Source organism: Mesorhizobium sp. B2-4-13 (assembly GCF_006658535.1).
GTDB classification, from domain to species: Bacteria; Pseudomonadota; Alphaproteobacteria; order Rhizobiales; family Rhizobiaceae; genus Mesorhizobium; species Mesorhizobium australicum.
On record NZ_VFVB01000003.1, the window covers coordinates 1 to 57671 of the forward strand.

Sequence of the window (57671 nt, forward strand, 5' to 3'; positions counted from 1 at the left end):
GGCGACAACGGAGCAACTGGCGCAACGGGCGATACCGGAGCCACGGGTGCAACCGGCGATACCGGAGCCACGGGTGCAACCGGCGATACCGGAGCCACGGGTGCGACTGGGGATCCTGGCTCAACAGGTGCCACCGGCGCTACGGGGGACACCGGTGCGACTGGCACAACGGGTGATACCGGAGCCACGGGTGCGACCGGCGATACCGGAGCCACGGGTGCGACCGGCGATTCGGGTGCAACGGGTGCCACCGGCGGTACAGGCGACATCGGTGCGACTGGCGCAACGGGTGATACCGGAGCCACGGGTGCAACCGGGGATTCTGGCGCTACGGGTTCGACTGGAGCTGCAGGCGCGACTGGCTCTACCGGGGCGACTGGCGCGACCGGAGCCACGGGTTCAACTGGGGCAACCGGTCATTCGGGTGCGACAGGGGCCACGGGATCGACAGGTCATACTGGCGCAACGGGTTCGACCGGGGCAATTGGCCATTCTGGTGCGACCGGGGCCACAGGGGCGACAGGTCATACTGGCGCCACGGGTTCGACAGGAGCGACCGGTGCTACCGGAAGCACAGGCACAACTGGGACCACCGGCGCAACGGGCGACACCGGAGCAACGGGCGCAACCGGTGATACTGGTGCGACCGGAGCAACTGGCGCAATGGGTGATACTGGTGCGACCGGGGCTACCGGAGCGACGGGTGACACCGGAGCGACCGGCGATATTGGCGCGACGGGTGACACTGGAGCAACTGGCGACACCGGAGCGACTGGCGCGACGGGCGACACCGGAGCAACTGGCGCGACGGGTGACACTGGAGCAACTGGCGACACCGGAGCCACCGGAGCAACGGGTGATACCGGGGGGACTGGCGCGACGGGTGATAGCGGGGCGACTGGCGCGACGGGTGACACGGGGGCAACAGGTGCGACCGGAGCAACGGGTGCCACTGGCGACCCTGGTGCAACGGGAGCCACGGGCGCTACAGGCGACACCGGAGCAACTGGTGACACCGGAGCGACTGGGGCGACCGGTGACACCGGAGCAACTGGCGCGACGGGTGACACGGGGGCAACAGGTGCGACCGGGGCTACCGGAGCAACGGGTGCGGCTGGCGACCCTGGTGCAACGGGAGCGACTGGCGCTACAGGCGACACCGGAGCAACTGGTGACACCGGAGCGACCGGAGCCACCGGCGACACTGGAGGAACTGGCGACACCGGAGCCACCGGAGCAACGGGTGATACCGGCGCGACGGGTGACACTGGAGCAACAGGTGCGACAGGGAATCCTGGTGCAACGGGTGCCACCGGGGCAACAGGTGCGACCGGCCATACTGGTGCGACCGGGGCAACTGGGCACACCGGAGCAACGGGTTCCACTGGAGCAACGGGCCATACCGGGTCCACTGGTGCCACCGGTCATGGCGACAATGATCATGACCACAACGGCAACCACCATCACCATGGTCACAATGGCAATCACGACCACGATCGCCACAATGGCAATGGTGACCGTCATGACAATGACCGTGGTGACAATGGCCGTGGCAGCCGTGACAATGGTCATGGAGGGCATGGCAACGGGGATCATGGTTCGTCGGCCAACAGTCAAGGTGGCTATATCTCGACCGACACGCTTGGGCTGAAGGATATCAAGCAGTTCATACAGTCCAGTAGTTCCGCTGACAGCCAGGACTTGTTCAGGCAGCTCATCAGCCTCGCCATTGTTTCGGTGGCTGTGGACCTCCTGAACCTGCTCACTTCTGTCGCAGGCTTTGGTCAGACCCAGAACAAGCCGTTCGGTTCGACCTTGGACCTGACATCGGACAAGCAGAGCTCGGGGTATGCTCAAACCGACGACACACTGAAAAAGACACTGAGCAATATTCTGAAGCCGCATGACTAAGCGGTTGAAAACAGTGGACGCGGACCCTGCTGGAAGGCGGGGTCTGCGCCTGCGCGCTTCCAGCGCCGGCAATCGTCTCATCTCGTATGCCTGTTGGAGATGCGAACGGTCTCGCCAACTTCCATTGCGACAAGACGTAGCGAGCCTCTTCGAACTCTTGAGGCTGGTTCGCGGGAGCAGTGCACTGTGAGCGTACAACTCAGTCAAGGCCCCAAACCGAGCCCGAACCATCATGACGCGCAAGCGAATGCGGCCGGCAAGCATCCGGGCGAGGGCAAAGCGCAACGGAGTCCAGGCGGGCCTGCCGAATTCGGTCAGGTCGCACCGCGCCTAAGGGCTATGATCAAGGTCGCACGTTACCACGGTGTCGAGCTGGACCCCAACGAATTCAGGGCCGCAAGCGTAGGCACCACTCCGACCGCTGCGGATCTCTCTCACTGGGCGCAGAACGGCGGGATGTGGTCGCGCGCGGTTCGCGTCCGCTGGTCGCATCTTCTGCGCTTCGAACAAACCGGACCGGTGGTTCTGCTGTTCAGCGATGGCCGCGCTGGCCTGCTTACTGGTGCTAGCGCCGAACGCAATCTCATTTTCTTGAAGAGCGTAGATGCGCCGGATGATGCCCAAGCGATCGCGATCGACGAGCTGAGGTTGTCGCGGGTCTGGTCGGGTGAGGCGGTGCTGCTGCGTCCTCAACGATCCTTCGTCGCCGCCGACGCGCCGTTCACCTTCCGCTGGCTCGTAGATCTTGTGCGGCTCGAGGCTGTGCCGCTGCGCGACATCGGCATCGCTTCGTTCACACTCAGCATCCTGACAATTCTGCCGCCCCTTATCGTCATGACTGTGGTCAACAAGGTGCTGCAGTTCAACAGCATCTCGACTCTGGCATTGCTGAGTGCAGTGATAGTCGTCGTTTTCGCCTATGAGACCCTGCTCGGCCACGCGCGCCGCCTGATCATCAACGTGGTCGGCGCTCGCTTGGACACCAAGCTGAACTTGCACGTCTTCGGTCGGCTGTTGCGCCTGCCGCTTGACTATTTCGAGCGCCATCCAGCGGGCGAGACAATGTACCATCTGGCACAGGTCTACCGCATCCGCGAATTCCTCACAGGCAAATTGCTCAGCACCTTCCTGGATCTGATGACGCTGTGCGTGCTCATCCCAGTCATGTTCTATATCAACGCAACACTCGCCTGGATGGTGCTCGGCTGCGCCGTCTTGATCATGCTGATCATCCTTGCTTTCCTTGCGCCGCTGCGGGCCAGCTACCAACGCGTGGTGAATGCCGAGACCTGGAAGTCGGCGGCGCTCGGCGAGACCGTCGCCGGCATCAAGACGGTCAAGGCGCTTGGTCTCGAGCCGCAACGCAAGGCGCTTTGGGACGAACGGGTGGCGGACGCGGGTAAGGCGCGCCTGGCTTTTGGGCAACTCGCCAATTGGCCGCAAACCCTCGTAACGCCAGTTGAGCGCGCGATGGTGTTGGGCACCATGCTGATGGGGGCGTATCTGGCCATGAGCGACAGCACTGGCTACATGGTCGGCAGCCTGTTTGCATTCATGATGATCGCCCAACGCGTCGCGCAGCCCCTTGTCGGCCTGGCACGTCTGGTAGAGGACTACGAAGAAGTCGGCGCGGCCATCGGTGAGGCGGCGTCAGTTCTCAACCGTCCATTAGAAAGCAGTTCAAATTCCGCGGGCCTGAGGCCAAAACTTGTCGGCGAAATCAAGTTTAGCGACCTGACCTTCACTTACATGGGTACCAAGACGCCGGCGCTCGACCGGGTCAGCTTCGACATTCCGTCTGGCTCGATGTTCGGCATCGTCGGGCGCAGCGGGTCCGGAAAATCGACTATCGCGCGTCTTCTGCAAGGCATCAACCGCGACTACAGCGGGTTCCTCAAGCTCGACGGGATCGACCTCAAGGAAATTAACCTGCGCCACCTCCGCCAGGGCCTAGGTGTTGTCCTTCAGGATAATTTCCTTTTCCGCGGTTCGATAAGGGACAACATCATCGCGGGACGTCAGGGCTTGACGCTTTCGGATGCCATGCGTGCTGCTCACCTCGCCGGCGCGGCTGAGTTCATCGAACGCATGCCGAATGGCTATGATACCTACATTGAGGAAGGCTCACCCAATCTGTCGGGCGGGCAACGGCAGCGGTTGGCAATAGCCCGCGCGCTGATTCACAACCCGACCATCCTGATACTGGACGAAGCGACAAGCGCGCTCGATCCCGAGAGTGAAGCGGTGGTCAGCGACAACCTCATGCGTATCGCCAGCGGCCGAACGATGATCATCGTCTCGCACCGGCTGGCATCGCTGACGGAGTGCGATCAGATCCTCGTGGTGGATCAGGGCAAGGTTCTCGATGTCGCGCCGCATTCCGTCCTACTGGAGCGGTGTGGCGTTTACCGCCAGCTTTGGCTTCAGCAGAACCGGCACCTGGAAGGCCGGCGTGGCCGATTGGCGGCTGTGCCCTCCGTTGATGTGAGCCGGCCATGAGCGTCACCCCCTATGCGCCAATTGCTGCTCGCCGTCGTCGGGCAAAGGCCAGCGATCCGACGGCGCCGGTCATTCTCGAATTCCAAAGGCCATCGACAGCCGTCGCAAACGCGCCGGTTCCGCGAGTGGCTCGTAGCATCGTCTGGGTCGTATTTAGCCTGGTCGTCGCGCTGATAATGCTCGCAGCTCTGATACCGGTTGACCAGGTGGTCACGACGAGGGGCCTGGTGGTGGCACAGTCGCCAAACATCGTCGTCCAGCCGCTCGAGACAGCCATCGTCCGCTCTATCGAGGTACGCGAAGGACAGCAGGTCAAGGCCGGCCAGGTGCTTGCCCGACTCGACGCCACTTTTGCCTCGGCCGATCTCACCGCATTGGCCGCCCAAGTCACGACCCTCGAAGCCGAGGTGGCTCGCCTGAAGGCCGAGGCCGACGGAAACTCATTCACCTATGACGGCCTGGATCCGAGTTGGACACTGCAGGCCTCGATCTTCGATCGTCGCAAGGCGGTCTATGACGCCAAGCTGGAGAGCTTCGATCGACAGGGTGACCAACTCAGTTCGGTCATCTCCCGCTCCCAGTCCGATGCCGATGGCTATCGGCAGCGATTGGCCGTCGCGGGGTCGATCGAGCAAATGCGCAAAAAACTCGAAGTGAGACAGGTCGGAAGCCGTCTCAATACGCTCCTTGCCGAGGACAACACAGCTGAAATGTCGCGAGCTCTCACCAACGCCGAGCAGACATCCGAGGCTGCTAAGCGCCAGCAGGCTGGGGTTGCGGCCGAGCGTGACGGCTTTGTCCAGAGTTGGCGCGCAGACGTTTCGCAGAGCCTGTCGGAGGCCAATTCGCGCATATCCGACGCCCGCGAGCTTCTCAACAAGGCCAAGCTGCGCAAACAGTTGGTCGAGCTCAGGAGCGAGGCCGACGCTACCGTTCAATCTGTGGCTAAAGTTTCCGTGGGTTCGGTTCTGCAGTCCGGAGAGCGGTTGATCACGCTGGTCCCGGCTGACGCGGTGCTTGAGGTGGAGACGAATATCATCGGCCGCAGCAGCGGCTTTGTTCACGTCGGCGATCCCGTAGCAATCAAATTCGATACGTTCCCCTATTCGCAATACGGCCTGGCTCACGGCACGGTACGCTCGGTCAGCCCGGATTCCTTCTCTGCCAGGGATCAGGTGCGTGACCCGAATAGCTCGTTGGCCATGCTGCCCTCGGATGCCGACCAGTTCTACCGCACGAGAATTTCCATCGACGACGTCGCCCTTCATGGCGTGCCCGCCGGCTTCGCGGTCAGCCCCGGCATGCCGGTCACAGCTGATGTGAAGGTAGGCCGCCGCACGGTGCTCAGATACATCCTCGGCACGATGCTGCCGATCGGTCAGGAAGCAATGCGGGAGCCATAAATGGCGTTGATGGATCGGTTGGCCGGACGTATCCACCCGGCGCTGGCGCTGCGCAGGGCAGCTCAGCTTACTGAACAAGGCAAAGCTGCCGAAGCGTTTCCGCTTATAGCCACCGCTGCTCGTGCCGGGGTTCCAGAAGCGGAATGCCGCGTCGCGCGCTGCTATCTTGAGGGGTCGGGCGTACCGCCAAGCCGATTGGAAGGGACGCGCTGGCTACGGCGGGCTGCTGACCATGGTAACCCCGATGCGCAGGCACTCCTTGCCGCGCTTTACAGCACTGGGCTGGCCGAACACGAGGACAACACAGGAACCAGCAGTTCAGAAAGCCTGTTCAAGTCGCCGTCTTCACGAAAGCCGGATTTCGAGGCAGCGCTTCCGTTCGCCCAAAAAGCTGCCGAGGCTGGCTCCGCAACAGGGCAGGCCATACTCGGCTATATTCTAAGCAAGGGCCCAATGCCGATGCGCAACCTCAATGCCGCTCATGGCTTGTACGAGAAGTCCGCGGCGGCCGGTTGTCCGGAAGGATGCCTTGGCCTCGCCCTGTCACTTGCCCGTCGCAAGCAACCGGAGCACAGGACTAGGATTGCCGAAGCGATGCGGCGTGCGGCCGATGCAGGTCTGCCGACAGCGATCTACCTTCTTGCGGTCCTCACCGAGCACGGAATGGGAGTGCCCGTCGATCGCGAGGCGGCTGCTGAGCTTTATCAGCTGGCTGCGGAAAAGGGCCTCGCTTCGGCCCAATTCAGGCTGGGGCTTTCTCTCATCGAGGGCAGCTTGTCACGTCAGGACCCCGCAGCAGGCGAGGCGTGGATGCGTCGCGCCGCAGTGGCCGGAAACCTCGACGCCGCCTATCGTATAGGCGAACGGTATGTGAAGCGCCCTCAACCGGATTATGCGGAAGCCGCGACGTGGTACCGGCGCGCTGCGGAGGCAGGTCATCCAGTAGCCGCTCGTGCCTTGGCATCGCTGTATCTTTCCGGGAACGGTGTAGCTCAGGACGCCGAGGAAGGAACGCGCTGGCTGCGCGGCGCCGCTAATGGTGGCAATCGAGAATCCCAGGTCGACCTTGCGAACCTTATCCTGGAAGGCGCCGGCGACCCTACTGATGGTGTCGATGTCGCGGAGTGGTTCGAAGCGACTGCTTCGTCAGGAGACGCAGTCGCGGCCTTCAATCTCGGGCTTTGTTTTGCCGAAGGGGTCGGAGTGAGCAAAAACCAGGAACTGGCGGCGAAGTGGATGAGGCGCGCAGCCGAAGGCATGGCGCAGGCGCAGTATATGTATGCGCGCATGCTTCAGAATGGACGCGGTGTGCCAGCTGACCAGATGCAGGCCAGGCTTTGGTTTGACCGAGCGGCCAATGCTGGCATGGTGGACGCGCAGGTGGCTTTGGCCGAAATGCTCTACAATGGGCGTGGAGGAGAGCGCTCGGCGCGCGCCGCGGCGCATCTATTCAAGCAGGCTGCCGCCACCGGCCATGTTGGCGCGATGTTTGCAATCGGGGCGCTATACGAGAGCGGGCAGGGGCTTACTCCGGATCGGAAGGCGGCGCAGAAATGGTTCGCAGCCGCCGCTGAGCGAGGGCATGGACACGCCCAACTCATGCTGGGCCGCTACCTTTCCCAAGGTGTTGCCGGTGAGTACGAGCCAGTTGCCGGCCGGATCTGGCTCGAGCGAGCCGCCTCTCAGGGCATTGATGAAGCGGCCGATGAGCTTGCTGTTCTTCGAGACAGACGCGAAGCTTCAGGTCCCTCAAATGCAAGGATCCCAAGGGGCTGAGGCGCCTGGTGCTCAGCTCCTGATGTATTCGCCGTCGAATCCGGCGAACTTCGTCAGGCCCGGAGAATCGAGCACGCGGACATGGCCCTGGCGGAATTCGAGAAACTTCCGCTCGCGAAGTTCCCGCAGCATTCGATTGACATGGATCGGAGTAAGACCAAGGGCGTCCGCGAGATCGTATTGGGTGAGCGGGCAGTCGAAGCCGTTGCGGTCAACCGCGCCTACTCGTTGCAGGCGCGCTGTCAGTTCGAGCAGCAAATGTGCTGTTCGCTCCAATGCGTTGCGTCGTCCTATGTTGGCGAGGTGTTGGGCCATCACCGCGCCGTTGCGTACGAAAGCCCCAACAATGAACGAGAAGAGTTGAGGCGATTTCATAGCAGCAAGCGTCAAAGTCTTGGTGGGTGCCACAAGCAACGAAAGTTCAGTTCGAGCTACGAACGTCTCAATAGAGCCGCTCCCATGTGATTGAGGCAGAACGACATCGCCTGTCAGGGCAAAATCGAGAATTTGTCGCTGGCCATCCGGAAGCTCATGGGAAATGCATCCCCAACCCGACTCGACGACGTAAATACGATCCTTGTTGTCACTTTGGCTGAAGATCACCGCGTCGGCTGGATATCGCTTTGCGGTGAACCCGAGAGTCTTGATCAGAGCGGCGTCGTCATCGCTAAGTCCAACGTATGTCGAACGGTGCTCATCTCCTCTCGAAAAAGAACGTGAAGCATTCGCCATCCCTACCCCCTACGCCAACTCCATGTGTACCTTCCTGAACTTCACCATGTATATAAAAATTCATGTGATGGGCGCCTCTTTGGATCCCGGCAAAGAAAGGTCGCGACGTCAATGTCGTATCGAAATCTGGCTCGCAACACGCTAGGGCTCGATTGACGCCGCTTAGAGCTGGCGTCATCTATGACTTACTTCTCTTAAAATTCTCCCTCATTGACTCAACTATTTCGCTGGCAACGAGACAGCTCCGATTATCTGCCTGGTCGGCGGCGTTGCGCAACGTCAGCGACGCATCCCTCAGCAGTCCCCTGATCTCAGACGGAGACAACAACTCCGATGCTTCGAGTTCCAGGAGGACCGATTCACTCACATGCAGCGCGGCAAGCGCAACGGCCCGAGGCCTTGTTGCAAGCAGCTTCAGAAGATCACCACTGCGCCTGTGCCGCGATTTCTTTTTTGCCATCGTCGCCTTCAACTGTACGGACAACGGTTTCTAATTCCCACGTCTTGACAACTTTACGCAGCCTCAGATCGAGAGGCAGGTCGATCCTCTCGTTTTGGCGTGACTTCCACGATATCGCACTTTGCTGTGGTGACACAGAGACAAGAAGATACCGAATTAGCGGTAGCTGGCGTCCAAGGCGTCACAGGGACGAATGGCGAGAAAACATTCTGTTTGGAGAAGATCCGTCCCTTTGCGATGAGCGATCGCTTTCTTTAGCCATAACTCTGCTTCGCGACAGCGCTGTCGTCTTTGAGAGACGGTACGGGGAACGCCTCCACCTGCCCCTCGGTCTTGTCGAGATATTGCATTAACGCTGTCACCAAATGGTAGAAGATGCTGGCAGGAACCTCCGTCGCCAGCGATCGGCCGCGCTCGTCGATCCTGTCCATCCACAGGCCAAGCGGTGCGGGATCGATATGCCATCTGAAAAGGCGCGCGACACGAGCTTCGATCTCTGGTTTCAGATCGGGCCCGCCGATGCCATCCAACGCGATCGCCGCCTTGATCGCTTCGCATTGCGGCCAGCTACGCGAGAGCCTGTCGAGAGGCAGCCCTTGTCGCGAAACGGCCGCATACGCCAACCCTGTGGCTCGATTCAGCCCGCTGGCGACCGCCGACGAATAGAGTTTCCTCGCATAAGCAGCCAGATCTTTCTGCCCGCTTGCCCGCGCGAAGTCGACGAGCAGAGAGGCCCATTCGAAATGGTGCCCCGGTTCGGTCCACTGCCCCTGGTCTCCGGGCAACGGCAGCCAGTCCGCATCGAAATACTCGCCGAGCGTCCAACTTTCCTGATCGAAGAAATGGCTGCGGAAGAGATCGATGACGCGAGCCGCTCGACGCAGATATACGCGATCGCCGGTTACGGCATACCAAGCAAGGAAAGCTTCAAGCATGTGCATGTGTGGGTTCGAGGACCGAACCCCATTCCAGCCAGGTGTCTCAAGGAAGCCATTCAGGCTGCCATCCTCGAGGTGAGAGTCGATGAACTGAAATGTCTCCTGTGCAAGCTGAAGGCCAGCCTTGTGGCCGCATCGATAGGCATGGGCAAGTGCGAGGAGCACGCAGGAGTGATCATAGGCGTCCTCCACGGGGTCCGCCACGCTTCCATTCGGATTGAGGGTGCGTACCCACCCTCCGCGATCGGTGCGGCCGTATTTTGAGATGAAGTCGATTCCGTGATCGATGAGCTTGTCGGCGTCCCCGGTCCAGCCACGTTCCTTGGCCACCGCAAAAGCATAGATCTGGCGAGCCATCGTCCGCATCCGCTTGGGTTTGCTTAATGGCGTCGCATCGAAACGAAGCGCTTCGTGGAAGCCGCCATGCACATTGTCGACCCCTGCGTTTGACCAAAGCGGAAGGGTCTCGTTGAAGAGCCAGTGCTCGACGCGCTTGCGCCATGACCCGCTGACAATGACCCGGTCTTCCGACGCCGTGAATTTCGTCTCGAGACGCCCACTCTTCTCGAGTTGCTCGACGACCTTCTTCACATTCTGGCTATGGCTGACCGGGGCGACGAATATTGCGTCCGGCGTTGCGACCACCGCCACATCCTTCATCCCTATAACGGTGAGCAGCCGACCTTGGCTTCTGAGGTAGGAACTGTCGCAGTCCATGGCGACAACATCGCCCATTACCACGTTGCCATTGCCGTCCACGGGGCTCGCCTCCAGCAATGATTGCCACGATCCAAGGTCGTTCCAGCGGAAGGACGCCGTCACCATCGCGATGCCCTGCCCATGTTCCATGACCGCATAGTCGATCGATGTGGAGGGGACCGCCGAGTAGAAGCCTTGTGGCAGGTAAAGACCCGAGACATCCACCTTGGCCGTCTTGAAGGCGCGTTCCGCCGTTTCCCATATCTCCGGCTGAAATTCGATTAAAGCTCTCTGCATTGTGTCGGCACGAAACAGGAAGATGCCCGCATTCCAGTAGAACCTTCCCGACGATAAATACTTTTGCGCCGTCTCGATGTTCGGCTTTTCGACAAACCGTGAAACCGCGGCCGCGCCGTCACCATTGGCCGCAACCTCAATGTATCCATATCCCGTCTCTGGATGAGTGGGCTTGATGCCGAACACGACGATGCTTCCCGAGTCGGCGGCAGGCATGCCCGCTTCAACGGTCTCCCAGAACTGCGTCTCGGTCGATATCTCGTGGTCGGAGGGGACCACGAGCACAAGCGCGTCCTTGCCGTGCTTCGAAATCGTCTGCAGTGTCGCAATAGCGACAGCTGCCGCGGTATTGCGGCCCAGGGGTTCGAAAATCGGCTTTCCGCCGTTCAGCCCAAGCGGAGTTATGTCCGAGATGACCCGTTCGGCATGACGTTCGGATGCTATCAGATAGATCGGCGTTTCGCTGTGCGGCCACGCCTTCAGGCGCCGAACCGTCTTCGCCAGCATGGAACCGTCCCCCGAGAGATCGTGGAACTGCTTGGGATTGTCTTCGCGCGAGAGCGGCCATAGCCGGGACCCGACTCCTCCGCTCATCACAAAACTTACGATGCGGTGTGCCATGCTTCAGCTCCTCTCAGAATGTCTGGTTGTAGGCCCCGACCTCTGGATTGCGGCGCAGGACGGCGTCGATCGCCTCGAACATCTGGCGACGGCGCTCCGACGAGACGGGGCTTTCGACGACGACGACAATTTCGGGCTTGTTCGACGAAGCTCTGACCAGACCCCAGGTGCCGTCTTGAGCCACGACACGCACCCCATTGACGGTAACCAGATCAGCCAGCGGCTGACCCGCGAACACCGTCCCGTCCCCCTTCATCTTCATGAAGTCGCCGACGACCTTGTCGACAACGCCGTATTTGACTTCGTCGGGACAGTGAGGCGACATTGTTGGCGTGCCAAAGGTTACGGGCAGGGCGCGATAGAGGTCGGCCAGCGTCCTTCCCGGATTGCGGTCGAGCATCTCGCAGACGGTGATCGCCGTTATGAGGCCGTCGTCATAGCCACGCCCGATCGGCGGGTTGAAGAAGAAGTGCCCCGACTTCTCGAAGCCGGCGATTGCGTTAAGCTCGGCAACCCGTCGCTTGATGTAGGAATGCCCCGTTTTCCAATAGTCCGTCCGTGCACCGTTTTGCGCGAGAACGGGATCGGTCATGAAAAGTCCGGTTGATTTCACGTCTACGACAAAGGTGGATTGCGAATAGAGGCTGGAAATATCTCGCGCCAGCATGACGCCGACCTTGTCCGCGAAGATCTCGGAGCCTTCATTATCCACCACGCCGCAGCGGTCGCCGTCGCCGTCGAAGCCGACACCCAAATCGGCACCGGTTTCCAAAACCTTGTCCCGGATCGCATGCAGCATTTGCATATCTTCGGGGTTAGGATTGTAGCGCGGAAAGGTGTGATCGAGCTCCACGTCAAGGGGGATCACCTCACAGCCGATGGTCTCCAGCACCTGGGGGGCAAATGCGCCCGCCGTCCCATTACCGCAGGCAACGACGACACGCGGCCTGCGTCGAACGTTCCTTCCGGCAGTCAAGTCTTCGATGTATCTCTCGCGAAAGTCGGAAACGAATTCGTAGCCGCCGCCACCCACCAGATCGAAGTCGCCGTTCAGCACGAGCGCCTTGAGCGCTGTCATCTGGTCAGGCCCGAATGTAAGAGGCCTCTGCGCGCCCATCTTCACTCCGGTCCAGCCGTTCTCGTTGTGGGAGGCCGTTACCATGGCAACAGACGGAGCGTTGAGTGCGAACTGCGCGAAATAGGCGGTCGGGGAAAGCGCAAGGCCGATGTCCTTGACACGTGCGCCAGCCGCCATCAGCCCTGACACCAACGCCATCTTTATGGACATCGAATAGCTGCGAAAGTCATGGCCGGTAATGATCTCAGGGCCCACGCCCATCCGGCGGATCAGAGTACCCAGACCCATGCCCAGCGCTTGGGCGCCCATCAAATTGAGTTCGGGCTCTTTCTCAGAGCCCGGATGCCCAAACCACCAGCGCGCATCATACTCGCGGAAGCCAGTGGCTTTGATGAGAGCATTGTTCTCGAACGCGAATGTGTTTGGCTTGGCTTGGCCGACTATGTTTAGGGTCACGACTTTCGCTCCGAAATTGCGCCAACATTCCTAGCATCTCGGCGAGCCACGGCCGCTTCATGAATTCGGGTAGCGCTACCCCACGCTTCGTGCCGCCTCATCCAATAGGTGGAGCCCATCGATGATCGAAAGGATGTCTCGTCTGGGCATGGCGGTTGAGTATCGTGGGAAGTAGGTCCGCGTCGGGCGCTAACCTCAATGTGGCTGTGTAGTGCCGCTGACACCATTCAGTTTCCTTTTTCGGAAGAACGTCGATCATAGGCGTTTCCGAGCCTTGGCACGTGCGCTCGACGGCATTCAGCCAGAAATCGAAAGAGAATCGGAGCGACTTCGCGGGGCCTGGAAACACATGACAGATTGTGCGGCGTTTTCCCTGGAGGCAACGGAAAACGGGGATAAGAGCGAACGCCTGTCAGCTAAGCTGGATATTCTCGCCCGGGACCTTGCAGCCAACCGAGCACGACAGTTGCTGCTGGAACGGCAGAAGTCATTTCTAGCCACGATAAGGGCCGGTCTGCCGCGCATTCTTCACTCCCACAGGGCGTAGGTCTACGCCAATTGGTGGCGTTTACCTTCCCCCGCGTCGGCGTAGTCTTTCTTGCAAAGCTTGGGATCGCGGGGCCTCGGCTCTTATGAGAACATCGGGCGGACGCCATGAAGCTCTTGTGTCGGGCGGCGTGCACGAAGGATTCTCCTTCATGCCCGCCGGAGACGTTGAATGAACCGTTTGTTCGCCAGCCAATGGCCCTTGGCAACCAATCATCAGGCCAATGCCGGACAAGAATTCATCGGCCTCTCGGACATAACCGAGTTTCTGAGATATTATGTCGGAACAATGTCGGCCTGCCTTGCCGCGGCACTCTTGGTCGCATGGTTTTACAATTCGACCACCGATCCGGTTTTTACAGCCAGCGCGAAGATATTGATTGAACCGAAGCTGCCCCAACATCTGCAGGAGGGTGGCGAAATAAATCTCTCGTTGGACACCGCACAAATAGAAAGTCAAATCGCTGTACTGCAATCCGAGAAGATTGCTTCCATGGTCATCGGTCGGTTGAAACTGATTGAGGATGCAAGTTTCAATCGCCCCGAGACACCGATATTGCAGGAGAGATTTAGGAAAATCAAAGATATAATGGTCCAGGCTGTGGGGCTTGAGAAAAGCATCTGGCTGAACGCGCTCTGGGGGCATATCGGTTTAGGCGCTCCGGAGTCGGTCGCGAAGCTGACCGACTACCAGAAGTCACGTCTCAGCATGCTGATTTTCCTCAATGGCCTCGATGTGCGAAGGGTGGGTGTCTCCTACGCGATAGACATATCCTTCACCTCCGCCGATCCCGAGGGCGCCGCCAAGATTGCGAATGCAACGGCCGACGCCTTCGTGCATGAGCAGATCGACACCAAGGCCGAGTCGGCAAGAGAAGGTGGGGCATGGTTGGAAAAACGCCTTCAGCAACTGCGCACCCAGATGAACGAGGCAATGGCCAGGGCACAGGCATTCCGCTCTCGACACGATTATAGCGTAGGCGCTGATTCAAGTGCCGGTGACGGCGTCAATTCTGAACCTACTCTCGAAGAACTCGAGGTGACCGCCGACACCTACCGAAAAATGTATGAGAGCTTTCTGCAGGCTTACACCAATTCAGTAAGCCAGCAATCCTATCCCGTCGCCGATGCAAGAGTAATCACGGCCGCGACACCACCGCTTCTTCCAAGCGCTCCAAAACCGAAGCTGGTGTTGGCCTTCGCCGGCGTCGCAGGGCTCATTCTCGGCATTGGCCTTTCCTTCGCGCGGCATTCATTCGACTGGACCATACGCTCGCCACGTCAAATCCGCGATAACCTGGAAATAGAGTGCGTAGGAGAATTGGCGCCCACCAGCAAGCGCAGGGAATTCGGAAACGTCGACGAGGTGACTAGGCATCCGTGGTCGCGATACAGCCAGAGTCTGAGGAAAGTGCGAACCGAAATCAGCTTGGCGGAGACGAACCATCCGGTGAAATTCCTTGGCCTGACTGCAGTGTCGAACAACAGTCAGAAGAGTTCCGTCGTCAGCAATCTCGCGACCCTGTATTCTATGTCCGGCCTAAAGACATTGGTGATCGACGCCGATGTCCGGAGATCGACGATCACCACTCAACTGCTTGGGCGCTCGAACGTCCAGGGCAAAGAGTGCCAGGATGGTTTTCAACACAATGTCATTCGCGCCCTGGGGCGGCGGTTCGACGTTCTTTCAAGTTCCGTGGTGGATGCAAAAAGCCTGCTCGTGCCAGGAAACATGCAGGCTTTCCTGTCTCAAGTCAGTGCTGAGGATCCGACAGCCGACGAACTGGCCGCTTATGATATGGTCATCGTTGACCTGCCAACGCTCGAATCCGGGGCGGATGACCTGATCGTTGGATCCGTGCTCGATGGTGTCGTGGTCGTTGCGGAGTGGGGAAAGACGCACGTCGACACGTTGCGGGAGCTTGTGAGGACGCTGCAGGCCTCCAGGACGCCGATACTTGGCGTGCTTCTCACGAAGGCGCGGGCAATGACGTCCAAGCACCGTCGGATTGCGGCCAAGCGCAGCGCTTTCGGAAGTCGGCAAAGCGTGTAGGGCAATCATACGTGAGGATTAGGGGGTAGCCGTTGGAGTATCGCGCTACCTCCTTTGCATTTCTTGCCGGCAAGTTCCGTCCTTGGAAGACTGTGGAAGTTGAACAACGAGAAACAGCGACCGTCACATGACAAACGCCTTCGAGAAGCAGTCGCACCAGGGGGGGGCGCTTTGGGGCCAGCCCGCTGTGCCGGCGGCGGTCGAGAGCAGGGCGGTCCTGCATGTTGTTTCTGCGCGTGACTACGCCGGCGCCGGGACCGTGTTGAATGACCTGTCGGATGTCATCACTGGAGCGACGAACCCTCCGATCGGAGGCGTCCTCAAACGGATCATGGATCTGGTCATCGCCGGCGCAGCGCTCGTTTTCGCCGCGCCCGTCATGATCCTCGTAGGTCTGTTGATCAAGATTACGGCCGGCGGTCCGCCAATATTCTCGCATAGCCGCGTAGGCTTCGGCGGAAGGTCATTCGATTGCTATAAGTTTCGCTCGATGGTGCGCAATTCGGACGAAGTTCTGAGTGCATATCTTGATGCCAACCCCGACGCACGCAGGGAGTGGGAAGAGACCCACAAGATCAGGAACGATCCGCGCGTTACGCTCTTGGGGCGACTGCTGCGCAAGTCCAGCCTGGATGAGCTTCCCCAACTCATCAACATACTGCGCGGTGACATGAGTTGCGTGGGCCCAAGACCTATCGTCAAGGACGAACTCAGGCGTTATGGCGAGCATCAGGCGGAGTACCTCGCAACCAGGCCGGGACTCACCGGTCTTTGGCAGGTGAGTGGAAGAAGCAGCATGGACTATGATAACCGCGTTGCGCTGGACAGCCAATATGTGCGGAACTGGTCGGTCTGGCTCGACGTCGTGATCCTGCTCAGGACCATTGTCGCGGTCATGCGGGTCGACAGGGCCTCCTGAAGCGTCGAGCGACGATCACTTTTCGTTTCGAGTCCAGCAGTGCGCTAGAGACAAGCCTGCGAGGTAGGCGCAAGCCAGAACAAATACCAGAATTAGAGATTTGCCAACGGTCACATAGCCAGGCAGCCCCATGCTATTCCAGGTGACCGCCCCGATCACCAGCAGTGCGGTCGCTGCCAGCAGCGCCGCAGCCTTGAATCGTAAACCCAGTAGTATCCCTGCCACCGACACGGCCAGTATGCTTGTGAGCACCGATATCTCCAGTGGCACCAGCAGAACCAGTCGGCTTGCCGCGGCAGGGAGTTCCGTCAGGGGCCAAGAGCCCGCGTGCGCCAACTGATATGCGGCCTCGCAGTGCAAGGCAAGTGCTAGAGACGGTGTGTCGGAATGCTGTTCGAAATATCGCGAACGGGTACTTGTAGGGCGACATATTTTTCGGGTCATAGCCACGAGCATGACCATGCACGACCCGCTGCCCGTCCAACGCCACCTGTAGCAAGAGGGCAGCCCGGTCGATCAGCGGCCGAGCCAGGATACGGCCCTGGTTGGCCCCAACCCGGATCCGGTCAGTTCGTACTTCCAACAGCAGTTGTTTCCGCCTGGATGCTTGTATCCGCTGCGGGCAAGCTATCTAAGCCCGACTGCGGCAGCGGGATTTCGACCTTCACGGTATCGCCCGGCTCGACGAGGGTTGTCTCCTGGGCAGCAAACTCTTCCGTGCCGCTGTCTTTCGGCCTCACAATCGTGAAGATCGGCTTGGCCCTCGCGGCATTTTGCCTTAGCGCCAGCAGAGCGGGCACTGCAACCTGGGTCTCGCGCAGCAACTGCACCGCGGTGTCGGACTTGCTGGTGACCTCATTGAGCTGCTGTTGTGTCTCGCGCAAGCCCTCGGCAACCTCGCTGGAATGCTGATTGCTGAGGTTGAGGATTTCGATGTCCGTCTTGCTCATCTCCTGCCTGACACGCAGCATCGAGGTCTCGGCCGCCAATCTGTCGCTCTGCATCTGGGCGACGGTCCCCTCCAGCGAGAGTTCCCGCGGTGCGACCGCGAGGCCCTTCTGCACGAGATTCGAGACACCCGCGAGCTCCTTTTGGATGAGTTCGATCTGTTTGTCATGGAAAGTCAGCTGTTGCTCGAGCGAGGCCAGCTCCTGTTGCAGGAAGTCCTTGAGTTCTCGCAGTGAGCGCAGTTGGGTCGCCAGTGCATCCTTGCGGATAACGAAAATCTTGCGTTCCTGGTCCATTGCCAGCGCAACGGTTGCGTTCGAAGCCCTGTCCCTCAGTTCGCTCGGGAAAGCGATGTCTTCACTGCCGGCCAGCTCTGACAGCAACCGCGCTTTGCGCGCGAGCAGGCTGACATTGTTCAAAGCCAGCAGCCCGACATCGCCTTGGCCAGTAATGAACTCTCGTCCAAGCCGAGACACATCGTCCTCGCGTATAGGCAACCCGCCGGCGACCCCGAGCGCCTGCAGTACCGTCAGGCCGGGCCTGTAGGGAAATTCTCCGGATTGCTTGACGTTGCCGATGATATAGAATGGCCTATATTGGGCAATCTCCACGGCCACATCCGGCTGGCGGCCGAGACCCATGTGCTGCATCAGCCGATCGCCTATGGCGTGAGCGAGATCCCCGGGAGCGGAGCCCTCGGCGCGCATCTGCCCAACAAATGGCAGGAAGAGCGTCCCATCGGCACCGACAGTGAAACTGTCATTGAGAGCCGTCCACTCGAAGATGACGTCACGCGATGCGCGCCATTCGTAAACCTTGAGCCTGACCTTGTCCTGCGGCCCAAGCAGGTACTCCGCGGCTGACGCCGGCAGCGGACAGGCAGCAGCTGCCGCCAATGAAATCCCTGCCACTGTTGAAAGCAATTTGCGCATTGTCTTCCCCCGTCGTCAGATCTTCAGGATGTATTCGGGTTCGATTCGCCCCATGGCGATATGCAGGATCGCGAGCGCGTTCCCGCTGAGACGACCCCTTCGGTCGACATATGGCTCGGGCCAAAGGCTCTTTGCGAGGTTGGCTGCAATATTCCTGAACATAAGGGGAAGCGCGAAAGAGGCTGGAACTGTCCCTTTCCTTACCAGGTAGACCGCATTGGCGACCTGGGAGTAGCCGAACCGCTTTCCGCTGACGCGTCCCGTTTTTATTCCAAGATGAACACCCGTGATCGACGTCACGCATACGACGCGACCTCTGGTTCTCATTTGACTTGTGAAGTCGATGTCTTCCTGCCAGCCATAGAGGACGAGGCGCTCGTCGAAGCGCAAATCGCCAACCAGCGAGGAACGGAACGACATGTTGCATCCGTAGGCACCGACATGGTCGACCACGCAGGGTCCATTTGCTGTGTGGCCTTCCGATTCCCTTAGCGCAGCTTCTGCATCCTCCCAGGTAAGACCGGCATTGGTGGCGCCGTCTCTGACGACCCTGCCCATCACAACCGCCCATCCCTCATTTCCAGCAAATGCCTCCTCGACCTGCCCCAGGTATCGAATGGAGGGAACGAAATCGTCGTCGAAGAATGTTATGATGTCGAAACGCCCCAATGCGGGCACAAGAGCGGTGTTGCGTTGGGCAGCCAATCCTTTCGGACCGAAAACACTCGATACCGGGAACGGGCAGCCGTCCGGCAGTTCGATGTGTGTGGCGTCGGGTGCCGACAATATGACTTCATCGGGAGGTCTTGTCTGGCCGCCTAAATATCCAAGCAGGCGAGCAACTTGCTCGCTGCGTCCGAGGGTCGGGATAATTACTGCAAGTTTCATGTTTCTTCCAGGCATCGCTTCCCTGACCCTATGATGACGCGAGGGCTCAAGCAGCCTGCATAAAAGTGGGCTCGACCAACGGGGCCTACCCCCGGGTACCCGCTTTTGAAGTATTTCCCGCAAGCGGCTCACAATCATAAGCGGTAGGGCAAATGCCAGCCGGCAGCAGTCCGTGACCGATCGGACAACTTGCGATCCTCCTTCGACAAAACAGAAACTGAGGCCTCAAAGGGGAAGGGGAGAACCATGCTCCATGAACGCTCTTCCGACCTGGCCATCGCGGCCAAGGTCGAAATGCCGATTGAGGAGTTTCCGGCTGCTCCGGTGTCCGACTTCGACAGATATGCCAGGATAGCGGTCGTTCACGACTGGTGCCCAAATTTCCGGGGTGGCGAACGAGTTCTGGCGCAGATATGCAAGCAATTTCCCCATGCAGAGGTGTTCACACTTTTTGATTTCCTCCCGGCTGAGGTGAAGGAGCAATACTTTCGCGACGTGGAATTTCATGCCTCCGCGGCCAATCGGATACCGATGGTACGGAAATTCTACCGGTCCCTCTTCTTCTTTTGCCCATTTCTGATCGAGCAGTTCGACGTGACCGGCTATGATGCTGTGATCTCGTCTTCGGCGGCATTTTCCCGAGGTGTGATCACAAGACCTGATCAGCCGCATCTGTGCTATGTGCACAGCCCCGTCCGCTATGCCTGGGATGAGCAATTCTCCTACCTTCAACAGGGCAAGCTCGGCTTCGGTCCGAAAGGACTGCTCTACCGCTATATGCTGCACCGTCTGAGGACCTGGGATACGAGAACCGCGCACGGTCCAGACCTGATGCTGGCGAATTCAAACTATGTCCGTTCCCGAATCCAGCACATTTACGGACGTGACGCACGGGTTGTTTTCCCGCCGGTCTCGCTGAAGGAATTGCCCTGCGTAGAGGACAAGGACGACTACTACGTCTCGGCGTCCTTCCTGGCCCCCTACAAGCGCACCGACCTGGTGATCAGGGCTTTCAACGAGATGCCGTCGCGACGGCTGGTCATAGTCGGCGAAGGGCAGCAATCAGCCAGTTTACGATCGCTGGCGGGTCCGAACGTCACATTTTCGGGGTTCCTCCCTCGCAAGGAATATATCGATACGCTTGCCCGGGCGAAGGCGATGGTGTTTGCGGGTTGCGAGGACTTCGGCATCGCGCTCGCCGAGGCGCAGGCCTGTGGGACGCCGCTGATCGCTTTCGGCAGAGGCGGCGCGGTCGATATCGCGCGAGGCCTGGGAGCAAAGTCCGAGCCGACGGGGGTACTGTTCAAGGCTCAGACCATCGAGCACCTCATAGACGCGGTCAAACGGTTTGAGGAACACAGCCACCTCATCACGCCCCAGGCCTGCGCCAAGAACGCGCAGCGCTTCTCGGAAGAGAATTTCGACCGCGCCATGCTGGAGTCCATAGGAGCGGTCCAGGCACTTCACGCGATCATGTGAGTTCACGCAGCCTGACTATGTTGGTTTCTGTATCGATACCGTCAGCAACAGCCATCGCCTGCAGGTAGCGCAAGGCGCTTGCTCTCCAGCTATATGCCGAGGCTCTAGCCTGTCCCTTCCCTATCAACTGCAGGCGCAGGGTCCTGGAATTGCGGAGTTCCATGAAACGGTCGAACCATGCCTGCGGATTGTCAGCGGCAGCATAGAGGGCTGCGTTCCCACAGACCTCCGGCAGGCTGGCGCGTTCGGACACGACAACCGGACAGCCGAGCGCCATTGCTTCGACAACCGGGAGACCAAAGCCCTCTGTTAGTGAAGGAAAGGCCAGGCAAAGCGAGTCCGTCAACAGCGCAGCCAACTCGTTGTCGCAAATGCGTCCGAGCCAATGGATGTTTCGGGCTTCAGCTCTGGCCGATCCTGTTTTGAAAATGGCCGAACCCGCCATGCCGACAACCGCGATCTTCAGTCCAGCTTTGCCAAGGCGGTCGGCCATATCGAGAATGAGATTCACATTCTTGTGGGGTGCGGCGCTGCCGATCATGACGATGGTTTCGCGCGAGGCGGCCAATCGTGTCGCTGCCGAGTGTTCAGCCTTCCACAGCAAGGCATGTTCATGGCCGTTCGGCGCAACGAAGACCCTCCGCTCTGGGACGATGTCCCGCCGGACCAGTTCGCCTAGCGAAAAATTGGAAACTGTCGAAATGCGGCATGCCATCTTGCCGAGGCATGGTAACAGCGCTTTGTAGGAGGTCCTGAAGCCAAGTGAATAGCTTTGTGGGGCATTCCAGACATTTGCATCGTGAATGCACACGATATGCTTGCGCGACAGAACCGGCCCGGTATTGCACAGGCTGAGTAGCCCGCCGCCGCGCACAGAGGCGGCTAGCCGGGTCTGCTCCCATAGATGCCCACCGCTGCTGCCTAGCACGCAACGTTCGATAGAATTGAGCGGTATGTCCGAGCTCCCCGGTGGGCAGTGAAGCCTGAGCTCAAGCCCACAGGTGAGCGGCGCCTGTTCGGTGATCAGCGCGTCCAGCGAACGGACGATCTCTCCCGCATAGCGCTGGACGCCCGTTGTCGGTTGGGAAAGGAAACGTCCGTTTATTGTCCAGTGCCGTGCCATGTCACCCTCTCGATGTTTCTAGTTTTAAACCGCTAGCGCGTGCGGTCACTACGGCCGTTGGGTCATCCAGACGCGCTGAGGGTCATCCAGCCAGGCGAGGGCGAGCGTTGGAACTACCTCAAACGTTTGAGGGCCGCTGCGTTGGCGACGGTGTTAGTCTGGCTGTTGGTCCGGCAAGGTGGAGGAGATGGTGGGCAAATCTGAGTTCAATGCGGCGCCGGCGTTGCAGTCCAGGAACTCGCGCCGGCAGAGCGCCGCCGCGATGGTGGCAAGATCGCTTCCCGACGGCTCGCCGTACCTGATTGGCCATCCTGGCCGGACACCCGCGGACTTCGAGCCGCCCAAGCGGCGGTGGACGATAAACGGCGATTTCACGACGCTTCGACGCAATGGGATAGCGCGTTACGCCCACGAGGTGACGATGGCTCTCGATGCCCTTATTTCCGAAGGGCATCCCTTGGGTCGCGACCTTGAGATCGATCTCGTGGTGCCGCGCCCGCCTGCCGAGGCTCTTCATCTCAAAGCCATCTCGATGCGGATCGTCCCTGAGTTCAGCAGGCCTCGACTTCCGCAGTTGTGGGTGCAGGCGCAGTTGCCCTGGCACGTGCCGGGAGGGCTGCTCAGCTTCTGCAACCTCGCGCCCGTCGTGCTGAGACGCCAAATTGCATGCATCCACGACATGCATACGAGAATGATGCCGTCGAGCTACGCGAGAGGGTTCCGTTGGGCACACCGCCTGATCCTTCCAATGCTGGGCAGGCGGGCCGCACGGATCACGACGGTTTCGCAACTCTCCCGCAGTCATTTGGTCGAGTTCGGGATCGCACGCGAGGAAAATATCGTCGTTACCTACAACGGCAGCGATCATGCCAAGAAGTGGGACGCAACAAGATCATCCCTGACCGTCAATCGGGGCAGGCCATATGTCGTTTGCCTAGGCCGGGGGGATCAAGAATACAAGAACATGGGGCTTCTAGCCAAGCTCGCATCGTTTCTAGATGGGATGGGTCTCGACCTCTGGATGCCTGGGGATATCGACGAGACCACGGTCTTGCGGCACGTCCCGGAAATGCCGTCGAACCTAATCCTTCTTGGGCGCGTAAACGATCACGACTTCAAAAAGGCGCTCGAAGGCGCCCTCTGCTTCCTGTTTCCATCACGGATCGAAGGCTTTGGGCTGCCCGCAATCGAGGCGATGGCCTCGGGTTGCCCGGTCATAGCCTCGACTTCGCCCTGTTTGCCTGAAATCTGTGGTGATTCCGCGCTCTATGCGGACCCGGACGACGTACAGTCATGGGCCGAAAACGTTCGCCAGCTAGCGGTTGACCCGGATTTGCGTAAGCGAATGGTTGGCAAGGGCCATACCCGGGCGAGCAGCTATTCTTGGCGATGGATCGCATGGAAGTATCTCGAGCTTATGATCCAGGTCGACGCGGATTTCGGGGAAGTCTACGGTTAGTCGAACGCAAGTGCAGTTACCCCCAACTGATTGCCGCACAAAGCACATATCAATTCGTTTCATCACGGCACGCATCAACGCCCATCCGGGTGTCCTGTCAGGGAAGTGGCAGTCAAATAGTCATGCCGCCTGATGGCTAGGTCATGGCCTCCAAAGGAGGTAATGCGAAGCTTCCCACCCCCGTATAGGCAAATTGCTTCAACATCCGGTAGTTCCGACAATCCCGATATTGAATGTCGTACAGGGAGGCATGATCGCTATGTCGTTTCGTTTTGCAGCCGCGGCTGCTTTGTTGCTGACAGCATCCGCGCCCGCATCCGCCGATTTGCTCTGGGGCGTGAACGGCCATCCGGTGGTTTCCTACCCGGATGTTCCGATCGAAAGACAACTCGATTTCGTCAGAGATCTCGGCGTCAAATCATATCGGGTCAACATCACGGCGGCAGATCAAGGAGATACCCTTGCGCGACTCGTAAAGGCCGGCAAAGAAAGAGGGATCGAAATACTGCCCGTGATCACGCCGGGACTAGACCTGGACAAGGACAAGCCGGAAGAGCTTTATGGCGAGGCTCGGCAATTGGCGTTCGCCCTTGGCGCCAGGTTCAAGAACGATATCCGCGTTTGGGAACTCGGCAACGAGATGGAGATATACGCCATCATAAAGCCCTGCGAGAAACGCGATGACGGGTCGCAATATCCATGCGGGTGGGGTCCCGCGGGTGGAAACGGAGTGCTCGACTACTACGGTCCGCGCTGGGTGAAGGTGAGCGCCGTCCTCAAAGGCCTGTCCGAGGGCATGACGGCAGTCGACCCGAGCATAAAAAAGGCAATGGGTACAGCTGGATGGGGCCATACTGGCGCCTTCGCGCGGATGAAGCAGGATGGCATCGCCTGGGACATCTCCGTCTGGCACATGTACGGGGAAGATCCCGAATGGGCTTTCCGCGAGATTTCCTCCTACGGCAAACCGATCTGGGTCACCGAATTCAACAACCCCTACGGAAGTCAGCGCAGTGAGCGCCAGCAGGCTGACGGCGTCAAGCAAACAATGACACGGCTTCGCGAACTCCAGGACAAGTACAAAGTCGAAGCAGCGCACATCTACGAGCTGCTGGATGAGACCTACTGGGCTCCAAGCTTCGAAGCCAATATGGGGCTGGTCAGACTTGCCGCAAACAAAGGCAAATGGATAGCAGGTGAACCCAAACCTGCCTATATGGCTGTTCGCGACATCACCCGTGGCCCGCAGCCCCTGCCCAAACCGCGCCGGGATTGCGATGCGGGTGCCAAGTTTGCCGACGGGTTCACCTATGTGCGTCAGGTAAATTTTGCCTATTGCCTCGTACTTGGCCATAACGGCGACGCTGCGGAGTTGGATCGCTGGTCGGCAACGCTCGAGAGCGGAGACGCCCGGCTCACCAACGTGATCATGGAAATGATTCGCTCCGAAGAATTCGAGGCTAAGTATGCCACGATTGGGCTTACCGACCGCGCCTATGTCGCGTTTCTTTACCTGCTCTTGTTGGAACGCCCTGCGGACAGCTACGGTATGGAAACCTATACCCGCCAGTTGCGCTTAGGATCAATGACGCGCGATGCCATTGCCTTTGGCATCGTCAGCTCGAGCGAATTCAAATCCCGACATTCTGCCATGCGCGACGCCTCGGATGTGCCCGCGCCCGACTAAGCAGGGCAAAGACGCCGGTTATGGCGGTGGCATTGCAAGTCCATTGCTCCGGCCGCGGCACAAGACTTGAGGCCACCGCCGGCAGGTCCGTCTGATTTCACGGTTGACCGGAATCTGTACAAGCATGGTTGTTTCGCGCCATACCATGGGCCCTGAAGGACGAGATCATCAGGCAGATGCATCACCAGCCGGCCGGGGCGCGAATTTGCCAATTCCTTTCGCGACAGTGGCCGCGCCCCATCGGAGTTGCCGAGATGAACGCCGTTCCTTTTTGCCAGGGTCGCAGCACGCGCATTCGCGACGTTGGAACCGCCGTTGCAGCGCTGCCCCCCACTGCTCTTAAGACGGCCGGAGAGACCACGATTGATGAAACCTGGCGCGAGAACCGACACTGTCCTTTGCCCGCGTCGGTGTGAGAGCACCTGCAGTTGGTGCATGATCCTGCAAACGGAATAGATTTGCGAAAACAACCGCGGTGCTTAAGCCGATATTGCGTTTTGGCTCAGACGAGACGCCATTCGAACAATGGCGGAGCGATTTTAACAAAAATACGGCCCCCCGGGGCTAATCCCCGACGGGCCGCCTGAAACCACTATCATTCTTGCGCGAGAGCGCCTTCGCCGAAAAGATCGTTCACCTTGTAGGCGACCTCTGTCCTGTTGGTTGCCTTCAGTTTTTTCATGATGTTTCGGATGTGCACCTTCACAGTGCTTTCGCGCAAGTTCAGTTCGTAGGCTATGATCTTGTTCGCCTTACCTCGCCGAAGCGCCTGAGCCACTTCAGCTTGCCGGTGCGTGAACATAGCCGTCAACGGACGCGTCTCGCGGCTGCCTGAATCGATCAGATGCCGCATCGACAGCACGCTGCTGGCCGGCACGAAGATGCCACCCGCCGCCGCAAGGTTGACGGCTTCGACGCAGACGTCAATACCAACAGAAGTCGGGATGTATCCGCGTGCGCCGCATTCAAGTGCTGTTAGTATTTGCCCGAGATCTTCTGTATCAGATAAGATTATGACTGGAACAGAGCTGAACTCAGAAGAGATGGCTCTGATCTCATCTGCAATCCCACGGTCAGTAAATTTGCGTCCGCCAAGATTAAATAGAATGGCAGCTAGAGGAGGATAAGCCCCCTTCTTTATACGCCATTCTTCGATCAATCCCATGGCGGCAACGGCCATTCCCAGGTCATGATCCTCGAGGGCCGATGCGAGACATTCGCGGTCCAACGCCCTTCCGTCCAGAATAAGGAGGCATTCTCTATCTGCTTGTTCGCTGCCCCTTCTAATGCTGCTCGACGGAGTTTCTGGTTGACTTGCGGAGTCGAAATTATGCAGTCCGTTTGCAGAAATCATACTAGTACCCCAACCCTTGATCAAACACGACGACCTTCTGGCGGCCGACATAACCCCCTCAAATTCCCGGATTTTCTTGAAGTTTTCTGCCCGTCCCGTGAAGGCCTAGCTGGACTTCTTCAGCTTAGAGCGCTCCTCGTTTCCCAAACGCCACCTAGGATTGAATAGTTTATGCTTTACAAGTGGGTGCTAATCTAAGTTAATTTTCCGATAATTTTTTTATTCAAGCCGAGCGAATGTCGCCAGTTGCGCGGGCAACAGGGCTGGCCGATAAGCTCAGTTCATGAACCAAGCATGCAAATAGTCCGAGATTGACTAAGCCGTCATGCTCATTCAATAGGCGGAAGCTGGGCAGGCAGTACTCTGTGGCGTCTTGCCACAAAAGGCTTCGTTGACGAAATGCGTTGCCCAGTACGAACATCGATTTGCCAGCGTCTGCCCGGGCCTTCGCGGTCTGTCTGCGGACACGCGAGACAAGATAGGGGAGCCGCCCGCCCCCCCGATGGCTCCTCTATCGCTTTGCGGGAGCAGCGCCAGGACGGCGTAGTAGACATCCGCCTGCCGGCATTGGCTGACAGGCTGATAGCTCCTGGAATTGACGCTGGACCTCAGGCGTTTCCCTGGGGATCCGTCTCACTCAGCCACCGCCTACCCTTTTCATCGCTGCGGGTCACGGTTTCGAAGGCATCGATCAACTTCTTGGCGGCCTTGTTGGCAAGGTGGGATTCAGGATAATGGGCGCTCACAGCGCGCGCCCGTTCGTAAATTTCCCTCAATTGCATCATCTGCTTAGGGCCAAATGCGCCATGGACAACCTGGGTGGTCATACCGCTTATCCTCCTCAACATGGACCTCTGGAGAACCCACCCCGTTTGCCAAGAGCTCCCGATAGTGTCCCATTAACACGACGTCTCTCGATTGTAAGCAGAGACGTGCCCGCAGTTCTGTGTATAAGTGTGACATTCGCCGCCGTCGAGGCGTTCTTTAGTGTGCGTTTGCCAATTAGCCGTTTGCAGGAAGGGGTAGGCGGGAATCCGCGAGGGCGGCGTCTCGAAAATTCCGGAGGTGTCGGCCCTACGCCGCACGTGCTTCTCTTGCTCAAGCAAATCGCTCCATGCTCGCCATCCATTTCTGGCAGCCCGTTTTACCAGGCTCACCGACAAGCATAACGCCGCGGTGGGGTCTGCCGCTGCTCGGTGCTAGGGCCTCCCGCAGGACACGGGACTACGCCGTTTGGCTCTCTTGCCCAAGCTATGTGCCTGTCGAAAGATGCATCACCGGATAGCGTCTTTCGTCAACGTTACCATGACCAACTGAGAGCGGGGCTCGATCAGCAATGCAGGTTTCTTTACCGGGTCTGCTGGTGTGCGCGGCTATTCTGATCATTGCATACTATTCCCGGGGACTGCTGATCGTTGGGCTGATTGCTTCCCAGGCATTCGGCGCCACGGCCCTCATGACCCTGACTGTTTTGGGTGGGTCATCTCCGCTCATCTACACCGTGTTCGAGGCTCTACTCGTCGCTGCCGTCGCTGCCAGACGACGTATATGGCTTGACTTGGGAAGCGTGTTTGGGAGCATCCGCCCGGTCTGGATCCTTGCGAGCCTCATGGTGTACGCAATCATTGGGGCGTGGCTGTTTCCAAGGTTCTTCGCCGGCCAAACGGCCGTCTTTGTCCAGTCGAAAATCCGCGGCACCGTCGTGGAAGCGTCGCTGGCTCCGGTTTCAGGCAACATCTCTCAGACGGGCTATTTCATTCTCGGTGGGCTCACGACCATTGCGCTTTGCACCCTGTTGCTGCACGCCGACAGGATAGACCAGCTACGCCGTGGCTTCTTCTTGTGGTGCGCCCTGCACGCTGGCATGGGGCTGATTGATTTCGTCAGCAAGAATGCCGGTGTGGGCGACGTGCTCGCCCCGGTCAGAACCGCCAACTATGCGATCATCAGCGACGCGTACGAGGCCGGTTTCGCGCGCATCACGGGACCTTTTTCCGAGGCTTCTTCGTTTGCCGGCGCTTCACTGGTCTGCCTGGCTTTCTCTTACACATATTGGAGAATGACCGGATCGCGCCTTGCCCAGTGGCTGTCGGCCATCCTGATTTTCCTGACCATCCTTTCGACGTCCTCGACCGCCTACGTTGGCCTGACTTTACTGTGTATTCCGGTCGCCCTCTCAATGCTGGCATCAGTTCTCCGGGGAAGAGTCGAACGGGAGGAGATATTGATCACGGTGCTGATGGTGCTGGGCGTGGCCGTTGTTATGGGCGTCAGCCTCTACCGGGCCGACGCGCTGGACCCCTTCGTCAGGCTCATCAACAGCACCATCGTCAACAAAGCCGATTCCGCCTCGGGGCATGAGCGCACCTATTGGAACCTCAAGAGCCTGCAGTCCTTCGTCGACACCAGTGGCCTTGGCGTCGGCTTCGGCAGCTCCAGGGCATCGAGCTGGCCGATCGCGGTTCTCTCCCAGCTTGGTTTGTTTGGGTCTCTGATGCTGGCAATGCTGCTCGGTGTCCTGATCAGGGGCTTGGGCGGGGTCCAACAGTGGGTGGCGCCTGAAACGGCTGCAGTTGCAATGAGCATCAGGAACGCCGCCTTCGCGGGCATAATCGCTAACTCGGTGTCTGGTGGCAGCGCCGACCCCGGCGCCGTGTTCTTCATCGCAATCGCCGTCGTCTCTGCCACCAGGGTCAGCGCCTTGCGCATGGCGGCAGATTTTGAAAGGCGCAATCCCTATCGGGCGGCACAGCCCACGCCTGCTGTCGATGCCGCTACCCCTTTTGGCGCCGAGACGGGCTGAAAATGAAGGCGTGCGCTGGCAGCGGGCAATGCCATTTTGATCTCGCGCGGCCCAGCCCCTTTTTGACCGCCTATGGGCGAGGCGGCAATCCAACGCCCTGGACCCATTTTATGCTCCCAGCAGGAGACTTCTCCAGCCCTGCAGGAAGCTTCGTTTCGAGGCGCGGGAAGCAACGTCGCGCAGCTCGAGGCTGGTCTGCGCCTTTTCGTGAGAACTCCGTAAAAACGCGCGCCGCATCGCCTGTCCGATTGCTGCCGTGTCTTTCGGCGACACTTGTGCGCAGACGCCTTCCACGGCTTCCACCAAGGCGCTGTCTTCGGAGACGATGGGGAGAAGGCCCATATGGGCAGCCTCCAAGGCTGGCATGCCGAACCCTTCCAGGAGGCTCGGCAGGACGAATGCCTCAGCGTGCGCGTAGAGCCAGCGCAACTGGCTGTCCGGCACATATCCCGGCATCACAACCCCCGGTATCGAGTTCGCAAGATCAATGATCTTATCGCGGCCCTCGCCTCGCGGACCGCAAAGCACGTATTTGATACCTTGCTCATAGAACCCGGCGTCCCGATATGCCTCAAGCGCGGCCTTCTGGTTCTTGCGTATCTCAAAGGCGCCAACCGTCAGGAAGAAGGGGCTGTCGATACCAGGAAGGGCTTCCAGGGCTCCGGTAAATAGACCCGTACGCACGTACAGCGGAATCGTGGTGAGGAAGCGGAAGTGCAGCCCGAAGATCGAAACGAATTTATCCTTCGACCAATCGCTGACGAAAACGACCCCGGGTCTGCACCTGCGGATTTTTTCATAAGCGACACGGTAGTTCTCGACGGTTACAGCGTCATAGAGAAAACTATGGCTCAAAGGGCCGACGTCATGGCAGAGCACGATATCTTTTTCGGCCAGCTCCGATCTCAGCACAAAGAGCGGATCGAGAAAGACGCGCGTGTTCCGGTCGGCGGCTTTGCTGCCGATCAAGCAGCGTGGGCTGTCCTTGAGCCAGTTGATTTCCAGCATCATCAGCCGCGCCGCGATCTTGCGGGCCAGGCCTTCGGGAGCGAGCGCACCAAGCCGCCAATACCGAACCTGCGCGTGTTCGGGAACGAACTCCTGACAAAGGTCCTTGGCGATGTGCCAAGCGCCAGTCCGGTTCAATATCGATAGCGAGTTTTCAAAAAGTGGACGGCCGACAGCTGCAGCCACGGACTCTGCACAAGCCGATGCAAATCTTCCCTCCGCCCTCCGTGGAGCTTGCCGCTTCTCAATTTCCAACAACCGTTCACCTAATGTCGAACCGTCGGCGGCTTTGATCCGATGCGCAGCATCGGAAAAATCGTCGCAAGTTTCAGTTGATTGTCAAAAGCGTATCGGGGGGCAGGTTTTTGTCAACAAAATCACTGAGGAGGAGGCTCCTCTAAAAGAGCAGGTTCGGTCTAACCTTATTGGCTGATAGTTGCGCCACTGAGATTGACCATCCACCTGCAGATTTCGCGCCTCCTTGCGCTCGCTATGTCGGCCGACTGGCATGGCGCAGGTCGACTGCGGGTCAGGGCAGCCGGCGCTCTACCATCTCTGCCATGCCCGCCGCGAGTTCTGCAGCCAGTCATCGATAATTGGTGCAAGAGCGTCATCGTCAGGCCATTGCAAGGGCAGCGAGTGGACACGTATTCAGTCCACCCGGTCGAAGGATGCCAGCCTCATTCGGACCGGCGGGCCGCAGCAGGGGAGGGCGGATATGCCGCCTTTCATTCAGTTCCAGATCAGCGGGCGAGCGAGCGGAGCGAAAGTGGGGTCGTCCTCAGCTAAAACACCCAGGGCCTGGAGGAAGGAGCCTAACCCTTTCAGGCTCCTCCGGGAGCCGGCCGGGATTGTCCCCTCGCGGTCGATCTAATTATCAGAAAAAGATTCAGAACGCCCGTCGTAAGCTGTCATCCAATCATCCGCCGCGCGTGCGACCGCAAGTTCAGTTGGATCCGGCGCTTGAATTCCGTGGGCTTGAGCATAGGCCTCAAAGGTCGCGCACGCCGCCTCAATGTCTCTTTTGTCGGCAAGCGCGGACCGGCAAAGGACGGCTGCCGCCTCATAGATGGGGCTGCGTCTGCCGGTCCACTCATCGAGGACCTGAACGGCTTCTTGAACGGACGTCACAGGATGGGGAAAGCCAAGCCCCACGAACACGTGAACTGGATGACTGAAGCGGTGCACCGACATTGTAGGAGGCTCCGTTGGGATGGGCTGTGGCCCGACTGCCGGGGATGATTTTTGGACTTATTTGGCAGCCGGGCCGGGGCCATCACTGGCGTGCTTATCTTCGCCGACTATCAGCAACAACACAACTAAACCTTAAGGATAGCCCTTCCGAACGTGGGCCATTGCCTCGATAACGATGGTGCAGTTCGCGAAGTAAAGTCAAAGGCATTCGCGGTTTTCCTTTCGCGGGTTACGCAGTAGGACTTAAGTCTCATGTCCTAGGTTCCTAAGGTCTAAGCTGGCCGCTTTGGTTCCGCGAACGTCTATGGAATGTTCCTTCGTCGAGTAATCTCGATTAGTGCTCCAGGTAATACGCCGGCAACTCACGGCGGTCCAAGAGGGAGGTCGACTGTTCAGGTTCGGCGGAGCGATACGGGCAGCATTCTCATCTTGGTCAATCAAAACCAGATAACATCGGCGACCCGTTAAGCTCAGCACGCCCTTAAGGCACGGTGGCAGCAATCTACCGCCGAGCGCGGGAACGCCCGCTATTGCGCGGCTCCTTCGGCACTCCGTTAAATTAGTCTCGAGGTGGCAGCCAGGCGAGATAATTTCAGCCAGATTATCGCACGCGAGACCGTCAGCACGGCAAAGCGCGCCGGTCTTACCCGACTCCTGTCTCACTTCATGATCCTGCCGCGACCTTTGCCCGGTCCTGGCTCCGCCCGCGATTGAAGTAGTGCTCATTTCCTCCGGGTAGCAGCGTCGCGATAACGCGCCACTCCAAGTCGATGGAATCCTATCAGCTCACGGCGATGCTGAACCAGGCTTCCAGCCCGGACAAGACCGCCAGTCTGTGACTGAGCCTGCCTTGCCGTTGTGAGCGTCGCGGCCACATACTCACTGCGATTCAGTTTGCTCGAGCGAGGAAGGCAATGCGGACCTCACTCTACGACCTGAGCGAGCCTACCTTCCTGCAAGCCGTGAGACCCATCCGAAGCGTTCTCGGCCGTGCCGTCACCTCTTTTCAACACCGGTGTCGATCCCAATCGGTTCGTGCACACCCGCCTTTTCGATGAGATGGCGCCATTTCATGTTCAGATCGAAGCGGCGTGGCATCATTCCGTGTTGGGAGGTTGAGGCTCTCAGGACTGGCGCGTTCAGAAACGGCCCTGGAGGCCGTCGCCCCGGAGAGATTGACGGCTGCGCGGGCAAGCACCTAGACCTGACATACAAGGCGGCGCGGCTTGGTGCCCACCGATTAGCCGGGGCGCCAAGAAGATGACCCCTTTCCCGATCTCTTTCGCAGCGGAAGCTTGTCGCTTTCGGCGATGTCGCTAAGAAAGCCAATCACCATCTTCGCCTGTTCGGACGTACAGGAATAGAAGCGCCGTTTACCTTCGGTACGCGATCGGACGATTCCGAATTTGGCCATGCCGCTCAAATGCTGTGAAAGGGCGGTCTGGGTCCCGCCCACCAGAGAAACTAGGTCCGACACGGATTTCTCACCATCCATCAGATGAACGACGATCAGCAATCGCTTGCTGAAGCCCAGGGCTGCGAATAGCCGAGAGGCAACGGACATCTGCCGTCGCGAAGGTTTTCCCTTAGAGGGGCGGGTGCGAAGGGCGGGATCCGCTTTGATTTCCGCAAGGCGTTGCCGAACATAGGAGACCAAGGGACGAGCTCCAACAAAGGACCCGATTTGCCTTGGTCATCGAACATTTGTCAACGGTGCAGAAAGCCCGCCTGGACGGCGAGCTTTCCGAGCTGCGGCCAAAGCCTCACGGCCGGCGTCTCGGTGCGACGGCGGCATTTCCATACGACCGCATGACGGTAGAGCGGTTTAGAAAGACCTTTCCTCGCGCCCGCTGGAACGACGATCTGAAGGCGTGGTTCGTCCCAGGCAAAACTGCGGCGCGGCGTCGATCGATGGCTCGAACGAGAGCGTTCTCAGACGGAAACCCATGGCGATCTCAAATGCCGGGACGCCTTTGCCTTTGATCCCCCCTTTCCAAGTATCTTCGTCGGCTTGATGACCATTTGGAAGTGGTGACGCCCTATCCACGCGTCGTCGTTGATGAGATGCGCGAGGTGCCATTTGCCTCCTGGAATGCCGATCGCCGTGTATGGACGGTCCCCTACCGGTCCTATGAAGCCCTGCGCCGGCGCTGGAGCCGGATCGAGGAGGCGGCTAGGCGTGATTGTTGAGTCCCCGTTCGATCTGTCGTGCTGAGGCGAAAATGTCATCAAAGCTGGGCGATGCGTATTTCCGCGCCCGTCTGCTCACGTGCGGACGCTACCCGTGGCCTTTCGTTCTAGCAAGGGCACCGCAAACACCGAAGACAATGAACCCCACCCGCTGCCGCAAGGTGGCGGGCTTTTTGCTATGCTCTGGAACAGCCCGATCCAATGCAAGTTGGGGCCAACGCAGCGCACTCCCCACGTTCCTTCGCGCTGCTGCCCAAGGGAAAACTTGGTCGGCCCGCGCTTTTCTGCCGAGGGGCGCGGGCCAAACCCCGCAGCCCGCTGACATTCGGACTTGCGCTTGCGAGTCCCTGCGATAGGCCGTATCCATTTGCGGCGAGGGGTATCTGAGGACCTGGTAGTGCTCCCGCTTGGGACGGGGGGACTGCAATGGGGGATTTGCGCTCAAGGGCTGAAGTCTCGACGTTCGATTGCAACATTATGCGCGATGCCTTCCGCGTCATGGTGCGTGAGGAACATATCCCTGAAGGCGAGTGGCAGGAATTCGCTGCTCAGCTATTTCGTGATTATACCGGCTACGAAGAGATCGAACCGCGCTTGCTGGAATGGATCACGCGCAAGTAGGGCGTTATCCACCGCTGGTACCAGTGAAATTGCATTTAAATTGGCGCGCCAGGATCGCGTGGTAGCTGCTGGTTTAGGAGCGTGGCTAGTGCCGTTGTGATCTGCGCGACGGCAAATGGCTTTGAAATCATGATGCTGTTTGGAACGCCCCGTTTAGCCCAATGCAAGGCACTGTCACCGCTGACGTAGACAACTGGCATGGCTGGTGCGGCCTGGCGCAAATATTTGGCGAGTTCCCATCCACATTTCCCGGCCCCCAAACGAATGTCGGTGACTAGGGCACGAATATTCGATGGGTCTGTGTCAAACACCTCGATCGCAATTTCTGCGCTTTTCGCGCGCACGACCTCGAACCCAGCGTCTTCTAACCCCGATTCAATTTCCATTAGAATTAGCGGGTGATCTTCTACGACCAAAATCACGACTGTTACACCGGCCCCCTCAATGGACGGCATCTTGCGATGTAAGAGAAAATTAGTCCATGCTAATAGCCTTCCCTATTGAGGTTGGCTATCCACCCCCATAGGGCGTATGGTGACATCGTCGCCCGCGAGATTTGCCGGCATCGGACGTTTGGAAGTGAACATCATGCTTTCGCCCTAGCAGGGAGATGGAAGCATGGATTCCGTCAAAGATTATCTTCGTGACATCGTTTGCCACTATGGACCGCCTTGTCCATTCAGGACCGGATATTGGAGCGAATCAGGAAGCGGGCGGCCGACAGGGCAAGAGGAGCAGCTGCTTGAAAGTTTACTCGAAAACCTGAAATCCGCGCAGGATGCCCTCCGGCGGCAGGAGGATAAGTGGAACCTATCAATCAGCATTCTCGTTACCTCCGGCCGCCGCTGCGCAGCAGCCGCAAGACCGCCCATCAAATGTTGAGTGTGTTACGAGCGCGCCGTATAGGTCGATGCGGATTCGGGCTCGCTCCGCTCACTGATAACCGCACGCGCAGCCTCGGCAACATCCTCCTTTTTGGAATTGCGAATCGCCTTGCGCTTAACCTGTGATAGTGCCTGTTTGTTCTGTTCAGAAGATGCCACAGAAGTTACAGGCTCCCCGGAGGCAAAGGCGTTCCACTGATCGATGCGGCGCAACAGACTGATTGAAGCTTGATGGCGAGGGGTGATCTGGCTGATCCAATGAGACTTCCTGTGTCAACCTTTAGGGATATGCAGGCGTGCGGCGGGGTGTTTGTTGGGGTCGCCGGAGGGCGGCAGCAGGCGGCTGGCTTACCTGCAACCAGACGCATGATTGTCTAGGCGGACGGAGAATGTCCTAACTCGTACGAGCCAGCATCGCCTGCAAAGCGCGCCGCATGCTCACGCTGGATATGCTGAAAAATCCCCCGTAGGGCTGACTAAGGTCTGCGATAACGAACATAACGCTGCTGAGTGAGATCGCGCTTAGAAGCATGAGGGTCCATGTCAGTTTCGTTCGTGGAGCGATGAGACCGTGGCAGGCGAAAATAATCATGAGCCACACGATCAGAATTCCGTAGAAGGGTTGCAGCAATTCACTGCGTGCCGCCTCGATCACGCCGAGACGGGCCGTAGAGACGCTATCATATCGCGCACGGCACATCGCTGCGATCGCCGTTTGTTGCGGACCGGCCGGCAAGAGTTCGTTCACCTCGAGACCGATCTTGTTCATCAGCTCTTCAAGTTCCGGTGTGGCGCCCACAACAGGCATACGCGACGTGTCAGGGTAGGAAACACCGGTGGGCCGAGCTTCGTTAGGCCAAGTGCTCGCAATAACGGCAGCGGTGTAACCTGCTAGGTCGACGCGAATGCGGGCGGCGTCAGTTCCGTAGTCATGTAGGCACGCATCCATGAGGTCAAGCTGCAGGGCATATTGCTGCCGGTCCAGAGCCGAATTGTCGTAGGCCTGCTTCACCGACGCGGTGAGAAGACCGAGAACAACTGCGGCAAAGGTTGCAAGCAAACCAACGGTCAACTGCATCAGCAGCGTGGCTTCGGGGGTCTGGTGCTGCGCGGGAAGCCAGCCCCGAATAAGTACGCCCAAGCCTGCGCCAATGCATAGCAGCAGAAAGACCACTATTGCTGACAAGACCTCGACCAAGTGCCGCCCTCCTTCGACTGTCCAATCCTGCCCGCGACCGCCGCGCCTTCGTGTTTGCCGTGCGTACCTCTCATCCTGCCACAGGACCTGAAGGTGAAATAGCCGGCCCAGGATCCTGCGTACGTGAGGGCGAAGTCGTCGAGCATATGACATGTCGAGCCGCCATCTCGCGCCGGACCTGGTTTCGGCATTGTCGCGAGGACTGGAACCAGCGGGCATTCGCCTGGAATGGAAAGCCGCGCCGGTCAGCCCCGCCGGGCTAATAATCACCTTAGACTTCCCGCACCTCGCGCTGATCGCGCTCAGAGTTTCAGGCTCGTGCGAATGACGGTGACCGCACCGATGCGGCCGATATCTTGCCAGTTCGTGGTCGTCGATGTGTTTCGACGATGTCGGCTGCGAGTTGGGAGGTCAGGCCGCCGACGAGCCAGCGCGAATGCCGCATCCAGATGGCGCGCGCCGTGCTGGTTCTCGGGGCGGGTTCCTGCCTGGAACACGGAGCCGGCGCATCCTGCATGGTGCCTGTGGCGATGAGCCGATGATCGGAACGAACAGCTCCGTCAATTCCTGGAGCCACTCAGCAAATCATCGCTGAGCTCTGCCCGGCCGGACGATGCACCGGAAGCCGAGATGGGAGATCGAAGTGTCCACCGGCTGAGCCATCCGCGCGGCCGGACGGTCGCGCCGGCGCGCGCACATGCGAGCCGCCCCTGGTGATGTTGCGCGGGATTTCACATTCGGCTGGCGGGGATCATAGCTCGCTTCGCGCGCGGCACCGCGCGGGTTTTCGGCCGAGCAGCACGGGGTCAGGCGCCAGGAAGAAAACTGCCTACGCTCACGGAGATGAAGGACGGGAACCGGACCTTTGGTGACGTTGCTCGGACGAGGACCAAATGAGTACTCGCGTCAATCTCGAGACAGGAGCTGAGCGTCTGGAAGACACCCGCCGGCCACGGCGACCGCCAGAAGCCTTGCGGATGACAGAGACCGATGTCGCAGTTCCTAAGCCGCCTCGGCAGCGACGTTCACGGCTGACACTGCGAGCTGCGTCAGGGTTTCGTCGGTGTCCTTTTCCTCGCCAAGGGTAAGCTCAAGAAGCTTAACCGCTTCGGCCATGCCGAGCTCGCTAGCCCAGGTGCGCATCGTACCATAGCGGGAGATCTCATAGTGTTCGACTGCCTGAGCCGCCGCAAGGAGACCAGCATCGAGAGCCGGAGAGCCCTTGTACTCGTCCATGATCTCGGTGCCTTCCTCCGTGATGCCCATGATGGCGGTACAGGTCTTACCCTGGGGCTTCTTGCCTAAGGTTTCGAATATTTTCTCCAGGCGCGCGACGTGCTCCTGGGTCTGGCCGCGGTGCTTTTCGAAGGCTGCCTTAAGGTCAGGGCTTTGTGCCGCCTTGGCCATCTTGGGAAGTGTTGCTAGGATCTTCTTCTCGGCGAAATAGATGTCCTTCAAAGTGTCGACGAAGAGTTCGTTCAGGCCTTTCGTTGAGGCCCTTTTGGCGGTTGCCATGACTGTCTTCCTTTTTTCACTGCCTCACAAACGGGGCGGACGAGAAACAAAATTGCGCCAATGCAGTTCCATCGGGATTAGACTGGCATGCCGAACGGCTCTTGCCGGCGGTGCATGCAGATGCAAAATCACCGCCGAATTCCGACAAGCCATCGCCACTGCCGGCACACCGTCTTTGTCACCAGCTCGATCAATCATCGCCACACATCGACTCCTTTTCCATCCAGCAGGACGACTGACCGACTTTCGATCCGGCTCCACGCGCCTACAGAAAGGAGCTTGGTTAACCCTGTCGAATCTAGATGCGCTTGGCCTTCAGCCGGCGTATGACAAATTAGCGGGAGGGCATCTGGGAGGAGCCCATTATGTTTGAGGTGCGAAGTTTTATCGCCAAGCTGGTGAAACGCGAGCGGATAGCTGCGAAGCAGCGAGCGATGCAGCCGATAGCGAACACAATCGCCGATCGGCCTGTTCACAACAGACCCCGGCCAGTCAGGAACAGACCGTCTCCGCCGCAACATCACGCCGCCAGCAACATGTAGGCTGCCAGACGCCCTGGGCCGCGCCTTTTGCCGGCTGCGGCCCTCACCGTACCCATTTGGATGACCGGAGGCCGGGCTCGGTGGCAGCCCTTGAGGGACCGTTGGGGAGCAATATTGTGCTATCGCGAATGCTTTGAGGTTATCCTCGCGAAGCTGGTGCGAACCTGTTACCCTAGCAGATGCATATCCCGCACGCTAAGCACGAACGTGGCCCCTTTCTTCGTCGCCGTCGGCGCATCGGGATCAGATGGCCTCAGCGACATCAAAGACCTTCTTAGCAACCTGCCCAAGGACCTGCAGGCCATCGAGGGCGCTGGACACATACATCGCGGGCAGACCGTCGACATCCTCTTCAATTCTGTAGCCGTTCACGCCAAGACGTGCGCAATCGGCATCGTGTTATCGGGCTCGCTGAGTGATGGCTCACGTGGACTTGCCGCAATAGCCCACGCCAGCGGCGCAACGAAGGTCCTTACCGAGGCCGGCGAGATCAAAGCCGGGATGCCGATGAAAGCGGCAATGTATGATAGGCCGCTCGACTTCACCGGTTCTGCCGATCAGATCGCCGGTGAGGTCATCCGAAGAGTGCGGCGAGCTCAGCCCCAGCCACTACTCGTTTGATCGAAAGCGAGGGGCAACTGAACATAACATTCTCGTTTGGTCCGACGGTCGGCAGCTCGCGTGCTGGTCAGGTCCCCGATACCCAGCCAGCCCCGCTTCCCTGCCGGTGAAGCAGGCCCACACGGTCGGCAAAGGTGGCAAGCGCCTTCGTTGGAACCTAAACGCCCATAACCGGTTGGGCGCTTGGTGGCAGTGGCCCCTCCAGGCTCGCCGCTGGTTGAGGTCCGGCCTCAACTGCCCGCGCTTCTGCCGAGGGCGCGGGCTATCACTTAGGCCCAGAAAATGCGACGCAACGTAGACAAATTAAGGCACGAACGGACTGACCGCGAATTTCGAGCCGTCATCGATGCGGAGCGCAGAGCCCGTGAAGAGAAGACGGCTCGTCTAAAGGCCGATCGGCTGGGGCAGCGTTCCGTCCCGCATGCAAATGTCGAGCCGAAGAACTTACGCTAGTCCGTGCAGCATGGGTAGGCTGCGGGCTTTTTTGCTACCGCCAAGAACCGATTCTATCGGCCCAAGGTCATTGCCTGGCGCCCATTGACACCTCCCAGGCCGGGAGGCGCCGAAGAGTTGTTCAGACAGCTTCGGGGCGCCCTCCGGACCACCAGAGCAACACATAAGACGCCGGTCGGCTTTGCCCAGGCCTTCCAAAAAGGTGATACCTATTGTGATACCTATTGTGATACAAATTGGCGTCAGGTACACAAAAAGAAGAATAAAAACAATAGCTTATCCATCGGATCGATCCCAGCCAACGGTACCACTAGCACTCTCCCCATAACCGGTCGAAACTATTGGAGAAGGCTTCTCCAATAGCGGGGTCCTTTCCCGAATTGCATCGCCTCTTCGATGGTGCGCCCCTTGCTCTCGCGCACCGCACCTTGCGCGATGTTCCGGCGCATCAGTAAGTGATGGCTCGACCCGCAAAACCACGCCCCGCTCTCAAACCGTCGGCTGCGGCCCGCGCCTCGCGAACCCGACCCGTTAGCTGTAGAAATCCTGGTACCACTCGACGAACCGCCCCACCCCCTCGGTGACGGAGGTGCGGGGGCGATAGCCGACCGCCGCCTGCAGCGCCGAAGTGTCGGCGAAAGTGTCGGGCACGTCGCCGGCCTGCAGCGGCAGCAGCTCGATCACCGCCTTGCGGCCGAGCGCGTTTTCCAGCGCCTCGACATAGGCGGTCAGCTTCACCGGGTTGTTGTTGCCGATGTTGAAGATGCGCCAGGGCGCGCTGCTGGTCGCCGGATCCGGGCGGCCGGAATCCCAGGCCGGGTTGGCCGCGGCGGGGCTGTCGCTGGCACGGATCACGCCCTCGGCGATGTCCTCGACATAGGTGAAGTCGCGCGTGTGGTTGCCGTTGTTGAACAGCTTGATCGGCTCACCGGCCAGGATGCTCCTGGTGAACAGGAACAGCGCCATGTCAGGGCGTCCCCAGGGGCCGTACACGGTGAAGAAGCGCAGCCCCGTGGTCGGCAGGCCGAACAGGTGGCTGTAGCTGTGCGCCATCAGTTCGTTGGCACGCTTGGTGGCGGCGTAGAACTGCAGCGGATGGTCGGCCGGCCGATGCTCGGAAAACGGCATGTCGGTGTTGGCACCGTAGACGCTCGAGGTGCTGGCATAGGTCAGGTGCCCGACACGGCTGCCGCGGCAGGCCTCGAGCATGTTGGTGTAGGCGATGATGTTGCTTTCGACATAGGCGCGCGGATTTTCCAGGCTGTAGCGCACGCCGGCCTGGGCGGCGAGATGGATCACCCGGTCGAAGCCATGGTCGGCAAAGCAGCCGTCGACCACGCCCCTGTCGGCGAGATCGCCATGGATGAAATGATAGCCGGCATTGGTCTTGCGGCTCGCCTCGTCCAGGAGCCGCAGCCGCGCCTGCTTGATTTGCGGGTCGTAGTAATCGTTGATGTTGTCGATGCCGACGACCTCGTCACCGCGCTCCAGGAGCCGCCTGGCGACATGATAGCCTATGAAGCCGGCAGCGCCGGTGACCAGTACCTTCATCAGAAGGCATTATAAGTTGCGCCGTGAAGCCGGCATCCTGCGGACGCATGATATGTCCAGCCCATGGCTCTCGGACTGGACCCGGCATGCGAATTCCAGGTCTGCTTAGCGGAAAGCCCTGGAAATCTGGTCCGTGAGAGGTTTCAGCATATACGACCAGACATTGCGTTCATCCGTGCGGATGTGAACTTCCGCTGGCATGCCCGGTCTGAGTTGCCTGGCTTCCTTCAAGCACTCCGACTGACTGTCGACCTTGATACGGGCCGAAAAGTACGAAAGCTGGCGTTGCGGATCTTTGATCAGGTCCGCCGAGATGTACTTCACGGAGCCGTTGCAAACAGGGGTAGTCCCGGCATCGAAAGCTGGAAACCGGATCGAAACGCTCTGTCCCGGGTTGACGTCGTCTATGCGGGAAGGAGGGATCAACGCGTCCACGACAAGGTTGTCGGCCTCGGGAACGATCGTCATCAGCAGTTCGCCCGGGGCGACCACGCCGCCGACAGTGTGAACGGACGACTGCTGAACTGTGCCGGATTGCGGAGCGCGAATCTCGGTTTTCGTCAGTTCGTCTTGCGCTACGATCTTGCGTTCGTTGAGTTCGGTGCGCTTGGCTTCAGTCTCGCGCAGTTCACCGGTCACATCGCTTCGCCGTTGCTCGTCGAGCTGCAGGATCTGCAACTCGATCTCGCTGATCTTGGCCTGTGCCTCTGCTACCGCGGCTGCCAGTCGTCCCGACTCGCCCTTGGCACGCGTCGCATCCAGCCTGACGTTGCTAATCCTCTCTTTGGACACCAGTTTCTTCGAATAGAGGGCATCGACATCCGTAAGGTCAGTGCTCAGCAGCGCCGCTGATTCATCGGCTGCAACCTGCTGGGCCTTTAGGCCATCGATCTGACGCTCGAGTTGCTTTGTTTGGCTCGACAAGAGCGCCTTCTGCCCGGCCAATGCCGAGGCACGGGTTTCGAACAGAGCGCGCTCGCCGCTGACAAGGGCGGCCAACTCCGGCTTTCGCATCCCGGCCTCAAGGCCGGCTGGAAGCTGCATTTCACGCAAACCGCCGCGTTCGGCCTCCAGCCGCGCAAGCCGCACCGTGGTGCGATCAAGATCTTCGCTGATGATCTGCAGATTGGCCCGTGGCAGCGTGCCGTCCAGCCGGACCAATATGTCACCGGCCCGAACATGGTCGCCGTCTTGCGCAAAGATGCCGCCGATCGTGCCGCCGGTCTGGTGCTGGACCTTCTTGATGTTGCTTTCGACCACCACCGTGGCGGGCGCGATCACGGCGCCGGCTATCTTGGTCAAGCCAAGCCATGCTCCGCCGCCGACCACCAGCAGGCCAGTCACAACGAGCCCCAGCGTCATGCTTGGCCAAAGGGTCCCTGGCGCAAGGATGCTGTCTGGCACCTTGGGCAAGTCGGTTTCGGCGGGCTGATCTCGAGTTCCGAACCGGGCAAGTGTCGGCATGAACGCAAGCACGCGGGGCAAGATGTCACGCATGTCCGGTCACTCCCGAGTGGATGGGCGCGATCGAAGATGGACGTTGCGCGGCAGGCGAGGGCGGCCGCCGCATGCCGGCAAGCACTTCCTCGCGCGAGCCGAAGGTGCGCAGCCTGCCATCCGCCAGGACCATGACCTGATCGATGTTGGTGAGGGCAGATGGCCTGTGTGCAACAACGATCACAATACCTCCACGCTGGCGGACGGCCATGATGGCTCCGGCCAGGGCGGCGTCACCTTCAACGTCGAGATTTGAGTTTGGCTCGTCCAGCACGACCAGGAACGGGTTGCCGTAGAGCGCCCGGGCAAGGCCGATAAGCTGCCTTTGCCCTGCCGACAGCGCTCTGCCTCCCTCGCCGATGCGCGTCTGGAAGCCTGCCGGCAGATGCATGATCATCGAGTGGACGCCCGCGGCTTTCGCCGCGGCGAGCACGCCCTGGGGGTCGCTCTTGCCGCCAAATCTCGAAATATTGTCCGCCACCGTCCCGTCGAACAGTTCAACATCCTGCGGCAGATAGCCAATGTGGGCGCCGAGCCGTTGCGCGTCCCACTGGTCGAGAGAGGCCCCGTCCAGCCGCACCGTGCCGTGCAGAGGGCTCCAAACTCCCACCAGCGCGCGCACCAATGTTGTCTTTCCCGAGCCGCTTGGGCCGATAACGGCCATTCCCGCGCCGCTCGAAAGCTGGAAGCTTACATCGATGAGCGTCGGCCTGGGTGTACCCGGAGGCGCTACCGCCAAACTATCGACCGCCAGGCGGGCCTCTGGCGGCGGCAACTTCATGGATTCGATTGGACTCTCGAACGCACGGAGCGCCGCTTTCAACTGGGAATAGCTCTGCCGGGTGGACAGGAAACCCCGCCAGTTCGCAATCGCCGCATCGACCGGGGCTAGGGCGCGACCCAGCAATATCGACGACGCGATGATCACGCCAGGGGATGCTTCGCCTCCGATGACGAGATACGCGCCGAGCCCTAGCACCGAAGATTGCAGCACCATCCTAAGCGCCTTCGACAGCGAGCTGATTCCACCCACGATGTCGGAGAGCCGCTCCTGATAGGAGAGATAAGCGTGAGTGACTTCGCCCCAGCGCCCCGCCAGCCGTTCGGAGAGGCCCATCGCGTGGACCACCTCGGCATTCCGACGGCCGGAATCAGCAAGCGCGCGCTGTGTCAGGATCGCTTCGGACGCCAGCGCCGCAGGGCGGCGGCTGATGATCTCAGCCACGATGGTCAGCACGACGACGGCGACGGAGCCGAGGGTCGCAAGCACGCCGAGCGACGGATGCAACATGTAGATAATGAGCAGATAAAACGGGATCCACGGCGCGTCGAAAAGAACCGTCGGCCCCGTTCCCGAAAGGAATCCGCGCAATTGATCGAGGTCGCGCAACGGAAGCACCCGGTCCGCTTCTCGACCGGCCCTGAGCGGGAGAAGCAACGAAATTGCGAATGTTCTCTGCTGCAAACTGCAGTAGAATCGACTGGCGATTCGGACCAGTAGACGAAGCCGCACGAAATCGAGCAGACCGTAGGCCGCATAGAGGCCCAGCATTCCGATGGTGAACCCGACCAAGGTCGGGACGCTTTGCGACGGCAGGACGCGATCGTAGACCTGCAGCATGTAAACGGATCCGGTCAACGCAAGGATGTTTATCATTGCGGAAAAGAGTCCGATGCCAGCTATTCCGGGCAGGCAGTCTAGTATTGCGGAGCGTAGCGGAGAGGCGCTTTGTGGCTCTTTATTCATAGCTTATTGCTATGACACGACGTTGTCGCGTGTCTTTCTTTGTTCATCCGATGGGTAACCTTTTCTGATTCCACCATATCACATGCGCCCCCGGACATGATGGCTAGCTAACATATGGCGAACTTTATGCAAAATGAAGCGAAATCGTGGCCGGGAGTCGGGGTGGGGAGAGGGGTGCCTGTGAAAACAGTGGAGAACTGTGCATGCGGTCGTCAGTGGAAAACCCGCAGATTTCTCTGCAAGCCACTGACTTTACACTAAATTGCACCGACCCGTTGATGTGGCCATCCCCACAGCGATCAAAAACTTCGTTCAAAGATGTTGGTATGTGATTTTCATCTAATGTAGTTTTCGGTCTAACCCCCATCCAGGGCGGGGTGTTGCCAAACAAGAAGGAAAACGCATGGCGACTCTCCATTATGCATCAGGCGGTTCGGCTGCCGAAGTTGCGGGCGCCGGATTTAACCTGGCGGACGTTCAGTATCTTTCGCAGGTCAATGAGCTGCCCAGCGGAATGAAGGGGCTTGTCTATCTAAGCGCTCATGACGGGGTGACCTCGTCGTTCATCGAAAAAGTCACGCCCTTCCTCAACAATCCAAAAGTGTTTGGATTTTTCCTGATGGACGAGCCGGATCCTACCGGCAGATGGGGCACCTACGCGAGTGCGGCAAATCTGAAGGCTGAATCCGACTGGATCCATTCCCATTTCCCGGGCGCCAAGACCTTCATCACCATGATGAATATGGGGTCGTCCACCAACCCGGACTTTTCCAACACCTATAATCCCGCCAACACCGGGATCGACTACTATGGACTGGACCCATACCCGGTTCGCACGGGGATAAGCAGCGTCGACTACAACATGATCGACAGAGCCGTGGCCGCGGCCGTGAAATCAGGCATTCCGGCTGACAAGATCGTTCCTGTATATCAGACATTTGGCGGCGGCGGTTGGCAGACGGACACCGGCGGCAAGCACGTCATGCCGACGTCGACCCAAATGCAAACGATGATCGATCACTGGGCAAAGCTGGTTCCGTCCCCAGCCTTCGACTATGCGTATGCCTGGGGTTCTCAGAATGGCGACACCGCCCTGGAGAACTCCCCTGAGTTGCAGGCCGTTTTTCGCCAGCACAACCTCGCCAGCCCTAGTCCTTCGACACCGCCTCCGAGTTCCGAGCCGACAACGCCTACGCCCACCACGCCGACTGTCCCCGATCCCACGCAGTCGACCCATCACATCTTCCATGGCGGCCCTGGCGCGGACGTATTTCATTCGACCAGCGGGGACGACGTTTACTATGTCAACAATGCACATGATAAGGTGATGGAGGCATCAGGCGGCGGCTTCGACAAGGTGGTCGCCTCGGTCAGCTACGCATTGTCTGCTGGTTCGCATGTCGAGCAACTCTCGACCGACAAGACGGGCGGCACACATACGATCAACTTGACGGGCAACGAGTTCGGCCAGGCGATCAATGGCAATTACGGCGCCAACAAGATCGATGGTCGAGGCGGCGCCGATACAATGAAAGGCTATGGCGGCGACGACACCTATTTTGTCGACAATGTGCATGACAAGGTGGTGGAGCAGCCAGGCAACGGCAAGGACGCGGTGTTCGCCTCGGTGAGCTATGCTCTCTCGGCGGGCTCATCCGTCGAGAAACTTGCGACCACGCAGGCTTCGGGAACGGGGCAAATCAACCTGACCGGCAACGAGTTTGCCCAGACGATCCAAGGAAATGCCGGCGCCAACAAGATCAATGGCGGGGGTGGTTCCGATACGCTGACGGGCTTTGGCGGCAAGGACGTCTTCGTGTTCAACACCGCGCTTGGCTCTGGAAATATCGACAAGATAACCGACTTCAAGGTTTCCCAGGACAAGATCCAACTTGATCACAGCGTATTCACCGGACTCCAGCAGGGCGCCCTTTCGGCCGCGAACTTCCACATCGGCAAAGGTGCGCATGATGGAAGCGACCACGTCATCTATAACAGTTCGACCGGCGCGCTCTCTTTCGACAGTGACGGTATCGGCGGCCATGCTCAGACGCAGTTTGCGACCGTTGCTCCGCATCTCTCAATTGGCGCGAGCTCCTTTTTCGTGGTTTGACGCGCGCAGTTGTGCTTCCGGCAGGAGCTGAGCGCTCCTGCCGGTCGGCTTCTCCGTTCGCCGTCGAGTTGAGCGCGCACGCCGCTTTTTGGGCTAAAAACGGCTGCCGTCCGAGGCATTGCGGGAACATTCTGCCTTGATCGTGGTTTGGTGCCATCGCGCAGGGGATGGATGACGTGCCAAGCTACGAAGTCGAGGAGATTTTCGCCGGCCAAGTCGTGGTGACCCACAAGGTAGTCGCACCAACTCCGTTTCGAGCAGCCAAGCTCGCGACAAACCGGGAAATCACGCTTCGTGCTTCCGAGGCCCGCTGGATCCGGGTATTCGAGCAAGACGGCCGCCGCCGAGCCTATGAATATACGTTCTCGGATCGACCTCAACCCACCTCAACGAGCAATCTTGATAGTCCGATCACCCGTTCGCGATAAACGCGCATTCGCGCGGCCAGCCCGATAGTGCACGGTGTCTCGATCCAAACAGTCCAGCCCGCGGTCTGATCCTTGCGCCGTTAGCGCGCAAGCACGGTCCTAGTTGCGTCATTCGAACGGACGAGGACAACGGCCAGCCCTGCCCGTAGCCTGAATTGCTGGTGTAAATCGCAACGAAATCGGGCCATGGGAAACGATCCAAGTTTGAGCCGCTTATGGGAGCCGAAGGCCCGCTGGATTTCGGGAGCGGCACGATGAACCCGCACCTGGTTTGCATCGGCGGCGAGGATCACGCCCTGAGGATCTCGTTTCTGATGGAACTCCGCGAGCGGGGTTTTCGGGTCACCGCAGTCTCGACGGGCGATGAAGCTCTGTTTTTACGGCACGGCATTCCGCACCGCCGCTACGAGTTCAATCGCTTTGCCAATGGCAGCGGCAAAGCCGGGACGATCAGGACATTGCGAAGGTTGTTGCGGGAACTCCGCCCCGACATCGTCCAAAGCTTCGATACGAAACCCAATTTGCTAACCCCGCTGGCGGTGCGGGGAGAAGTCCCGGTCGTCCGCACGATCAACGGCTTGGGCTGGACCTTCTCATCGCTGGAGCCGCGAGCCTTGGCCATGCGGCCCGCCTTCTGCGGTCTGCAGTGGGTTGCTTCCTTCTGGACTGCTGCCACGGTTTTCCAAAATCGCGACGACCAAGCCTTTTTTGAGCGCTATCGGCTGATCCCACGCGGCGGCGGACGCCTTATTCAGGGGTCGGGCATCGACGTCAATGCATTCGCGGTGGCAAGACGTCTTGCCTCATCACCAGCGGCAATGCGGCGGGAATTCGGACTGGAATCGGCCGAGATCGTCATTTTTGTCGGCCGGCTCACCCGCCTTAAGGGCATTCCGACCCTTCTCGAGGCGATTCCGCACATTCTCTCCAAAAGACCTCATGCGCGTTTCGTGCTCGTTGGCCCACGGGAATCGGAAGGACCATTCGCCGTCGAAAAGTCCGAAATCCAACGATTTGCTTCTCATGTAACCGTGCTGGGCAAACGGCATGATGTCCCCAGTCTGCTTGGCATGGCTGATTTGTTCGCCTTCCCAACACAATATCGGGAGGGCGTTCCGCGCGTCTTGCTGGAAGCCGGACTCGCTGGATTGCCGATAGTCGCATCGCGAATGCCCGGTTGCAGCGACGTCGTGGAAGATGGGTGGAACGGTTATCTGGTCACGCCGCGCGATGCTCGCGCCCTTGCGGACCGGATAGTCGACATACTGTCGGACCGCACCTTGGGAGCGGCCATGGGGCAGCGCTCCGCCTCGCTTGTCAGGGAGCGTTTTGCCCTGCCGGGCATCGTCGACCAGTACTGCGATGTCTATAAGAGCAATCTCAGGACCAAATCTCGCGGCTTGCTTGCTCCATCGCCTCTGGAGAGCGGCATTGCGAACCGCCGGTTGGACGGGGCGCGGCAATGATGCGCGACGCGTTGCTTGCCGGCGGTGTCATCCTGTCAGCCGCGTCGCAGCTCTCCGTCCCCGGCATGCCATTCGGCTATGGCGAACTGCTCCTGGCGCTTTGGATCATGCTGTCGGCCGGACGAATGTTGGTCGGCGGGCGCGTCGAAGCGACACCAGCCTTCGCGCAACTCGCGACTTTTTGGCTGCTCCTCTCTCTCGCATTGGGGATCGGCACGATCGTCGGCTACTTGACCACCCTGCTTTACCCGACAGGGTTGTTGCACGACACAATGGCCTACGTGCTGTTGGCCAGCATCACTTGCCTGGCGAGTGTGGAGCCCGACGCGGGGCGTCGTCTTCGGCGCAGCGGTTGGTGGACAATCGTGTTCGCCGACGCAATATTTGCCATCCAACTCGCCATCGCGTGGGGCTGGCTCCATCAGCCCGGCGTCGATCCGTGGTATTGGGACCGCTTTCGCGGCTGGTCTGAAAATCCGAACCAGCTCGCGCTCTATTGCGCGCTTCTTGGTCCGCTGGCGCTGCACCTTGCAACCACTACTCGCAATCGGTGGGGTCAGGTCCTTGCGCTCTCAAGCCTAGTGTTCATCTTTTTTGTCGGCCGCCTGACCAGGAGCGATGCCTATCTCTACACCACGATTGTAAGCGGCGTCGCCTTCCTCGGGTTGCGGTTGAAGGCATGGTTGGCATCCGATGGCAATCGAACCAGCCTGCCCAGGCAGATCGCACTTCTGCTGATGGTCGGCGCTGTCCCCTTGGTGATAGCGATGACCCCCTATCTTCTTAGCGAGGAAAGCTTTGCGGCGAATTTTGCCAAGAGCCTCACCAAGGACGGAGGCGGCGAGGCCACGGCTGAAACATTCGAGCTTCGGGTTTATCTGTGGGATGAGGCGCTTCAGAAGGGGCTGCAATCGGCATCGCTCGGCCTCGGTCCTGGCCCCCACCTGGAGCGCCCGCCGACGGCCGACATGCAATTTCTGGAGCGGCCGTTCGAAGCGCACAATACGGTTCTCGACCTCTATCTGCAGGGCGGGCTGGTCGCGGTCATCGCCTTGCTGTGGATCGTTGGATCGGCGGCCATGTCCGCCTGGCGCGCTCGCTACGACGCGCTTTTGGTGCTCGTGGCGTCCGCAGCCGTGTTCAGCATACCGCACCTCATCATTCGTCATCCGATCGTGTGGTTTGCATTGACCTTCTGCCTCGTCGCGGGACCGCCAAGCGTTTTCCGGCGCGAGCTTGAGCCTTCAGAGGTGATGTGATGTGCGGGATAGCCGGGATACTTCTCGCGTCCAATGCTGGCGACCCCAAGTCGCTCGATCAGATCGGGCAAATGATGATGGCGCTTCGTCACCGCGGTCCGGATGGCGAAGGACTCTGGACGGACCGCGAAGCAGGCATTGCCTTGGGCCACAGGCGGCTGGCGATCGTCGATCTGTCGGAAATGGGGCAACAGCCCATGCTGTCCACAAGCGGTCGGTATGCGATCACCTTCAACGGCGAGATATATAATTTCCGTGACCTGCGTCTCGAGCTTGAAGGCGTCGGTCACCATTTCCGCGGCACCAGCGACACCGAAGTCATGTTGTGTGCGATCGAGAGCTGGGGCCTCGAGGCCGCACTCCAGCGTTTTGCTGGCATGTTCGCGTTCGCCTTGTGGGACCTGAAGACGAGGACCCTCCATCTCGCCCGGGATCGATTGGGCAAAAAGCCCCTCTACGTCGCTTCAGCCAGGCATGCGCTGGTCTTTGCTTCCGAACTGAAAGCAATCAGCCGCTTTTCGGGCTACTCTCCGGAGATCGATCTGGATGCCGCCACCGCAATGCTTTCCAAGGGTTGGGTCCCGGATCAGAGTTGCATCTGGCGAGGTGTCTTCAAGCTGCCACCCGGCTCGGTCCTGACCCTCACGGCCGCGACTGTGGCGGAGGGGCGCGGCGGCGCATCCCTTTCGCAGGGCGCAAGTCGCTGGTGGTCGCTGGCCGAAGTCGCCAAGAACGGGCGAGAACACCAGATCGCCGGCAGTGACGACGATTTGACCAATGAACTGGATGATCTGCTCCGGCTTGCCGTTCGCGAGCGCATGATCGCCGACGTTCCGTTGGGCGGTTTCCTGTCGGGAGGCGTCGACAGCTCTACCGTTGCAGCCTTGATGCAGGCTCAATCTCCAAATCCCGTGCGCACTTTCACCATCGCCTTCGCGGAGAGCGGCTTTGACGAGGCCCCTTACGCCGCCGAGGTAGCGCGCCATCTGGGCACCGACCACACGGAACTACACCTTTCGGCCGCCGCCGCGCGTGACGTGATCCCCGAACTGCCAACGGTGTGGGATGAGCCATTCGCCGACGAATCGCAGATACCGACTCTGCTGGTGGCGCGGCTGGCCCGCCAGCACGTGACCGTGGCGCTGTCGGGGGACGGCGGAGACGAGTGCTTTGCAGGCTATGGCCGCCACTTCATGGCGGACCGGCTGAAACGGTACCAAGGTCTACCCGCAAGTGCACGACGAACGGTGGCGGCCGGCGCAGGGATGCTGTCCAGGGCGGCTCGTCACGATTTCATTGGCAACCTGCCACTTCCGTCGCATGTGCGGCATGCGCTGCGCAGCGATCGGCTCACTCGCTTCGCCTGGCTTCTCGCCGCGAAGGATGAAGACGAGCTGCACAGGCGGCTGACGGGATCATCGGCCGAAAACCTCACCCGGCACGAGACTCCTGCATCCATAGTCTCTGCACCGCGGCTCGACGGGCTGTTGTCTCGCCTCCTGTACGACGACATGTCCGGTTACCTCGCTGGTGACATTCTCGTCAAACTGGATCGAGCCAGCATGGCCAACAGCCTTGAGGCGCGTTGTCCCCTGCTGGACCACCGCGCCGTCGAATTCGCTTGGCGCCTTCCGGCTGCCATGAAGGTTCGCAACGGCAGAGGCAAGTGGATCCTTCGAAATGTGCTGCGTCGTTATCTTCCGCAACGGCTGATCGACCGGCCGAAGCAGGGCTTCGACGTGCCGATCGCGGCTTGGCTGCGGGGCCCGTTGCGCAGCTGGGCCACCGATATTCTGTCCGATGTTCGCAACCAGGGCGAAGGCTTGCTGGACAGCACAAAGGTGGACGCCTGCTGGCGCGATCACGTTGCAGGACAGGACCACTCCCGTGAACTGTGGTCGGTGCTGATGTTTCAAGCCTGGTGCAACGAGGCCAAGCGGCAGGCGTCGGCATCGAACTCATCCCGTGAACTCGATCTGGCAGGAGTATGAAATGGCGGGTTCCGCAGTCAGCCGAATTGAATTGCCACGAGCCACCCCGGTGGCTGCCCCGGCTCCTGAAAGCAGGGCCCGCGTACGGCCTCCCAGAAGCGCCCCGAATTCAGCAACCCCGTCTCGCCAACTGCTGGTGACATTGGCGAGCAGGAAATGGATCATTCTGCTCTTCGCGGTTGTCGGCGGCATCTTGGCGGCCTTGGCGGGAATAACCCGCCCTACCATGTACGAAGCCACCAGCCAGCTTATCATAGACGCTCCTGCCAGGGCGGCCCTTCCCGCCAGCCCGGGCTCAGCGCAGGACATGATCGATTCAAGCATTGACGACCACATCACGATGCTCTCGTCGGAGAGTCACCTTCGTCGAGTCGCCGCAGCGCTGCGTCAACCGAGCGCGGCCAACGCGACCGCACAACCGCAAGCCGGGAAGGGAAGCTCCAGCCAGGGGCCAACGCCCGCCGATCCGCCGACATCGCACTCTTTCGCTGGCGATCTGCTGAAGCGCCTTTGGCCGCGGGATGTTGTATCCACCAATGCGCCGCAAGCAGCAGAGGCCGCCGAGATGAAAGCGCTGCGCAAAGGGGTAAGGGTCGGACAAGAGCTCCGGTCCCGGGTCATCTCCGTCGGCTTCTCGGACGATGACCCGGCGCGCGCGGCGCTGGTGGCCAATACATTCACCAAGATCTATGTCGACGACCTCGCGCAGAAAAGTCAGGCGTCGAACATGCAGGAACTTGACGCCGTCGTCGCCAGTTTGCCCAAACTGCAGAATGAACTGGTGGATGCGTCCAATCGGCTCGAGGAGTATCGGCTGAGCCATGGCGCGGTCGATCAAGGCTCGGCTGACAAGGTGGCCGGGGAGAGGGCGGATCTCAGCCAACAGATATCGATGTCCAAAGCGGATCTGGCGGCGCTGGAGTCCCGGCTCCAGCGTATCCAGGAGCTTCGAAAGCAGGGCGCGCCGGCCGCGACCCTGGCCGAGGCCGCCGGCACGCAGGAGTTGGCCGACTTTTCGGCTCGCGTGGCCAGGGCGCCAGCGGACAAGGATCTGGCCAATGCCTTTTCCGTCGCGATCGAAAAGGCAATCGCTGATATCGTCGCTGAAGCGGACATCTATCGTGCCCAGGTCGAGGCTCTGGTAAATCGAATGCGTGTGCTCGATGCGGTCGCGGCCGACACGGCCAACCGGCTCGCCGGTTTGCGGGCGCTCGAACCTCAAGTCAGCCTCCTGACGCAACGCTACAACGAACTTCTCGGCCGCCAGCAGGACCTGAAGCGGCGCATCGGAGCTCCGTCCGCCGGGGTCTCGGTCCTTTCCGTTGCATGGCCGCCGACAATTCCGCAGACATTGCCGCCGGTTTTTCTGGTTCCACCGGGAATGATTGCGTTCGGCCTCCTTGGCGCCGTTTTGGTTCTCATGCGAAATCGCTTCGATCGCACCTTGCGCGGTGAAGCGGAGGCGGAAGCCGTGCTCAGGATACCGTGCGTGGGGCTCGTGCCCGAACCGGGCAGGATGCACGCCAAACAGTTGCGTGACCTGGTTTTGGGCCAGCCCAAGTCGGCCTACAGCCGTGCGGTGACGTCGCTGCTGGTCGCAGCCGCGCCAAATCAGGCAAGGGGTCGTGCTCCGCACACGATCCTGCTCACGCCAAGCGTCCGGGCTGACGGAGCGACCGAGCTTGCGTGGGGCCTGGCCTTGGCGGCCACCCGACTGGGCAATCGTGTTCTTCTGGTGGATCTCCAGCGGGCGGGCTCCCAACTTACGCCCGAGTTTCTGCGCCAGTTCAACGGACCCAAGGCTCGTCATTCCTTCGCGGATTACATCAGCAGTCGTTGTACCTTGGATGACGCGGTCGCCAGCATTCCCGAAATTGGCATCGACCTGACGACCATGGCACCTGCAGAAGATCTTTTGGCTCTCCTGGCGCGTGTCGACACCGCCAAGTGCAGGGAAGATTTGCACTCGGCGTACAGCCTCGTCATCATAAACGGGCCATCGGGGCTGGCTGGGCCAGAAGCCATGTTCCTCAAGAGCTGGGCGGACGCGGTTCTCGTTACCGTTCGCTGGGCAAGAACCTCGCGGCATGTCGCGCGCGGGGTGGTGGAGCAGCTCCTGAGCGACGGAACGCTCTCGGTTCCGGTGGCGAGCGTCCTCACCCGGGTGAACCTCACCCGGTACGGCAGATATCGGTTTGGCGACAGTGCCGATCTTTTGCGCGAGAGGATCTCATGAATTCGAACGGCATCGGCCGTGAGCAAGGCTCGCCATGATCCGACTTCCTCAAAGCCCGATCGGCAAGGTCCTTCGAGCGGCCGGTGGCGTGTCGGCCATGGCAATTGCCGGTCAGCTCATTCTTGTCGCGACCATTCCGGTGTTGGCCAGGCTCTATTCTCCTGCTGATTTCGGCTTGTTCACGATCTATCTTTCGACCGTGAACATACTGGGGGCGGTTGCAGCACTGCGCTTTGAGGCTTCGCTGTACGGCGTCAAGAGCGACGCGCAGGCATACGTCACGGTTAAGCTCATTCTTTTGGCCGTGTCGGCAACCGGCGTTCTTGCCTTGACGGCGGGGGTTATGTTGTCGAGCACCGTTCCGGTCCGCGCTGTTGACCTTGTGTGGCTGGTTCCGATCGGCATGGCAGGCGCAGGTCTTGTGGAGACCATGAATTGCTGGAGCCTGCGTGCCGGCCTGCTGCGCGACTTCGCGCTCGGCCGCTTGATCTTGCCCGCGACGATGGCGTTGTTGCAGCTGATGTTCGGCATCGTCCATCTCGGAGGAGAGGCGATGGTGCACGCTCACATTCTCAGCCAATTCATCTTCATTGGATTCCTTGGCGTTCGGATTTTCCGCTGGGAGGACGTGTGCGGTATTGCCCGCGCGCCGTGGCAAACGGTCTTTGAAAAGGCCAGGCGCGAATACAAATTTCCACTGTTCGACATCCCGGCAACGGTCGCAAGTTTCGCCATCAACAACCTTCCGGCGATACTCGTCGGCTCGATGTTCGGGACCGCCTATGCTGGCTATCTGGGCGTCGCGTCGCGGCTCGTCACCGGCCCCGTCACACTCATTGCCACGCCGCTCAGCAATGTCTTTGTCGCCGAAGCCAATAAGGGCGGCGGCCGCAGGCATCTGCTCGGCCTCGCACGAGGCCTGCTGATCCTTGCCGGCGGACTCACTTCACTGCCCATTCTGGCTCTTGGCCTCGCCGCACCGCAGCTCGTCGTACCCCTATTGGGACGGCCATGGCTGCCCGCCGCCGAAATCATGACGGCGCTGGCGTTCATGGGCGCGGTGCAAGCTTTGTCGACGCCGCTTCAGGATGTGCCGGCTCTCCTGCGACGGCAGGAGGTGCGCCTGGTCGTCGATGCCGTAAGGACGGTGCTCGTGTTTGGTCCGCTTCTAGCCGGCGCCAGAGCTGGCTGGGAACCTCTCACTGTCATTTATCTCATGGCTGCCGGCGGCGCCGGGGGTTTCTTCATCAAGACGGCAGCCTCTCTCTATCTGTTGAAGCAAAGTGTTCAACCGGACGAGACGTCGCCTCGCAGCCGGTGCATCGCCTTGGAGGAAAGATAACATGACGCAGATGGACAGTCGCGACGCCCTTCCTTCCGCAGCCCTGCCAACAGGGGTCGGACCTTCGCAAGATGAGGGGTCGGCGGAGTTGGTGACACTGCGGCCGTTCATTTCAGTGGCCATCCCGACCTTTCGCAGGCCAGATACCATTCGAAGGACAATCGACAGCATCCTCCAGCAGGATTTTGCGAATTGGGAACTGGTGGTTAGCGACGACGAGGGGCAAGGAGGGCTGTCCTGGAGGATCGTCGACGAATATGCGCGTGCCGACGGTCGCATTCGGATTGTCGAGAACGGCAGGGGGCGAGGCCAGGTCGAGAATACCAACAACGCCATGCTCGCTTGCACCGGCACCTGGATCAAGTTGCTGCATGACGACGACTGGCTCGCGCCCGGCGCGCTCAAGCGATTTGCCGAGGTGTCCAAGGAGCATCCCTCGGCCGCATTCATGACCTGTGCAGCCAATATCGTGGAAGACGGCAGGATCATGCTCCGCTCGACGCCATCGGAGGAAAACCGCGTTTCAGTCTATTCGAGCCAGCAATGCCTCAGGGATCTTTACCTTGTCCGGACGACGAGGAGCCTCGGCATCATCCCCTCGACACTGTTGATCAACAGCAAGGTTCTTCAGGCTGGATGCCGAATGCGTGCACACAAATCGATCCCCGCCGGCGTTGACCAACTGTTCTTCGTGGACCTGGCCGGTCACGGAGACATGGTTGCGATCAATGAGGGTCTGATTTTTTACGACGCGACGAACCATCCGAGCATCACCACATCGAAGAGCTACACGGAAGTGGACGAAGTTACGCTTGCGGTTAAGCAGCTTAATTGGCAGCTGCTCGAAAACAGAAGGAATCTTCCTGACCCTGAGAGCCTCTTGCGAGCATTGCGGGTTGCACGCGTACCCGCCAGATTTCATCACCAGTCCTTGCCCGTGACTATCCGCGACACGTTGCAAATTCTTCGCCCATCAGTGATGAAGATCGCAAGCCAGTACCTCGTGGAATACCTGTTCAGGATCCGCCCGGTACTAGGGCCTTGGTATACCCGAAGACAGTGACGGAGCTGACCCGTTCAGGCCGCGCACGGGACGCGGCACGCGCCGAACCGATTTATGGAGCACGGATTCACGACAGCCGCCCCTGCGGTGGCCGCAAGGCTGGACACGATCATCCCCGAATGTTCAGGGAACTAGGGCAACACCGAGACGCGTGCGAGAAGGGTGACCAATTCTGCCTGACGCCTGGTTTCAGTTTTGGCGAACAGTGATGCGAGCTGGGTTCGGATGGTCGTCCGGCTGAGCGCACAGCTTTCAGCGATTTCCAACGGGGTGTAGCCCTTTGCCAGCCGCACCGCCAGATGTGTCTCGGCTCCGGTCAAACCGAACATTCGCTGCAGGGTTTGAGGGTTGGGCGCCGATTTCGTCTCTCGGTCCAACAGGGCGACGACGATCGTGTTGTCCGCTGCGAAGAGGCCGCGCTCGTTGATGACAACGGGGCGATCTCCGCTGCTGCGGACCACAATCCATGCAAACGATCCGGGGTTGAGGTGGCACGGCACGTTCGCGATCAGGCTTCTGAGCGCGCCCGAAAGGCCGTCGGCGTTGTTCACCTGACTGCCATAACCGCTGAGAATGACGCGCGCGGTGGCGTTCCACTTGAGGACTTTCTTGGTTTCGCTCAGCACGAGACATCCGTAGCCAAGGCGATCAAGCATACCCGGGAAAGAATGCAGCGGCGGCTGGTCACCCTCGGTGGCGGCAGCAGGCCTTTCAATCTGCCGGTCGGAGCTTTGGGCATGGCGCAAGGGAGACGGCCTGCTGCCAGGCCCCATGGCCGCCATCGCTCGTTGCGCTTGGAAAACGGTACTTCTCGGCCGTTCGACCAGGTTCATTGTCGTCACCACTTTCCGGTTTTGCTGCCAGATCGGTGCAGCGCATGGGCTAAGTGTTGGAACTTTCTTCTGATGATTCTGATAGGCTGACATTTCGGCGCGCGAAAGCGAGCAGCAGCACTAGGTCCGATAACCAAAGGCTCTAAGCCGCATTGGCTAAGCCAAAAGTTGTAGGTAGTCAGCATGAGATTGCGGATCGTCGGTCCCGTACTGTCGGACAGACTGCGACAACATCTGGTTTCGTCGGCCGTCCTGCTGGCTACCCTTTTTATCGAGATGAAATCGTCGCTGACAGGTGGTGGCAGTGCGGCCTTTCTGGAATGTGTGCCGGCGATTGTCATCATCGCCTTCCTGGAGGACCGCTGGCCTGCGATGGCTGCCACGTTTGCCATGGTGGCTGTCGGCTTGGCAGTTCGCCTGGCGGCGAACGGTCAGTTGGTCGGAGATGATCTTTCCGGGGCCATTCTCCTCGCCTTGTCCGGCGGGATGATCGCCTTTCTTTTCCATCGTTCAAGGCAGGAGTTGAGGAGCGCGCTCGATGTCGCCGAGACCAGGCTTACCGCCATCGAAACGACCGAAGCGCGATATCGCTGGGCTTTCGAGCGGGCCGCCTTGGGGTTTGCGACGGCAAATGACGGTGGTGAGCTGCTGCAGGTCAACATGTGTATGTGCAGTATGTCCGGCTACGCACCGGAAGAGCTCGTCGGCCAGCATATCGAAACGCTCGTTCATCCTGACGAACGCGATCTGTTCGCCAGGCTTGGACGTGGTCTAAGCGCGGAGGCGCCGTCGTTTGGCTTGGAAATGCGCTTGAGAAGGAAGGATGGCACTGTTTTCTGGGCTCGCGTGACGCTCTCT

General features: G+C 59.7%; 41 protein-coding genes (1 of these 41 running past the window's edge). 21 read left to right on the plus strand and 20 right to left on the minus strand.

The features are described from left to right. The first annotated feature begins 559 nt into the window (after positions 1-559). The 5 genes from FJ936_RS30845 to FJ936_RS08150 all read left to right on the plus strand — a co-directional run bounded on the left by FJ936_RS30845 (position 560) and on the right by FJ936_RS08150 (position 7589). Entirely contained in the window at positions 560-1651 is a 1092-nt protein-coding gene (locus FJ936_RS30845; RefSeq protein ID WP_246680426.1) for a hypothetical protein, read from the plus strand. A gap of 50 nt (positions 1652-1701) precedes the next feature. Further along, positions 1702-1911, plus strand: coding sequence for a hypothetical protein (locus FJ936_RS30850; protein WP_224598478.1), 210 nt, complete (start codon positions 1702-1704; stop codon positions 1909-1911). A 186-nt stretch (positions 1912-2097) separates the two neighbouring features. Then, a complete protein-coding gene (locus FJ936_RS08140; protein WP_246680427.1) occupies positions 2098-4410 on the plus strand; it encodes a peptidase domain-containing ABC transporter in 2313 nt (770 codons plus the stop codon). Beyond that, complete coding sequence (locus FJ936_RS08145) at positions 4407-5813, plus strand: HlyD family type I secretion periplasmic adaptor subunit (RefSeq protein ID WP_141906357.1); 1407 nt, start codon at positions 4407-4409, stop codon at positions 5811-5813. Before FJ936_RS08140 ends, FJ936_RS08145 begins: the two co-directional genes overlap by 4 nt. After that, the gene (locus tag FJ936_RS08150) at positions 5814-7589 is read left to right on the plus strand and encodes a tetratricopeptide repeat protein (protein WP_141906358.1); all 1776 of its coding nucleotides are present in this window, start codon (positions 5814-5816) and stop codon (positions 7587-7589) included. It begins immediately after the preceding gene. Positions 7590-7601: 12 nt separating this feature from the next. On the opposite strand, the gene FJ936_RS08155 is transcribed toward FJ936_RS08150, so the two are convergent. From FJ936_RS08155 to FJ936_RS08165, 4 genes are all read right to left on the minus strand, one after another. Further along, complete coding sequence (locus FJ936_RS08155; RefSeq protein WP_140792991.1) at positions 7602-8321, minus strand: Crp/Fnr family transcriptional regulator; 720 nt, start codon at positions 8319-8321, stop codon at positions 7602-7604. Between the two features lie 178 nt (positions 8322-8499). Beyond that, the gene (locus FJ936_RS30695; RefSeq protein WP_140792993.1) at positions 8500-8781 is read right to left on the minus strand and encodes a hypothetical protein; all 282 of its coding nucleotides are present in this window, start codon (positions 8779-8781) and stop codon (positions 8500-8502) included. Positions 8782-9035: 254 nt separating this feature from the next. Beyond that, positions 9036-11336 carry a mannose-1-phosphate guanylyltransferase/mannose-6-phosphate isomerase gene (locus tag FJ936_RS08160; protein WP_141906359.1) on the minus strand — a complete coding sequence of 767 codons (2301 nt, stop codon included), beginning with the start codon at positions 11334-11336 and terminating at the stop codon, positions 9036-9038. A gap of 13 nt (positions 11337-11349) precedes the next feature. Further along, positions 11350-12870 carry a phosphomannomutase/phosphoglucomutase gene (locus FJ936_RS08165; RefSeq protein WP_140792997.1) on the minus strand — a complete coding sequence of 507 codons (1521 nt, stop codon included), beginning with the start codon at positions 12868-12870 and terminating at the stop codon, positions 11350-11352. A gap of 718 nt (positions 12871-13588) precedes the next feature. Between FJ936_RS08165 and FJ936_RS08170 the strand changes: the two genes are divergently transcribed. Continuing rightward, positions 13589-15469, plus strand: coding sequence for a tyrosine-protein kinase domain-containing protein (locus tag FJ936_RS08170; protein WP_140792999.1), 1881 nt, complete (start codon positions 13589-13591; stop codon positions 15467-15469). Between the two features lie 127 nt (positions 15470-15596). Further along, positions 15597-16388 (plus strand): sugar transferase, encoded by a 792-nt coding sequence (locus FJ936_RS08175; RefSeq protein WP_224588080.1) that lies wholly within the window; start codon positions 15597-15599, stop codon positions 16386-16388. 15 nt (positions 16389-16403) lie between these two features. Here the strand turns inward: FJ936_RS08175 and FJ936_RS08180 are convergent, their stop codons facing one another. The 3 genes from FJ936_RS08180 to FJ936_RS08190 all read right to left on the minus strand — a co-directional run bounded on the left by FJ936_RS08180 (position 16404) and on the right by FJ936_RS08190 (position 19156). After that, entirely contained in the window at positions 16404-16640 is a 237-nt protein-coding gene (locus FJ936_RS08180) for a hypothetical protein (protein WP_140793001.1), read from the minus strand. A gap of 314 nt (positions 16641-16954) precedes the next feature. Further along, a complete protein-coding gene (locus FJ936_RS08185) occupies positions 16955-18268 on the minus strand; it encodes a polysaccharide biosynthesis/export family protein (RefSeq protein ID WP_140877044.1) in 1314 nt (437 codons plus the stop codon). Positions 18269-18283: 15 nt separating this feature from the next. Continuing rightward, positions 18284-19156, minus strand: coding sequence for a glycosyltransferase (locus FJ936_RS08190; protein ID WP_140793005.1), 873 nt, complete (start codon positions 19154-19156; stop codon positions 18284-18286). Between the two features lie 294 nt (positions 19157-19450). Between FJ936_RS08190 and FJ936_RS08195 the strand changes: the two genes are divergently transcribed. After that, entirely contained in the window at positions 19451-20635 is a 1185-nt protein-coding gene (locus FJ936_RS08195) for a glycosyltransferase (protein WP_246680456.1), read from the plus strand. Here FJ936_RS08195 and FJ936_RS08200 read toward each other — a convergent pair. Continuing rightward, positions 20628-21758, minus strand: a complete 1131-nt coding sequence (locus tag FJ936_RS08200; protein WP_140793009.1) for a glycosyltransferase family 1 protein — start codon at positions 21756-21758, stop codon at positions 20628-20630. The genes FJ936_RS08195 and FJ936_RS08200 overlap by 8 nt on opposite strands. A 187-nt stretch (positions 21759-21945) precedes the next feature. Here FJ936_RS08200 and FJ936_RS08205 point away from each other — a divergent pair, with 187 nt between their 5' ends. Continuing rightward, positions 21946-23217: a glycosyltransferase family 1 protein gene (locus FJ936_RS08205; RefSeq protein ID WP_246680428.1), complete on the plus strand. Its 1272-nt coding sequence runs from the start codon at positions 21946-21948 to the stop codon at positions 23215-23217. Between the two features lie 250 nt (positions 23218-23467). Then, positions 23468-24904 carry a DUF4214 domain-containing protein gene (locus tag FJ936_RS08210; protein ID WP_224682222.1) on the plus strand — a complete coding sequence of 479 codons (1437 nt, stop codon included), beginning with the start codon at positions 23468-23470 and terminating at the stop codon, positions 24902-24904. Between the two features lie 595 nt (positions 24905-25499). On the opposite strand, the gene FJ936_RS08215 is transcribed toward FJ936_RS08210, so the two are convergent. Together FJ936_RS08215 and FJ936_RS08220 are read right to left on the minus strand one after the other, a co-directional pair. Continuing rightward, positions 25500-26279 carry a response regulator transcription factor gene (locus FJ936_RS08215; protein WP_224588096.1) on the minus strand — a complete coding sequence of 260 codons (780 nt, stop codon included), beginning with the start codon at positions 26277-26279 and terminating at the stop codon, positions 25500-25502. Positions 26280-26866: 587 nt separating this feature from the next. After that, positions 26867-27085 carry a hypothetical protein gene (locus FJ936_RS08220; RefSeq protein WP_140793013.1) on the minus strand — a complete coding sequence of 73 codons (219 nt, stop codon included), beginning with the start codon at positions 27083-27085 and terminating at the stop codon, positions 26867-26869. 509 nt (positions 27086-27594) lie between these two features. Here FJ936_RS08220 and FJ936_RS08225 point away from each other — a divergent pair. Beyond that, positions 27595-29061, plus strand: coding sequence for a hypothetical protein (locus tag FJ936_RS08225; protein ID WP_140793015.1), 1467 nt, complete (start codon positions 27595-27597; stop codon positions 29059-29061). Positions 29062-29169: 108 nt separating this feature from the next. Here the strand turns inward: FJ936_RS08225 and FJ936_RS08230 are convergent, their stop codons facing one another. The 3 genes from FJ936_RS08230 to FJ936_RS08240 all read right to left on the minus strand — a co-directional run bounded on the left by FJ936_RS08230 (position 29170) and on the right by FJ936_RS08240 (position 32920). Next, positions 29170-30255, minus strand: a complete 1086-nt coding sequence (locus FJ936_RS08230) for a glycosyltransferase (RefSeq protein WP_140793017.1) — start codon at positions 30253-30255, stop codon at positions 29170-29172. Between the two features lie 684 nt (positions 30256-30939). After that, a complete protein-coding gene (locus FJ936_RS08235) occupies positions 30940-31263 on the minus strand; it encodes a DUF982 domain-containing protein (protein WP_140793019.1) in 324 nt (107 codons plus the stop codon). Positions 31264-32503: 1240 nt separating this feature from the next. After that, complete coding sequence (locus tag FJ936_RS08240) at positions 32504-32920, minus strand: metalloregulator ArsR/SmtB family transcription factor (protein WP_140793021.1); 417 nt, start codon at positions 32918-32920, stop codon at positions 32504-32506. 959 nt (positions 32921-33879) lie between these two features. Here FJ936_RS08240 and FJ936_RS08245 point away from each other — a divergent pair. Continuing rightward, entirely contained in the window at positions 33880-34074 is a 195-nt protein-coding gene (locus FJ936_RS08245; protein WP_140793023.1) for a hypothetical protein, read from the plus strand. A 35-nt stretch (positions 34075-34109) separates the two neighbouring features. Here the strand turns inward: FJ936_RS08245 and FJ936_RS08250 are convergent, their stop codons facing one another. The 3 genes from FJ936_RS08250 to FJ936_RS08265 all read right to left on the minus strand — a co-directional run bounded on the left by FJ936_RS08250 (position 34110) and on the right by FJ936_RS08265 (position 37671). Beyond that, the gene (locus FJ936_RS08250) at positions 34110-34496 is read right to left on the minus strand and encodes a response regulator (RefSeq protein ID WP_224588280.1); all 387 of its coding nucleotides are present in this window, start codon (positions 34494-34496) and stop codon (positions 34110-34112) included. 856 nt (positions 34497-35352) lie between these two features. Next, a complete protein-coding gene (locus FJ936_RS08255) occupies positions 35353-36156 on the minus strand; it encodes a hypothetical protein (protein WP_140793026.1) in 804 nt (267 codons plus the stop codon). A gap of 1002 nt (positions 36157-37158) precedes the next feature. Next, positions 37159-37671 carry a DUF892 family protein gene (locus FJ936_RS08265; RefSeq protein WP_141906361.1) on the minus strand — a complete coding sequence of 171 codons (513 nt, stop codon included), beginning with the start codon at positions 37669-37671 and terminating at the stop codon, positions 37159-37161. Between the two features lie 749 nt (positions 37672-38420). Here FJ936_RS08265 and FJ936_RS08270 point away from each other — a divergent pair. After that, a complete protein-coding gene (locus FJ936_RS08270) occupies positions 38421-38834 on the plus strand; it encodes a chemotaxis protein CheB (protein ID WP_224588274.1) in 414 nt (137 codons plus the stop codon). 984 nt (positions 38835-39818) lie between these two features. Here FJ936_RS08270 and FJ936_RS08275 read toward each other — a convergent pair. The 3 genes from FJ936_RS08275 to FJ936_RS08285 all read right to left on the minus strand — a co-directional run bounded on the left by FJ936_RS08275 (position 39819) and on the right by FJ936_RS08285 (position 44082). Further along, positions 39819-40838 (minus strand): NAD-dependent epimerase, encoded by a 1020-nt coding sequence (locus FJ936_RS08275; protein WP_141906362.1) that lies wholly within the window; start codon positions 40836-40838, stop codon positions 39819-39821. Between the two features lie 105 nt (positions 40839-40943). Continuing rightward, on the minus strand, positions 40944-42335 hold the full coding sequence (locus FJ936_RS08280; protein WP_140790197.1) for an HlyD family type I secretion periplasmic adaptor subunit: 1392 nt from the start codon (positions 42333-42335) through the stop codon (positions 40944-40946). Beyond that, on the minus strand, positions 42328-44082 hold the full coding sequence (locus tag FJ936_RS08285) for a type I secretion system permease/ATPase (RefSeq protein WP_140715626.1): 1755 nt from the start codon (positions 44080-44082) through the stop codon (positions 42328-42330). Before FJ936_RS08285 ends, FJ936_RS08280 begins: the two co-directional genes overlap by 8 nt. Before the next feature lie 403 nt (positions 44083-44485). Here FJ936_RS08285 and FJ936_RS08290 point away from each other — a divergent pair, with 403 nt between their 5' ends. The 7 genes from FJ936_RS08290 to FJ936_RS08320 all read left to right on the plus strand — a co-directional run bounded on the left by FJ936_RS08290 (position 44486) and on the right by FJ936_RS08320 (position 55980). Beyond that, a complete protein-coding gene (locus FJ936_RS08290; protein WP_140790199.1) occupies positions 44486-46195 on the plus strand; it encodes a calcium-binding protein in 1710 nt (569 codons plus the stop codon). Positions 46196-46877: 682 nt separating this feature from the next. Beyond that, positions 46878-48089 (plus strand): glycosyltransferase, encoded by a 1212-nt coding sequence (locus tag FJ936_RS08295; RefSeq protein WP_140790201.1) that lies wholly within the window; start codon positions 46878-46880, stop codon positions 48087-48089. Then, positions 48086-49348: an O-antigen ligase family protein gene (locus FJ936_RS08300; protein ID WP_140715622.1), complete on the plus strand. Its 1263-nt coding sequence runs from the start codon at positions 48086-48088 to the stop codon at positions 49346-49348. Before FJ936_RS08295 ends, FJ936_RS08300 begins: the two co-directional genes overlap by 4 nt. Next, positions 49348-51339: an asparagine synthase (glutamine-hydrolyzing) gene (gene asnB / locus FJ936_RS08305; protein WP_140790203.1), complete on the plus strand. Its 1992-nt coding sequence runs from the start codon at positions 49348-49350 to the stop codon at positions 51337-51339. The genes FJ936_RS08300 and asnB overlap by 1 nt, the downstream gene beginning before the upstream one ends. Before the next feature lies 1 nt (position 51340). Continuing rightward, complete coding sequence (locus tag FJ936_RS08310) at positions 51341-53575, plus strand: exopolysaccharide transport family protein (protein ID WP_140790205.1); 2235 nt, start codon at positions 51341-51343, stop codon at positions 53573-53575. A 34-nt stretch (positions 53576-53609) separates the two neighbouring features. Beyond that, on the plus strand, positions 53610-54917 hold the full coding sequence (locus tag FJ936_RS08315; RefSeq protein WP_015316387.1) for a lipopolysaccharide biosynthesis protein: 1308 nt from the start codon (positions 53610-53612) through the stop codon (positions 54915-54917). Between the two features lies 1 nt (position 54918). Next, on the plus strand, positions 54919-55980 hold the full coding sequence (locus FJ936_RS08320) for a glycosyltransferase family 2 protein (protein ID WP_140790207.1): 1062 nt from the start codon (positions 54919-54921) through the stop codon (positions 55978-55980). Positions 55981-56111: 131 nt separating this feature from the next. On the opposite strand, the gene FJ936_RS08325 is transcribed toward FJ936_RS08320, so the two are convergent. Next, positions 56112-56813, minus strand: a complete 702-nt coding sequence (locus tag FJ936_RS08325; RefSeq protein ID WP_246680430.1) for a helix-turn-helix transcriptional regulator — start codon at positions 56811-56813, stop codon at positions 56112-56114. Positions 56814-56996: 183 nt separating this feature from the next. Between FJ936_RS08325 and FJ936_RS08330 the strand changes: the two genes are divergently transcribed. Continuing rightward, positions 56997-57671: the 5' portion of a PAS domain S-box protein gene (locus tag FJ936_RS08330; protein WP_140790209.1), read on the plus strand. The gene runs 1065 nt beyond the window's last position; 675 of the gene's 1740 nt are visible here — the first part of the coding sequence; the start codon lies at positions 56997-56999; its stop codon lies off the right edge, out of view.

What these genes read in the sequence shown, in the direction of transcription:
- FJ936_RS08145 (WP_141906357.1), top strand. Translation starts at nt 4,407, where the DNA reads ATGAGCGTCACCCCCTATGCGCCAATTGCTGCTCGCCGTCGTCGGGCA.
- FJ936_RS08150 (WP_141906358.1), top strand. Translation starts at nt 5,814, where the DNA reads ATGGCGTTGATGGATCGGTTGGCCGGACGTATCCACCCGGCGCTGGCG.
- FJ936_RS08155 (WP_140792991.1), bottom strand. Translation starts at nt 8,321, where the DNA reads ATGGCGAATGCTTCACGTTCTTTTTCGAGAGGAGATGAGCACCGTTCG.
- FJ936_RS30695 (WP_140792993.1), bottom strand. Translation starts at nt 8,781, where the DNA reads ATGGCAAAAAAGAAATCGCGGCACAGGCGCAGTGGTGATCTTCTGAAG.
- FJ936_RS08160 (WP_141906359.1), bottom strand. Translation starts at nt 11,336, where the DNA reads ATGGCACACCGCATCGTAAGTTTTGTGATGAGCGGAGGAGTCGGGTCC.
- FJ936_RS08170 (WP_140792999.1), top strand. Translation starts at nt 13,589, where the DNA reads ATGAACCGTTTGTTCGCCAGCCAATGGCCCTTGGCAACCAATCATCAG.
- FJ936_RS08175 (WP_224588080.1), top strand. Translation starts at nt 15,597, where the DNA reads ATGACAAACGCCTTCGAGAAGCAGTCGCACCAGGGGGGGGCGCTTTGG.
- FJ936_RS08185 (WP_140877044.1), bottom strand. Translation starts at nt 18,268, where the DNA reads ATGCGCAAATTGCTTTCAACAGTGGCAGGGATTTCATTGGCGGCAGCT.
- FJ936_RS08190 (WP_140793005.1), bottom strand. Translation starts at nt 19,156, where the DNA reads ATGAAACTTGCAGTAATTATCCCGACCCTCGGACGCAGCGAGCAAGTT.
- FJ936_RS08195 (WP_246680456.1), top strand. Translation starts at nt 19,451, where the DNA reads ATGCCGATTGAGGAGTTTCCGGCTGCTCCGGTGTCCGACTTCGACAGA.
- FJ936_RS08200 (WP_140793009.1), bottom strand. Translation starts at nt 21,758, where the DNA reads ATGGCACGGCACTGGACAATAAACGGACGTTTCCTTTCCCAACCGACA.
- FJ936_RS08205 (WP_246680428.1), top strand. Translation starts at nt 21,946, where the DNA reads ATGGTGGGCAAATCTGAGTTCAATGCGGCGCCGGCGTTGCAGTCCAGG.
- FJ936_RS08210 (WP_224682222.1), top strand. Translation starts at nt 23,468, where the DNA reads ATGATCGCTATGTCGTTTCGTTTTGCAGCCGCGGCTGCTTTGTTGCTG.
- FJ936_RS08220 (WP_140793013.1), bottom strand. Translation starts at nt 27,085, where the DNA reads ATGACCACCCAGGTTGTCCATGGCGCATTTGGCCCTAAGCAGATGATG.
- FJ936_RS08225 (WP_140793015.1), top strand. Translation starts at nt 27,595, where the DNA reads ATGCAGGTTTCTTTACCGGGTCTGCTGGTGTGCGCGGCTATTCTGATC.
- FJ936_RS08235 (WP_140793019.1), bottom strand. Translation starts at nt 31,263, where the DNA reads ATGTCGGTGCACCGCTTCAGTCATCCAGTTCACGTGTTCGTGGGGCTT.
- FJ936_RS08245 (WP_140793023.1), top strand. Translation starts at nt 33,880, where the DNA reads ATGGGGGATTTGCGCTCAAGGGCTGAAGTCTCGACGTTCGATTGCAAC.
- FJ936_RS08265 (WP_141906361.1), bottom strand. Translation starts at nt 37,671, where the DNA reads ATGGCAACCGCCAAAAGGGCCTCAACGAAAGGCCTGAACGAACTCTTC.
- FJ936_RS08275 (WP_141906362.1), bottom strand. Translation starts at nt 40,838, where the DNA reads ATGAAGGTACTGGTCACCGGCGCTGCCGGCTTCATAGGCTATCATGTC.
- FJ936_RS08280 (WP_140790197.1), bottom strand. Translation starts at nt 42,335, where the DNA reads ATGCGTGACATCTTGCCCCGCGTGCTTGCGTTCATGCCGACACTTGCC.
- FJ936_RS08285 (WP_140715626.1), bottom strand. Translation starts at nt 44,082, where the DNA reads ATGAATAAAGAGCCACAAAGCGCCTCTCCGCTACGCTCCGCAATACTA.
- FJ936_RS08290 (WP_140790199.1), top strand. Translation starts at nt 44,486, where the DNA reads ATGGCGACTCTCCATTATGCATCAGGCGGTTCGGCTGCCGAAGTTGCG.
- FJ936_RS08295 (WP_140790201.1), top strand. Translation starts at nt 46,878, where the DNA reads ATGAACCCGCACCTGGTTTGCATCGGCGGCGAGGATCACGCCCTGAGG.
- FJ936_RS08300 (WP_140715622.1), top strand. Translation starts at nt 48,086, where the DNA reads ATGATGCGCGACGCGTTGCTTGCCGGCGGTGTCATCCTGTCAGCCGCG.
- asnB (WP_140790203.1), top strand. Translation starts at nt 49,348, where the DNA reads ATGTGCGGGATAGCCGGGATACTTCTCGCGTCCAATGCTGGCGACCCC.
- FJ936_RS08310 (WP_140790205.1), top strand. Translation starts at nt 51,341, where the DNA reads ATGGCGGGTTCCGCAGTCAGCCGAATTGAATTGCCACGAGCCACCCCG.
- FJ936_RS08315 (WP_015316387.1), top strand. Translation starts at nt 53,610, where the DNA reads ATGATCCGACTTCCTCAAAGCCCGATCGGCAAGGTCCTTCGAGCGGCC.
- FJ936_RS08320 (WP_140790207.1), top strand. Translation starts at nt 54,919, where the DNA reads ATGACGCAGATGGACAGTCGCGACGCCCTTCCTTCCGCAGCCCTGCCA.
- FJ936_RS08325 (WP_246680430.1), bottom strand. Translation starts at nt 56,813, where the DNA reads ATGAACCTGGTCGAACGGCCGAGAAGTACCGTTTTCCAAGCGCAACGA.